Raw genomic sequence first — 57,671 nt, 5'->3', positions numbered from 1 at the left:
CGAGACGCCCTGGATGGACGATGCGCGGGCGCTGCTCGACTCCGTGGTCGCCGCGGGCATCCCGTGCGCCCTGGTGACGATGTCCTACTCGCGCCTGGCCGATGCCGTGGTGTCGCGGGTGCCCGACGCCTTCGCGGTGGTGGTCACCGGCGACCAGGTGACCCACGGCAAGCCCCATCCGGAGGCGTACCTCACGGCGGCGCAGCGGCTGGGCGTCCCGATCGAGCGCTGCGTCGCGATCGAGGACTCGCCGTCCGGCGTCGGCTCCGCGTACACGGCCGGCGCGACCACCCTCGGCGTGCGCCGGCTCGCCCCCCTCGAGGCGCGCCCGGGCCTGTCGCGGGTGCGGTCGCTCGACGGGATGACGGCCGGGACGCTGGCGCGTCTGCTCGCGGGCGACGTGATCGACGAGCTCGGCGACGAGGTCTGATCCGATGCGAGGTCCCCGCTCGACGCTCGCGCACGTCCGGGACACCGCACGTGACGCCGCCCGGCTCCACGGCGGCCGCGACCCCGATCGCGGCGCCCAGCACGCCCGGCTGCTGATCGGGAGCGGACGCAGCGGCACCACCTGGCTCCTGCAGGAGATGACCCGTCTCACCGCCGCGCGCCCGGTGTTCGAGCCGTTCCACCCGATCGACGTGCCGCGGTCGAGCGAGGTGGTCCCGCGCGGCTACCTCCCACGGGACGCCGAGGCCCCCGCGCTCGAGCGCCACGTCGCGGACGTGCTCGGGGGCGGTTTCCGCGCCCACTGGACCGAGCAGTGCAACCCCGCCCCGTACCTGCACCGCTACCGCGGTCGGGTGGTCAAGGAGGTCCACACCCACCTGTGGGCCGGATGGCTTCAGGCGCGCTTCCCCGAGGTCCCGATCGCGGTGGTGGTCCGTCACCCGTTCGCGCAGGTCGGGAGCCGGTCGGCGCTCGCGTGGAGCGACCGCAAGCTCGACCTGATCGTCGCGGATGCCGACCTCGTCGACGCGCATGCCCCGGAGCTGCCGGCGCTGGTCGCGGACGCGCGCACCCCGCTCGAACGCGGCGTGCTCCTGTGGGCGATCGACAACAGGGTGCTGCTGCGGACGCTCACGCCGGGCTCGCCGTTCCTCTTCGGCTACGAGGACGCGGTCGCCGACCCCGCCGTGGTCGGCGACCTGCTGGAGCACTTCGGCTTCCCCCGGCCCGCCTCGCGCGAGCTCGCCCACGAGGCCCGGGGCGTGGCGTCGCTCATGTCGCAGCCGGGGGCTCCCCGGCGCGCCGCCGCGGACGCGAACGCGAAGTGGCTCGACGGTGCGGATCCCGCCGCGGTCGGACGCGCGCTCGCGTCGCTCGAGGCGCTGGGCTTCGGGGACGTCTTCGACGCGCGCGGCGGCACCGACATCGGACGGCTGCGGGAGCGAGCCGCCGGCGGACTCGCCTGACGGAGCGGCCGGGTCAGGCGCCGGCAGGACGCACGCCGAGCGCGCGTTCGACGGCGTCCGGGTCGAGCGCGGGCTCGACGCCGCCGAACTCGGGACAGCGGTCCTGGAAGCTGCACCATCCGCACAGCGGACCCTTGCGCGTGCGGAAGCGGCCCGCGGCGGCGGCCGCGGTGATCTCCGCCCACACCTCGCGGATCTCGTGCTCCACCTGGGCGATGTCGTCACCGGTGGGCCGGATCTCGAGCCGGCCGCCGTCCTTGAGGAACAGCAGCTGGAGGAGTGCGGGGCGGCGCTGCCGGATCCGCTCGATGACGAGCGCGTAGAAGCGCATCTGGAACCGCTCCTTCTTGGCTCCGTAGCGCGGGTCGGGCGTCTTGCCGGTCTTGTAGTCGACGATCCGGATGGACCCGTCGGGCGCGATGTCGATGCGATCGACGATGCCCCGCAGCAGCGGGCCGTCCTCGAGCTGGACCTCGACGAACTCCTCCCGCCCCGCCGGCTCGAGGCGCTGCGGGTTCTCGAGGTCGAAGTAGGTGGCGAGGCGCTGGCGGCCGTCCGCGAGCCAGGCCGACTCCGCGGCCTCGTCGTCATGGAGCGACGCGAGCTCGGGCCGTTTGTCGCGCATGCGCCGCCACTCGGGCTCCAGCCGCTCCTGCGCCGCCTCGACGGTGCGGTCAGGCGCCGGCAGGTCGTAGAGCCGTTCGAGGACCGCGTGCACCAGCGTGCCGAGCGTCGCGGCTGCGGACGGCGGCTCGGGGAGCCGGTCCACCGTCCGGTACCTGAACAGCAGCGGGCACTGCTGGAAGTCGCCCGCGCGGGACGGGGACAGTGCGGGAGGACGAGGCATGGCACCACCCTAGGCGGGGCCTCCGACACCGGGCCGCCCGTGCGGCGGGCGGCGCGTCGCGACCGTCTACGGTTGAGCCATGGCCTCTCCCCGGACCCGTGGCATCCCTCTCGGCCGCGTGCTGGGCGCGCGCGTCGTGCTCGCGCCGTCGACCCTGATCATGGCGGTGGTGCTCGCGGCCCTCTACGGCACCGCGTACTCGTCAGACGGGTTCAGCAGCGACGGCGCGATCCTCGGGCTCGTGGTCGCCGTCGCGCTGTTCGTCTCGATCTTCCTGCACGAGTTCGCCCACGCGGTGGCCGCTCGCGGCTTCAAGCGCGAGGTGCATGAGATCGTCCTCACCTTCTTCGGCGGCCACACCCAGTTCCGCGCCTCCGACCCGCGCCCGGTGGAGATCGGCGTGATCGCGGCCTCGGGGCCGCTCGCCAACGCCGTGATCGGCGCGGTGGCGATGGCGCTCGCGGGAACGCTCGACGGGCTGCCCGGCGCGGTCACCCGGTACATCGCGCTGCTCAACTTCTTCCTCGCGGGCTTCAACGCGCTGCCGGGCACGCCGCTCGACGGCGGCCGGGTGGTGAACGCCATCGTGTGGGGCGTGTCCGGGGACCGCTGGAAGGGGCACCGATGGGCGGCCCAGGGCGGTCGCATCGTCGCGATCGCGACGGTCCTCGCGGCCCTCGGCATCCCGCTCCTCCTCGGCTCGTCGCCCGACCTGGTCGCCGTCATCTGGGCGGTCTTCCTGTTCTCGGTGATCTGGCCGGCCGCGTCCGCCGAGCTGCGGGCGGCGAGCGTCCTCGCGCGTCGCGAGCGGGTCACCGCCGTCGCGGTGTCGCGCACCGCGGTCGGGGTGCCCTACGACGCCACCGTGGAGGAGGCGCGCGCGTCGGCCCACGCGGCCGGCGCGGCCGAGGTGGTGGTGCTGGCCGCCGACGGCCAGCCCGCGGGCCACTTCCCGGTCGCCCTGACGGACGAGGTGCCGCCGGAGGCCCGGCCCACCACGTCGCTCATGTCCGTGACGATGCCGCTGGTGAGAGGCGCCGTGATCCCCGCCGACGCCGTCGGCGAGGGCCTGGTCGAGGCCGTCGTGCCCTGGGTGGGCAAGACCGACGCGGTGGCCGTCATGGGACCGGACGGGCCGGTCGGCGTGGCGCTGCTCGACGACGTCGTGCGCGCCCTCCAGTAGGGCCGCCCCGGCTCCGGGTGGCCCACGGCGGCGCCCTAGACTTGCGGCATGACCCATCCTTCCGAGCCCGCCGGCGCGTCCGAGCGCAGGGGCCCGCTGCGCGCGGGGGACCGCGTCCAGCTGACCGACGTCAAGGGCCGCCACCACACGATCGTCCTCACGCCGGGCAAGCAGTTCCACACCCACCGCGGGATGTTCCACCACGACGACGTCATCGGTCGCCCCGAGGGCACCGTGGTGACGAACACCGCCGGCTTCGACTACCTGGTCCTGCGTCCGCTGCTCAGCGACTTCGTGCTCTCCATGCCGCGCGGCGCCGCCGTCGTGTACCCGAAGGATGCCGGCCAGATCATCCAGATGGCAGACATCTACCCGGGCGCGCGCGTCGTGGAGGCGGGCGTCGGGTCCGGCGGGCTGACCATGTCGCTGCTGCGCGCGGTGGGCGACGGGGGCCGGCTGGTGTCGATCGAGCGCCGCGAGGACTTCGCGGACATCGCCCGCGCGAACGTCGAGTCGCACTTCGGCGGCCCGCACCCCGCGTGGCGCCTCGAGATCGGCGACTTCGCCGACCGCGTCGGCGACGCCTTCGAGCCCGGCACGGTCGACCGCATCGTCCTCGACATGCTGGCCCCGTGGGAGAACCTCGAGGCGGCGGCGGCGGCGCTGGCCCCGGGCGGCGTCCTGCTCGCGTACGTGGCCACCACCACGCAGCTCTCGCGTCTGGCGGAGGACCTGCGCGAGCACGGCGGCTTCACCGAGCCCCGCGCGTGGGAGACGATGCTGCGGACGTGGCATCTCGAGGGGCTCGCCGTGCGTCCCGACCACCGCATGGTGGGGCACACCGGATTCCTGCTCACCACGCGCCGCATGGCGCCGGGCGTCGACGCGCCTCGGCGCACCCGCCGTCCCGCCAAGGGCGCCTACCCGGTCGACGGCGAATGGGAGCCCGAGGACCTGGGGGAGCGTCCGGTGAGCGACAAGAAGGTGCGCAAGGTCCGTCGCGACGCGGTCGCGACGGTCGAGGCGGCGGCCGCGCTGCACCACGCAGCCGACGGCGCGGCGGACGATGCGGGGGAGGAGTGATGGTGGCTGAGGCACAGGACCTGATCGCGCGGCTCGAGCGCCAGAACGCGGAGCTGCAGCGCCTGCTGACGGTCGCACGGGACCAGCTGGGAGAGATGAGGGAGAAGCTCGCGGAGGCGTCGCAGCCGCCGCAGACCTTCGCGACCTTCGTCGAGCGCGCCGGGCGCAACGCGGATGTGGTCGCCTCCGGCCGGCGCCTCCGCGTCGCGGTGCTGCCGACGCTCGAGGCGGATCTCAAGCCCGGCGACGAGATCCTGCTCAACGCCATGAACGTCGTGGTCGACGTGGCCACGCCCGAGCGCTCGGGCCAGGCCGCGATCGTGCGCGAGGTGCTCGACGACGATCGGATCCTGGTGGTCGCCCGCGGCGAGGACGAGCGCGTCGTGGTGCTGATCGGCGGCGACGCGCACCGCCGCGTCCACGAGGGCGACACCGTCATCATCGATCCCCGCACCGGATTCGCCTCCGAGAAGATCGAGCGCTCCGGCGTCGAGGCCCTGCTGCTCGAGGAGGTGCCGGACATCGACTACGCCTCGATCGGCGGCCTCACGCCGCAGATCGAGCGCATCCGGGACGCGATCGAGCTGCCCCTCACCCACCCGGAGCTGTACCGCGAGCATGCCCTGCGTCCGCCGCGCGGCCTGCTGCTGTACGGCCCGCCCGGCTGCGGAAAGACGCTCATCGCCAAGGCGGTGGCGCACTCGCTCGCCGACGCGGTGGGCGCGGACCGCTCCTACTTCCTGAGCGTCAAGGGCCCCGAGCTGCTCAACAAGTACGTGGGCGAGACGGAGCGGTACATCCGCACCATCTTCGAGCGCGCCCGCGCGAAGGCGCACTCGGGCGCCCCCGTCGTGGTGTTCTTCGACGAGATGGACGCGTTGTTCCGCGCCCGCGGCTCGGGCGTGAGTTCGGACATGGAGACCACGATCGTGCCGCAGCTCCTCACGGAGCTCGACGGCGTGGAGGCGCTGGGCAACGTGATCGTGATCGGTGCCTCGAACCGCGAGGACATGATCGACCCCGCGATCCTGCGCCCCGGCCGCCTCGACGTGAAGATCGAGATCTCGCGACCCTCGCGGGCGGCGACGGCGGACATCTTCGGCAAGTACCTCACGGCCGACCTCCCGCTCGCGCAGGCCGAGCTCGACGCCCACGGCGGGGACGCGGGCGCGACCGCGCAGGCCCTCATCCAGGCGGCGACCGACCGGATCTTCGCCCACGACGATGCGCATCGTCACGTCTCCGGCGCGGTGGTCCGCAACGTGGTCGACCGCGCGAAGACCGCCGCGATCAAGGGCGTGGTCGCGGGCGAGGCCCGCGGCCTCACGCGCACGCACCTGGCGATGGCCGCGGATCAGGAGCTCGCGGAGGCTCGCGCGGTCGAGATGAAGTCGCTGGGCGGTTGACGATGCGGGTGGTCGGGATCGAGACCGAGTACGGCATCGTCGACCCCGACGAGCCGCGCGCCAATCCCATCCTGCTGTCCTCGCGGCTGGTCGCGGCCTGCCGCGAGCGGGCGGGCGAGGCGACCACACGGTGGGACTACGGCGGCGAGGACCCGCTGCAGGACCTCCGCGGCTTCCGTCGGTCGCGCGCCGGCGCGAGCGCGGACCTGCTCACGGATTCGCCCGAGTTCGACCCGGACGCGGGCACGGTGACGCTGAGGCGTCGCCGAGGCTCCTGGGAGGACCCGGCGCACCTCAACGCGGTGCTGAGCAACGGCGCCCGCTTCTACGTCGACCACGCGCATCCCGAGTACTCGGGCCCCGAGGTCACGAACGCGCGCGACGCGGTGATCTGGGACCGGGCGGGCGACGCGATCGCCCTCGCGGCCGCCGCCCGCTACGTCGAGGACAACCGCGAGCGGCTCGAGCTGTACAAGAACAACGTCGACGGCAAGGGCGCGAGCTACGGCACCCACGAGAACTTCCTGGTCGGTCGCGCGACGGACTTCGAGCTGCTCGCGAGGCGCCTGACGCCGCACCTGGTCACGCGCCAGGTGTTCACCGGTGCCGGACGGGTCGGCCTCGGGCAGTTCGGCGAGGACGCGGGATTCCAGATCAGTCAGCGTGCTGACTACATCGAGGCCGAGGTCGGCCTGGAGACCACCCTGCGACGACCGATCGTCAACACCCGCGACGAGCCGCACGCCACCCGGTCCCTGTACCGCCGCCTGCACGTGATCCTGGGCGACGCGAACCTGTTCGACGTCGCCACGTATCTCAAGGTGGGCACCACCGCGCTGGTGCTCGCCGCGATCGAGGCGGAGGACGAGCGCCTGGACGTGCTCGAGCTCGCGACCCCGGTCGAGGCGGTCCAGCAGGTGTCCCGCGACCTCTCGCTGCGCGCGCGGCTCGAACTCGCCGACGGGGACGACGCGTCCGCGCTCGAGATCCAGCGTGCCCTGCTCGAGATCTGCCGCTCCTATGCGACCGACGCCGAGGAGGCGGCCGTGATCGCGCGGTGGGAGCAGGTGCTCGAGAGGCTGGCCACCGACGTCTGGTCGGCCGCGCGCGAGGTCGAATGGGTCGCGAAGCTCCAGCTGCTCGGGCGCATGCGCGCCAAGCACGCGACGCCGGAGGCCCCCGAGGGGCTGCGGTGGGACGACGCGCGGCTCGCGGCGCTCGACCTGCAGTGGAGCCGCCTGGGCGACGGCCTGGCGACGCGGCTCGCGGCCGCCGGCGCGGTCGAGCGGATCGGCACCGAGGCCGAGGTCGCGGCCGCCGTCGCGACGGCCCCGCAGGACACGCGGGCGCGGCTCAGGGGCGGCGTGGTCGCGGGTCGCCCCGACCTGGTGGACGCGGCGGGATGGTCGACCGTGGTGCTCGACCGCGAGACCGACCACGGCCACCTCGAGGTGATCCACCTGGACGAGCCGCTGCGCACCACGCACCCGCTGCTCGAGCCCCTGCTGGCGGGTGAGCCGGGCGCCTGACGGCGCCGCGCATCGTCCCGCCACAAGGGTGCCGGACGCCACCCCGGTGGACGGCGACGCGGTCCGCGCGCGCGGATAGACTCGACGCATGGCCCAGATCAACGCGCAAGGACAGCCCTACGAGGACGACGAGGCGCCGGAGCCCCTGCCCGCGCCCGCGGCGGCCGCCACCACGGACGCCATCGACGACCTGCTCGACGAGATCGACGGCTCGTTGCAGGTGAACGCCGAGCAGTTCGTGCGCTCATTCGTCCAGAAGGGCGGCGAGTAGGCCCGGCGCCTCGCTCATGATCCTCAACGAGATCCCGCCGCCGCTCGACGTCGATCCCGCCCGTCGCATCTTCGGCCTCGAGACCGAGTTCGGCCTGCACCTCGACACGGGCGCGGGCCGTCCCGTCACGCCCGAGGAGGTCGCCGGGCACCTGTTCCACTCGGTGGTGCAGTGGGGGCGCAGCTCGAACGTGTTCCTGCCCAACGCGTCCCGGCTCTACATCGACGTGGGTGCGCATCCCGAGTACGCGACGGCGGAGTGCGACACGCTGACCGACCTGATCGCGCTCGACAAGGCCGGCGAGCGGATCGTCCACGACCTGATCGCGGGCGGCGAGGAGCGGCTGCGAGCCGCGGGGGTCGACGGCACCATCCATCTCTACAAGAACAACACGGACTCGGCCGGCAACAGCTACGGCTGCCACGAGAACTACCTGGTCCGCCGGCGCGCCGACTTCAAGGCGTTCGCGTCCGCGCTGCTGCCGTTCCTGGTCACCCGCCAGATCGTCACCGGCGCCGGCACCATCACCCGCACGCCCTCCGGCGCTCACTACAGCTTCTCGCCGCGCGCCGACCACATGTGGGAGGGCATGAGCTCGGCGACCACGCGGTCGCGACCGATGATCAACACCCGCGACGAGCCGCACGCGAACGCCGAGCTGTACCGGCGCATGCACGTGATCGTCGGCGACTCGACCATGGCGGAGCCGACCGCGCTCCTCAAGGTGGGGTCGACCGACCTGATCCTGCGCCTCATGGAGGCGCGCGTCCCGCTGCCCGAGCTGACCCTCGCCCGAGAGATGCAGGCGATCCGCGACGTGGCGCACGACCTGACGGGCCGCGCGACCGTCGAGCTCGCGGACGGGCGGCGGCTGACGGCGGTCCAGGTGCAGCAGACCTACCTCGACGCGGTGCGCGCGCATGTGGGCGGGCTCATCGAGCGCACGGACGAGGTCGACCAGATCCTCGACCTGTGGCAACGCGGCATCGATGCGGTGCGGACCCAGGACTTCTCGCTGGTGGCCACCGAGCTGGACTGGGCCATCAAGCACCGCCTCGTCATGCGGTACCGGGACCGGCTCGGATGCGCGCTCGACGACGCGCGCCTCGCGCGCCTGGAGCTCGCGTTCCACGACGTCTCTCCCCAGCGCGGCCTCTTCTACCGGCTCCAGGACCAGGGGCTGGTGCGCCGCATCGTCCCCGAGGAGGCGATCGAGGCGGCGAAGACGCGCGCGCCGCAGACCACCAGGGCCCGGCTGCGGGGCGAGTTCGTCGAGAAGGCGCTCGCGTCGGGCCGCGACTTCACCGTCGACTGGGTGCATCTGAAGATCGCCGGGAGCTCCGGCACGACCGTCCTCCTCAAGGACCCGTTCAGGAGCGAGGACGCGCGTGTCGACGCGCTGATCGACCTTCTCGAAACGGTTTGAGGGGCCGTAGACTTCTGCGGTCCCGAAAGGAATCCCACCCATGCCTCGTCTCGCCGCGATCGCGCTCGCGCTCGTGCTGTCGCTCGGCCTCGCCGCCTGCTCGGCAGGGTCGAGCCCCGACGCCTCCGTGACGGCCGCCGGCAGCATCGACGACATCGTGATCGGTGGCTCGGACACGCTCGCGCCCTCGCTCGAGTTCGTCCCGGGGCAGCAGTACTCCAAGGAGCAGGCCAGGGTGGTCTGGAACGGCGACGGCGACTTCCTCGAGGACGGCCAGCCGCTGCTGCTCGACATCTATGGCGCCTCGCTGGACGACGGCACCCCGCTCATCAACACCTACGACGGGCTGCCGCGGTCCTTCCTGCTCGCGCCCGAGGTGGTGGGCGACACCCTCTACGACACGCTGCTCGACGTCCGGGTCGGGGCGCGCGTGCTCGTGGTCGCCCCTCCGAGCTTCGACTCGGACACCGAGCCGCCCATCGCGATGGTGGTCGACGTGCTCCCGGTGCGGGCCACCGGCGTCGACGTCGAACCCGTCGCGGGGCTGCCGGCGGTGACGCTCGACCCCCTGACGGGCGAGCCGTCGATCGACCTCGGCGAGGAGGAGGACCCGCCGACCGACCTGGTGGTGTCCACGCTGATCCTGGGCTCGGGTCCGCAGATCCAGGAGGGCTCGTACGTCACGGTCAACTACACCGGCTGGTACTGGTCGGACGGCTCGGACGACGAGGGCGAGTGGAGCCGCGGCGACGTCCTCGACTCGTCCTGGCCCGTCGAGATGGCGCCCTTCGAGCTCCAGATCGGCAAGGGGCAGGTGATCCGCGGCTGGGACGAGGGCCTGCTCGACCAGACCGCCGGCTCCCAGGTGCTGCTGGTGGTGCCCGCGACCTACGGCTACATCGCCAAGGGCACGCTCGTCTTCGTCGTGGACATCCTCGACGTGTGGAACCCGGAGGTGTGACATGGGTGTCGCTGTCCGTCTGATCCCCTGCCTCGACGTCGACGCCGGCCGCGTCGTCAAGGGCGTGAACTTCGAGAACCTGCGCGACGCGGGCGACCCCGTCGAGCTGGCCGCGGCCTACGGCGCCGCGGGTGCCGACGAGGTCACCTTCCTCGACGTCACCGCATCGTCCGGCAACCGCGAGACCACCTACGACGTCGTGCGCCGGACCGCCGAGCAGGTGTTCGTGCCGCTGACCGTCGGCGGTGGCGTGCGTGCGCCCGAGGACGTCGACCGGCTCCTGCGTGCGGGCGCTGACAAGGTGGGCGTCAACACGGCCGCCATCGCGCGGCCCGAGCTCATCTCGGAGATCGCGGCGCGATTCGGCAACCAGGTGCTCGTGCTGTCCGTGGACGCGCGGCGGGTGCGCGACGGCGTCAGCACGCCGTCCGGATTCGAGGTGACCACGCACGGGGGTCGTCGGGGCACGGGGATCGACGCGGTCGAGTGGGCGCGCCGTGGCGCCGAGCTCGGGGCGGGCGAGATCCTCCTCAACTCGATGGACGCGGACGGCACCACCGACGGCTTCGACCTCGACATGCTCGGCCAGGTGCGCGAGGTGGTGGGCGTGCCGCTCATCGCCTCGGGGGGCGCAGGGACCGTCCAGCACTTCATCGACGCGGCCAAGGCGGGTGCCGACGCCGTGCTCGCAGCCTCCGTGTTCCACTTCCGCACCCTGTCAATCCAGGAGGTCAAGGACGCGATGCGCGCGTCCGGGATCGAGGTCAGATGACGACCCGGGGCGACTCCGGCTACGCACTCAGCGGCCGCTTCACGCGCAAGGCTGGCACGCTGCTCGGCCACGCCATCCGCACCCAGCCCTGGCAGTTCGCGATCGCTGTCGCCGCCGCCGCCGCGTTCGGGCTGCTCACGGTCGCGTTCGGCACCCTGCTCGGAGACATCACCGATCAGGTGGTGATCCCCGCCGTCGCGGGCGAGCCGATCGAGGGCGTGTGGGGGGAGCTCACGCAGGATCCCTCCGACGCCATCTGGATCGCCGGCAGCACCTTCCTGGCGATCGGCATCGTCAACGCGGTCCTGGTCGGTGTGCGCCGGATGGTCCAGGGCTACGGCGTCGCGGGCGTCATGGCGCATCACCGGCGGATCGTCGCCGACGCCATCGCGTCCCTGCCGCTGGGCTGGCACCGCGCCAACCCGTCGGGGCGCATCCTGTCCGCGATGTCCTCGGACGCGGAGACCGCGACCAGGCCGCTCCACCCCTTCGCCTTCACCGTCGGGTCCTTCGTCATGATGGTGGCGGCCGGCGTCACGATGTGGCGCATGGACCCCTGGCTGGCGGTGACCGGCATCGCGGTGGTGCCGCTGATCTTCGCGATCAACCTGGTGTACGAGCGCGTCATCACGCCGCGCTGGGACCTGGGCCAGAGCCTTCGCGCCGAGGTCGCGACCATCGCGCACGAATCCTTCGAGGGCGGCACGGTGGTCAAGGCGCTGGGCGCCGAGGAGCGCGAGACCGCGCGGTTCGCGCGCGAGACCCGCGGGCTGCGCGACGCCGACACCCGCGTGGGTCAGACCTCTGCCTGGTTCGAGCCCATGATGGACGTGGTGGTGCCGCTCGGCTCCGTCGCGCTGATGATCGTCGGCGCGGTGCGGGCCGAGGCGGGCGCGGTCACGGTCGGCAACGTGGTCTCAGCCATCTACCTGGTGACGCTCATGGCGGTCCCGATCCGGGGGCTCGGATGGGTGCTCGGCGCGATGCCGCCCGCACTGGTCGCGTTCCGTCGGGTGGGCGAGATCGCCCAGGCCGCCACGGAGGTCGACGAGCCCGGCCACCTCGACATCCCCCGCGAGGGAGCCGGCGCGCTGCGCTTCGACGGGGCCGACATCGGCGCCGATGACGGCGACGGCAACCTCGCGGTCATCCTGCGGGACGTCTCCCTCGAGCTGTCGCCCGGCTCCGTGACCGCCCTGGTCGGCGCGACGGGCGCGGGGAAGTCGACCGTCGCGCTCGCCGCTGCGCGCCTGGCGCGCCCGCTGACCGGTCAGGTCACGCTCGACGACACCGACCTCGAAGCGATCACCGACGTGGGCGACCATGTCGCGCTGGTGCCGCAGACCGCCTTCGTGTTCGCCGGCACCGTGCGCGACAACGTCACGCTCGGCGACGGCTCCTACGGGGACGATGCGGTGTGGGAGGCCCTGCGCCGCGCCAATGTGGTCGACGTGGTCGAGCGGCTCCGCGCGCCCGACGGGGGCACGAGCCTCGACGCCGAGCTCGCCGAGCGCGGGATGAACCTGTCGGGCGGCCAGCGCCAGCGCCTCGCGCTCGCGCGCGCCCTGGTGCGCGAGCCCCGCGTGCTGGTGCTCGACGACGCGACCAGCGCCGTCGATCCTCGCGTCGAGCGGGAGATCCTCACGGGGCTCGCGGGCGAGGACGGGCCCACCGTGCTCGTGATCGCCTACCGGCTCGCGTCGATCCTGCTGGCCGACCACATCGTCCACGTCGACCGCGGCCGGGTGGTCGACGCGGGCTCCCACGCGGAGCTGCTGGCGCGCGATCCCGGCTATCGCGAGCTCGTGCTCGCGTACGAGGAGGACTCGCGCCGTCAGGCGCAGGAGCAGGCGGGGTACATCGGATGAACGCCGATCAGATGGGCATGCGCCAGATGTTCCGGCGCGGCCTCCAGCTGAGCCCGGAGTTCCGCAAGGGCCTCGGGGTGACGCTCGCGCTGGCCGCGATGGCGGCGATGGGCCGGGCGGCGACGCCCTTCCTGACGCAGCGCGTGACCGACCAGGGCCTGCTGGCCCCCGACGGGGTCGCGGTCGACGTGGTCGTGCGGTACGCGCTGGGCGGCTCGGTGGTGCTGATCGCCTCCGCGATCCTCGCGTGGCAGGTGCGCCGGCGCATGGTCGCCGCGTCCGAGGCCGGCCTCGCGACGCTCAGGATCCGTGCCTTCGGCAAGGTCCACGAGCTCTCGGTGCTCACCCAGAACGAGGAGCAGCGCGGCCGCTACGTGTCGCGCGTCACCGGCGACGTCGAGACCATCCGCGACCTCATGCAGTGGACCGGCGCCGCGATGATCATCGCCGCGCTCGAGTCCTTCACGGTGTTCGTGGTCATGGTCCTGTACTCGTGGCAGCTGTCGCTCCTGGTGCTGCTCGCCTTCATCCCGATGGTGGTGTCGCTGCTGTGGATCCAGCCGCGCGTCCGCCGGGCCTTCCAGGGCGTGCGCTCGCGCGTCGCCGACCTGCTCGGCAAGACGTCCGAACAGCTCGTCGGCGTGTCGACCATCCGCGCCTACGGCGTCCAGCAGCGCATGCGCGACCAGCTGAACGAGGAGGTCGACGCGATCCTCGTGGCCGAGAAGCGGGCGTCGCTGCTCGCGTCGCTGAACTTCTCGTCGACCGTGGTGGGGCAGTCCCTCGCGACCGGCCTCGCGCTGATCGGCGGCACCCACCTGGCGCTCCGGGGCGACCTCTCCGTCGGCACGGTGGTCGCGTTCGCCTTCCTCGTCTACATGTTCTCCGGTCCGCTGATGTGGATCATCGAGATGCTCGCGGAGATGCAGCGCGCGATCGTCGGGTGGCGGCGCGTGATCGGGCTGGTCGACCAGGACGTGACGGTCGCGGATCCGGGCGAGGACGGCACGCGCATCCCGCACGGTCGCGGAGATCTCTCGATCGAGGGCGTGCGGCTCACGTACCCCGGCGGGCCGGAGGTGCTCAAGGGCATCGACCTGGACCTGCCGGCGGGGCGCCGGCTGGCGCTGGTGGGGCAGACGGGCTCGGGCAAGACCACGCTCGCGCGGCTGATGTCCCGCTTCTTCGACCCGACCGAGGGCGTGGTCCGCGTGGGCGGCGTCGATCTGCGCGACGTCCCGATGGAGTCGCTGCGACGCTCGGTGGCCGTGGTGCCCCAGGAGGGCTTCCTGTTCGACGGGTCGATCCTGTCGAACCTCGAGTACGCGCTGCCGGGCGTGACCGGCGAGGATCTCGAGCGCCGCGCGCTGGCGGCCTTCGAGTCGCTCGGGCTCGAAGGCTGGCTGAAGACGCTGCCGAACGGCCTGCGCACCCACGTGGGCCCGCGCGGCGAGCTGCTCTCCGCCGGGGAGCGTCAGCTTGTGTCGATCGCTCGCGCCTACCTGCGCGATCCCGACCTGCTGATCCTCGACGAGGCCACCTCGGCGGTCGACCCGGCGACGGAGGTGCGGATCTCGCGTGCTCTCGAGGGGCTGATGCAGGGGCGCACAGCGGTGGTCATCGCGCACCGGCTCTCGACCGCCGAGCGGGCGGACCTGGTCGCCGTGATGGAGCAGGGCGAGCTCGTCGAGGTGGGCCCGCACTCCGAGCTGGTGGGCGCGGGCGGGATCTACTCCCGCCTGCACGAGGCGTGGGTGGCCCAGACGCGCGACTGATCCCGGGCGTCGTCCGCCTGGACCTCGCCCGGTCCCTGGACACTCCGCACGGAACCGGTCCCGGATGGTCGGCGTGTCGGGCCGGATCGCGGCCCCGAACCCGGCGTGTCGCGCCGGGTTCCGTGCGTACCGTCCGGGTGGCGACGTGGAAGGATATGCGGCATGCCTCTCGACCCCTCGATCGCCTCCCGCCTCAAGCGCGACGCCGCCGGACTCGTCTGCGCGGTGGTCCAGCAGCATGACACGCGCGAGGTGCTGATGGTGGCGTGGATGAACGACGAGGCGCTCCACGAGACCCTCACGTCGGGCCGCGCGGTCTACTGGAGCCGCTCCCGTCAGGAGCTGTGGCGCAAGGGCGACACGTCGGGCCACCGCCAGCGGGTGGTGCGGGCGAGCCTCGACTGCGACGGCGACGCGATCCTGCTCGAGGTCGACCAGGTCGGCGCCGCCTGCCACACCGGGACGCGCACGTGCTTCGAGACCGGCGGAGACCTGGGCGCCGTCGTGGTGGACGATGCGGGGGTGGCGCCGTGAGCGCCGTCACCGTCGAGTGGGGTCAGACCTGGCCCGACCTCGAGGGATTCGTCGGCTACGGCGCGACCCACCGGGTGGTGCCGGTGGTGCGGCGCGTCCTCGCCGACTCGCTCACCCCGGTCGCGGTGTACCGCGCGCTGGCCGAGGAGCGCCCCGGCACGTTCATCCTCGAGAGCGCGGAGCCCGACGGCACCCGCGCGCGCTTCTCCTTCGTCGGCGTCCGCTCGCGGGCGATGCTGACGGTCGACGGCGACGATGCGCGGTGGTCGGGCGACGTGCCGGTGGGGCTCGCGGACGGCGCGCCGCTGTCCGTGATCCGCGCGGCGCTCGCCGAGCTCGCGTCCGAGCCGATCGAGGGCCTGCCGCCGCTGACCGGCGGCATGGTCGGCGTGCTCGGCTGGGACATCATCCGCCAGTGGGAGCCGACGCTGCCCATGAAGGCGCCGCGCGAGATCGACGTGCCGGACGTGCTGCTCCTGCTCGCCACCGACATCGCCGCCTTCGACCACCGCGACGGCTCGGTGTGGCTGATCGCCAACGCGGTCAACGCGGACGCGCAGGAGTCCGGCATCGAGCAGGCGTACGCCGACGCGGTCGCGCGGCTCGACCGGATGCAGCACCAGCTCGAGGCCGCGCCGGCCGGTCCGGTCTCCACGCTGTCCGACGCCGCCGAGCCGGAGGTCGCCCAGCGCAGCGCGCCGGGGGAGTACGAGGCGGCCGTGGAGTTCGCGAAGGAGGCGATCCGGGACGGCGAGGTGTTCCAGATGGTGCCCTCCCAGCGATTCGACGTCGCGACCGAGGCGAGCCCGCTCGACATCTACCGGGTGCTGCGCACGCTCAACCCGAGCCCCTACATGTACTACTTCCAGCTGGAGGACGACCAGGGCCGCGAGTTCGCGGTGGTCGGCTCGAGCCCCGAGTCCCTGTGCACGGTCAAGGACGGCCGTGTCTCGACGTTCCCGATCGCCGGATCCCGCCCGCGCGGCACGACGGTCGAGGAGGACCGCCGCCTGCAGGAGGAGCTGCTGGCGGACCCCAAGGAGATCGCCGAGCACGTGATGCTGGTGGACCTCGCGCGCAACGACCTGGTGAAGGTGTGCGAGCCCACCTCGGTCGAGGTCGCGGAGTTCATGGCCGTCAACCGCTACTCGCACGTCATGCACATCTGCTCCACCGTGCTCGGCACGCTCGAGCCGCACCAGGGCGCGGTCGACGCGTTCACCGCCGTCTTCCCGGCGGGGACGCTCTCCGGCGCGCCCAAGCCGCGGGCGATCGCGCTCATCGACGAGATCGAGCCGACCCGGCGCGCCTTCTACGGCGGCGCCGTCGGCTACTTCGACTTCGCCGGCAACATGGACATGGCGATCGCGATCCGCACCGCGCTCGTCGAGGGCGGCGTGGCGCACGTCCAGGCCGGCGCCGGGATCGTGGCGGACTCGGTGCCCGAGACCGAGGCCGCCGAGACCCGGCACAAGGCCGCCGCGATGATCCGCGCGATCGCCACCGCGTCGCGCCTCGCGTCCGCGGGCTGACGCTATGCTGGCGCCATCCGTCGAGTCCCCTAGGAGATGGCCATGTCGAGCGTGCACCTCGAGCCGCAGGACCTTCCCGATGTCGCCCCGCACAACCACGGCCGCACCATGGCCGGCTGGGTCACGAACGTCGGTCTGGTGATCGCGGCGATCGTCGCGTCGATCGGCATCGCGTTCCCGGTGTGGCCCGTCGTGTGGGTCGGCGTCGGCATCGCGGTGGTGTCCGTGGCGGCCGGTGCGGCGCTCCGCGCGCTGGGCCACGGGCAGCCCCTCGCCTGAGCCTTTACGGCACCCGGACGCGTCCGGAAGGTCCGTTCCCCGGCGCTACGATGGGCGCATGGGAGAGGGTGGCATGAGCGTTCTTGACAGCATCGTCGCAGGGGTCCTGGAGGACCTCTCCGTCCGTCAGGAGCTGACGTCCATGGACGCGCTCAAGGAGCGCGCCGCGCGACTGCCCGGCGCGATCGACGCGCGCCAGATCCTGGCGCGCGACGAGGTCGCGATCATCGCCGAGGTCAAGCGCTCCAGCCCGTCGAAGGGCGAGCTCGCAGACATCGCCGACCCGGCGCTGCTCGCGACGGAGTACGAGGCCGGCGGCGCGTCGGTCATCTCGGTGCTGACCGAGCAGCGTCGCTTCGGCGGCTCGCTGTCCGACCTGGACGCGGTGCGCGCGAAGGTCGACATCCCGATCCTGCGCAAGGACTTCATCGTCACGCCCTACCAGGTCTGGGAGGCCCGCGCCCACGGCGCGGACGTGGTGCTGCTGATCGTGGCGGCGCTCGACCAGCTCGCGCTGGAGAGCCTCATCGAGCGCGTGCACTCGCTGGGCATGACCGCCCTGGTCGAGGTGCATGATGTCGAGGAGGTCAAGCGCGCGGCCGACGCCGGCGCGCGCGTGATCGGCGTCAACGCCCGCAACCTGCGCACGCTCGAGGTGGACCGCACCACGTTCGGCCGCGTCGCCCCGCACATCCCCGACGGCGTGCTGCGCGTCGCCGAGTCCGGCATCCGCGACAGCCACGACGTGGTCGAGTACGCCCGCATGGGAGCCGATGCGGTGCTCGTCGGCGAGGCGCTGGTGAAGGACCGCGACCCCCGGACCACCGTGGCGGAGATGGTCGCCGCCGGCGCCCACCCGGCCCTCCGGTCGGTCCGCCCGTGACGGCCTCGCTCCAGGAGGCCCCGGGGCCGTTCTTCGGCGCGTTCGGCGGAAGGTTCGTCCCCGAGGCGCTGATGGCCGCGCTCGACGAGCTCACGGACGCCTACGACAAGGCGCGCATCGACCCCGAGTTCACCGGCGAGCTCGAGCGGCTCGCCCGCGACTACACGGGACGCCCCAGCATCGTCACCGAGGTGCCCCGCTTCGCGGCGCACGCGGGCGGCGCCCGGGTGTTCCTCAAGCGCGAGGACCTCAACCACACCGGCTCGCACAAGATCAACAACGTGCTCGGCCAGGCGCTGCTCACCAAGCGCCTCGGGAAGACCCGCGTGATCGCGGAGACCGGCGCGGGCCAGCACGGCGTCGCGACCGCGACCGCCGCCGCGCTCATGGATCTCGACTGCGTCATCTACATGGGCGAGGAGGACACCGAGCGTCAGGCGCTCAACGTCGCCCGCATGCGGCTGCTCGGAGCCGAGGTGATCCCCGTCGCGACCGGCACCCGCACCCTCCGCGACGCCATCAACGAGGCCTTCCGGGACTGGGTCACCAACGTCGAGACCACCAACTACGTGTTCGGCACCGCGGCCGGTCCCCACCCGTTCCCCGCGATGGTGCGCGACTTCCAGCGTGTGATCTCGGTCGAGGCGCGCGCGCAGATGCTCGAGCTCGGCGGGCTGCCCGACGCGGTCCTCGCCTGCGTCGGTGGCGGCTCGAACGCGATCGGCTCCTTCGACGCCTTCCTCGATGACCGCGACGTGCGGCTCATCGGCTGCGAGGCGGCGGGGGACGGCGTCGAGACCGGCCGTCACGCGGCGACGCTCACCGGAGGTCGGCCCGGGATCCTGCACGGCTCGCGGTCCTTCATCCTGCAGGACGACGACGGCCAGACGCTGCCGTCCCACTCGATCTCTGCGGGCCTCGACTACCCGGGCGTGGGCCCGCAGCACACCTGGCTCGCGGACATCGGCCGCGCCGAGTACTGGCCCGTGACCGATGCCGACGCGATGGAGGCGTTCCGCCTCCTCACCCGCACCGAGGGCATCCTGCCCGCGATCGAGTCCGCCCACGCGCTCGCCGGGGCCATCCGGCTCGGCCGCGAGCTCGGGCCGGACGCCACGCTGCTCGTCACGCTCTCGGGGCGGGGCGACAAGGACGTCGAGCAGGCCGCGCGCTGGTTCGACATGCTTCCGGAGGGGGATGGATGAGCGCGCTCACCGATCGGCTCGACGCATGCCGGGCCGAGGGACGAGCCGCGCTCGTCGGCTACCTCCCCGTGGGCTACCCCGACCTTGAGACGTCGCTCGCGGCGATGCGGGTGCTGGTCGAGGCGGGATGCGACGTGGTCGAGGTCGGCCCGCCCTACTCCGACCCGGTGCTCGACGGTCCGATGATCCAGCACGCCGCGGCCAAGGCGCTCGAGGGCGGCGTGCGCGTCGACGATGCGTTCACCGCGGTGCGCGCGGTCGCCGACGCGGGCGCGGTGCCGGTGGTGATGAGCTACGCGAACCTCATGCTGCAGCGGGGCTGGGAGCGGTTCGCCGCCGACCTGTCGGAGGCCGGGGGAGCAGGCGTCATCACTCCTGACCTGACCCCGGACGCCGCGCCCGAGTGGGTCGACGCGGCCCGCGCGGCGGATGTCGACACCATCTTCCTGGTCGCTCCGTCGACCACCAGGGAGCGCATGCACCTGACCTGCGGAGCGTCGCGAGGCTTCGTGTACGCGACCCCGCTGATGGGCGTCACCGGCGAGCGGGCCTCGGTCGGCGACGCCGCTCCCCGGGTGGTCGCGGAGGCGCGTGCGGCGGGCGCGGAGCGGGTCTGCATCGGCGTCGGCGTGTCGACCGGCGCGCAGGCCGCGGAGGTGGGGCGGTACGCCGACGGGGTGATCGTCGGGACGGCCTTCGTCCGCGCTCTCGGCGACGACGGCGACCTCGAGCGGCTCCGCGCGAAGGTGTCCGAGCTGGCCGACGGCGTGAGGACGGGCCGATGACGACCTCCATCCCGAGCCCCCCGATCGAGTGGAGCTCCTTCTCGATCGGGCCCCTCACCATCCACGCCTACGCGCTGTGGATCCTGCTGGGCATCCTCGTGGCGCTGTGGCTCACCACGCGTCGGTGGGTCGCGCGCGGCGGAGACCCCGAGAAGGTCGGCGACGTCGCGTTCTGGGCGATCCCGTTCGGGATCCTGGGCGGCCGGATCTACCACGTGATCAGCTCGCCGGCGGCCTACTTCGGCGAGGGTGGCAACCCGTGGAACGCCTTCAAGATCTGGGAGGGCGGTCTCGGCATCTGGGGTGCCGTCGCGCTCGGCGCCGTGGGCGCGTGGATCGGCGCACGCCGCGCCCGCGTCAGCTTCGTCACGTTCCTCGACGCCGCCGCGCCGGGCGTGCTGCTCGCCCAGGCGATCGGCCGCATGGGCAACTACTTCAACCAGGAGCTCTTCGGCGGTCCCACGGACCTGCCGTGGGCCCTCGAGATCGACCCCGTGTTCCGGCCCGAGGGCTACGAGCAGTTCGCCACGTTCCATCCGACGTTCCTGTACGAGCTGCTATGGAACGTGGCCGGCGCCCTGCTCATCATCTACCTCGACCGCCGCCTCGACCTCCGTGGCGGACGTGTGTTCTGGCTCTACGTGATCGTGTACGTGTCCGGCAGGCTCTGGATCGAGGGCGTGCGGATCGACGACGCGGTGATGATCGGCGGCCTGCGCATCAACGAGTGGGTGTCGATCGTGGTGCTGTCCGTGGCCGTCGCGATGTTCACTATCCTGGGGGCCAGGCAGCGCAGAGCCACCGTGCGACCCGACCGGTCGCAGCTGGCCGCAGCGTCCCCCACCCCCGGGTCGCAGCCGCCCGGCACCGAGCCGCAGTCCGACGTCGACACCCCCGACGACGGTGTCCCGCGCCCCTGAGCCGGGGATTCCGAGCCGCCGCGCCTTCGCGGTAGGCTGAACATCCGTGTGAATCCCCGGGTCGACGGCGCCCCGAAATCCCAACCATGTCCCCTTCGCAGGGGACGGCTAAGGACGGTGTGATGGTCGCGCATCTTGGCGCTCCCCAGCCCGGCGGCGGGCTCTACAACCCCGCCTACGAGCACGACGCGTGCGGCGTCGCCTTCGTGGCGACCCTGCGTGGCACGGCGGGACGGGACATCGTCGATGCGGGCCTGACCGCCCTGAAGAACCTGGAGCACCGCGGCGCGGTGGGCGCGGAGACGGAGACCGGCGACGGCGCGGGCATCCTCACCCAGGTGCCCGACGCCTTCCTGCGCGAGGTGACGGACGTCGAGCTGCCCGCGGCGGGCGAGTACGCCGTCGGCATCGCGTTCCTCACGCCGGGAGCGGAGGACGCGGAGGTCGCGGCGTTCGAGGACGCCGCGCGCATCGAGGGCGTCACCGTGCTCGGCTGGCGCGACGTGCCCGTCGACCCCGAGCCGCTGGGGCCGTCCGCGCGTGCCGCGATGCCTACCTTCCGGCAGGTGTTCCTGGCCGCCGAGGGCGCGTCCGGCATCGTCCTGGACCGCCGCGCCTACCGCGTCCGCAAGCGCGCCGAGGGCCAGGGCGGACCCTTCTTCGCCTCCCTGTCGTCGCGCACCCTGACGTACAAGGGCATGCTCACGACCTACCAGCTCGAGCAGGTGTTCCCGGACGTGACGCACCCGCTGTTCGAGTCCGAGCTCGCGCTGGTGCACTCCCGCTTCTCCACCAACACGTTCCCGTCGTGGCCGCTCGCGCAGCCGCTGCGCGGCATCGCCCACAACGGTGAGATCAACACCGTCCGGGGCAACCGGAACTGGATGGCGGCCCGTGAGGGCATGCTCCAGTCCGAGCTGCTCGGCGACCTCGCGCCGCTCATGCCCGTGTGCACGCCGTCGGCGTCGGACACCGCGTCCTTCGACGAGGTGCTGGAGCTGCTCCACCTGGGCGGACGCCCGATCCACCACGCGCTGCTGATGATGATCCCGGAGGCGTGGCAGAACAACGCCGAGATGGACCCTGCCCGCCGCGCCTTCTACGAGTACCACTCCGCGCTCATGGAGCCGTGGGACGGCCCCGCCGCGCTCCACTTCACCGACGGCACGGTGATCGGCGCGACGCTCGACCGCAACGGCCTGCGCCCGGGCCGCTTCTGGGTGACGGACGACGGCCTGGTCGTCTGCGGCTCCGAGGCCGGCCTGCTCGACATCGACCCCGCGAAGGTGGTGCGCAAGGGCCGCCTGCAGCCGGGCCGCATGCTGCTGGTGGACACCGGCGCCGGGCGGATCGTCGAGGACGAGGAGATCAAGTCGGCGCTCGCCTCCGAGCACCCGTACGAGCAGTGGGTCTCCGACAACGCGATCCGCCTGTCCGAGGTGCCGGACCGCGAGCACATCGTGCACTCGGCCCGGTCGGTCCAGCGCCGCCAGCGCGCATTCGGCTACACCGAGGAGGAGCTCAAGATCCTGCTCGCGCCCATGGCGCGGGAGGGCCTCGAGCCGATCGGCGCGATGGGCTCCGACACTCCGATCGCCGTCCTGTCGCAGCGCCCGCGCCTGCTGTTCGACTACTTCGTGCAGATGTTCGCGCAGGTGACCAACCCGCCGCTCGACTCGATCCGCGAGGAGGTCGTCACCGCCACCGGCGGCGCGCTCGGCCCCGAGCCGAACCTGCTCGAGGCGACCCCCGAGCACGCGCGGAAGATCATCATCGACTTCCCGGTGATCGACAACGACGAGCTGGCGAAGATCCTCCACATCGATCGCGACCCCAAGCGCCGCGGCGTCTTCTCGTCCCGCAAGGTCCGCGGCCTGTACCGCGTGAACGGCGGTGCAGAGGCGCTCGAGGCCCGCCTGCAGGAGATCTTCCGCGAGGTGGACGAGGCGATCGAGGACGGCGTGTCCTTCCTGGTCCTGTCCGACCGCGACGGCAACCCCGACCTGGCTCCCATCCCGTCGCTGCTGCTCACGTCGGCCGTGCACCACTACCTGGTGCGCACCCACCGCCGCACGCAGCTGTCGATGGTCATCGAGGCCGGCGACGTGCGCGAGGTGCACCACGTCGCGCTCCTGATCGGCTACGGCGCGGGATGCGTGAACCCCTACCTCGCGATGGAGACGGTCGAGGACCTCGCCAAGCGCGGGTACCTCGGCGAGGTCACGGCTCAGAAGGCGACCGCGAACCTCATCAAGGCGCTCGGCAAGGGCGTGCTCAAGATCATGTCCAAGATGGGCATCTCCACGATGGCGTCCTACCGCGGCGCGCAGGTCTTCGAGGCGATGGGCCTGTCGAAGGAGCTCGTCGACCTGCACTTCGCGGGCACGCCGAGCCAGATCGACGGCGTCGGCCTCGACGTGATCGCGGCCGAGGTCGAGGCGCGTCACGCCGACGCCTACCCGGCGTCCGGCGAGCTGCCGCCCCACAGCCGGCTCCGTACCGGCGGCGAGTACCAGTGGCGCCGCGACGGGGAGGAGCACCTCTTCGACCCTGAGACGGTCTTCAAGCTCCAGCACTCCACGCGCACCCGCCGCTACGACCTGTTCCGGGAGTACACGGATCGCGTGGACGGCCAGGCCGAGCGGCTGATGACCCTGCGGGGGCTGCTCGAGTTCTCCTCCGACCGTCCGAGCGTGCCGCTCGAGGAGGTCGAGCCGGTCAGCGAGATCGTCAAGCGGTTCAACACGGGCGCGATGTCCTACGGCTCCATCTCGCAGGAGGCGCACGAGACGCTCGCGGTGGCGATGAACCGCATCGGCGGCAAGTCGAACACCGGCGAGGGCGGCGAGTCCGTCGACCGTCTCTACGACCCTGAGCGCCGCAGCGCGATCAAGCAGATCGCCTCGGGCCGCTTCGGCGTGACCAGCGAGTACCTGGTGAACGCCGACGACATCCAGATCAAGCTCGCCCAGGGCGCGAAGCCGGGCGAGGGCGGCCAGCTGCCGGGGAACAAGGTGTACCCCTGGGTCGCCGAGACCCGGCACTCGACCCCGGGCGTCGGCCTCATCTCGCCGCCCCCGCACCACGACATCTACTCCATCGAGGACCTCAAGCAGCTGATCCACGACGCGAAGAACGCCAACCCGCGGGCGCGCATCCACACCAAGCTGGTGTCGGAGGTCGGCGTCGGCACCATCGCCGCGGGCGTGGCGAAGTGCAAGTCGGACGTGGTGCTCATCTCGGGCCACGACGGCGGCACCGGCGCGAGCCCGCTGAACTCGCTCAAGCACGCGGGCACCTCGTGGGAGATCGGCCTGGCCGAGACCCAGCAGACCCTGGTGCTCAACGACCTGCGCGACCGGATCGTCGTGCAGGTCGACGGCCAGCTCAAGACGGGACGCGACGTGGTCGTGGCCGCGCTGCTGGGTGCGGAGGAGTTCGGCTTCGCTACCGCGCCGCTGGTGGTGTCGGGCTGCATCATGATGCGGGTCTGTCACCTCGACACCTGCCCGGTGGGCGTCGCGACCCAGAACCCCGAGCTGCGGTCGCGCTTCTCCGGCAGGCCCGAGTTCGTCGAGACGTTCTTCGAGTTCATCGCCGAGCAGGTGCGGGAGCACCTCGCCGCGCTGGGCTTCCGCTCGATCGCCGAGGCGGTCGGCCACGTGGAGGCCTTGGAGACCCGTCGGGCGATCGACCACTGGAAGGCCGCCGGTCTCGACCTGGCGCCGGTGCTCGCGCGCCCCGCGGCGGGGGCCGCCCTGATCAACTCGACCCACCAGGAGCACGGCCTCGAGAACGCGCTCGACAACGAGCTGATCGCAGCGGCCGAGCCTGCGCTCGAGCGAGGCGAGCCCGTGCGCATCGTCCGCGACGTCCAGAACATCAACCGCACGGTCGGCACCATGCTCGGCTTCGAGGTGACCCGCCGCTACCGGGGAGCGGGGCTTCCTGACGGCACCATCGACGTCACCCTCACCGGGAGCGCCGGCCAGTCCTTCGGCGCCTTCGTGCCGCGCGGCATCACGCTGCGCCTCGAGGGCGACGCGAACGACTACGTCGGCAAGGGGCTCTCGGGCGGTCGTGTGATCGTGCGCCCCGCGCGCGAGTCCATGCTCGACGAGTCGCGCGACGTGATCGGCGGCAACGTGGTCGGCTACGGCGCCACGGGCGGCGAGATCATGCTGCGCGGCCAGGTCGGCGAGCGGTTCCTGGTCCGCAACTCCGGCGCCACCGCGGTGGTGTGCGGGGTGGGCGACCACGCCCTCGAGTACATGACCGGCGGCACCGCCGTGATCCTCGGCCGCACCGGCCGCAACCTCGGCGCCGGCATGTCGGGCGGCACGGCCTACGTCCTCGACCTGCGGCCGGGCCGGGTCAACGCCCAGGCGCTGTCCGCGGGCGAGCTCACGCTGAGCCCGCTGGATCCCGAGGACGATGTGATCGTCCGCACGCTCGTCGAGCGTTTCGGCGAGGAGACCCAGTCGCAGCTCGCGCGCGAGCTGCTGGCGGACTGGGAGGCGGCGAGCGCCCGGTTCACCCGGGTGCTGCCCGCACAGTACGCGCGCGTCCGTGACGCGCTGGCCGAGCTCGAGGCGAAGGGCGGGGACCTCCGCGCCCCCGGCGCCTGGGCCGAGTTCCTGGAGGTGACCGGTGGCTGACCCCCGTGGATTCCTGAAGGTTCGTGAGCGGGAGACCCCGCCGTACCGCCCCGTGGCGGTCCGCCTGCGCGACTGGAACGAGGTGAAGGACGAGCTCGGTCGCGATCAGGTGGTGCTGCAGCGCCAGGCCGGTCGTTGCATGGACTGCGGCATCCCGTTCTGCCATCAGGGCTGCCCGCTGGGCAACCTGATCCCCGAGTGGAACGACCTGGTGTGGCGCGGCCAGTACGCCGACGCGATCGAACGCCTCCACGCCACCAACAACTTCCCGGAGTTCACCGGGCGCATCTGCCCGGCCCCGTGCGAGACGTCCTGCGTGCTCGGGATCAACCAGCCGGCAGTGACCATCAAGAACGTCGAGGTCGAGATCATCGACCGCGCGTTCGAGGACGGCAACGTCACGCCGCACATCGCCCAGCGCCACACGGGCAAGACCGTCGCGGTGGTCGGATCGGGACCCGCGGGTCTCGCCGCCGCCCAGCAGCTGACCCGCGCCGGTCACACGGTGGCCGTCTACGAGAAGGACGACGTCCCCGGCGGCCTGCTCCGCTACGGCGTGCCGGACTTCAAGATGGAGAAGCACATCATCGACCGCCGCATCGCTCAGATGGAGCGCGAGGGCACGCGCTTCCGCAGCGGCATCGAGATCGGCAAGGACATCACGTGGGACGACCTGCGCGCGCGCTACGACGCCGTGCTGATCGCCACGGGCGCCCCGGTCCCGCGGGAGCTGCCGCTGCCCGGTCGCGACCTGGACGGCATCCACGTCGCGATGCCGTACCTCCACCAGGGCAACCTGGCAGCGGCGGGCGTCGAGGTCGAGGACCAGATCCACGCCGAAGGCAAGCACGTGATCGTGATCGGCGGAGGCGACACCGGCTCCGACTGCATCGGCACGGCGCTCCGTCAGGGCGCGGCGACGGTCACCACGCTCGCGATCGGCAAGAAGCCGCCGACGGAGCGCACCGACTCGATGCCCTGGCCCACCGACCCGCGCCTGTTCGAGGTCTCGTCGAGCCACGAGGAGGGCGGCGAGCGTGACTACCTCGCCTCGACCGTCGAGTTCGTCGGCGACGAGCACGGTCACGTCCGCGCGCTCAAGGTCGCCGTCACCCAGTACAACCCCGACGGCTCGCGCACGCCCACCCCGGGCACCGAGCGCGAGATCCCCGCGGACCTGGTGCTCATCGCGATGGGCTTCACTGGGCCGGAGGTCACGACCCTCCAGGAGCAGTCCCAGGTAGCGTTGACGTCGCGCGCTCAGATCGAGCGTGCTGAGAACTTTGCGACCACCCAGGAGGGCGTGTTCGTGGCCGGCGATGCCGGGCGCGGGGCGTCGCTCGTGGTCTGGGCGATCGCCGAAGGTCGTGCGGCTGCCGCCGCGATCGACCAGTACCTGTCAGGGAGCACCGAGCTCCCGGCGCCGGTCACGGCGCACACCATGGCGCTGCGCGCCTGAACCGAGGTTGGAGAACATGCGAAACGCGAAGATTGTCTGCACGATCGGCCCGGCCACCGCGCCGATCGACCAGATGCGCAAGCTCGTCGGTGCGGGGATGGACGTCGCCCGCATCAACCGCAGCCACGGCAGCGCCGAGGAGCACGAGCAGGTCTACCGCAACATCCGCCAGGCCGCCGAGGAGCTCGGCCGCAACGTCGCCGTGCTGGTCGACCTGCAGGGCCCCAAGATCCGCCTCGAGAAGTTCGCCGACGGCCCCCACGAGCTCGCCGTCGACGACGTCTTCACCATCACGACGCGCGACGTCGCGGGCACCAAGGACCTCTGCGGCACCACGTTCAAGGGCCTGCCGGGCGACTGCAAGGTCGGCGACACGCTGCTGATCGACGACGGCAAGGTCCGCCTCGTCGTGACCGAGGTCACCGACACCGACGTGGTCACCAAGGTGGTCGTCCCGGGCCCCGTGTCCAACAACAAGGGCATCAACCTGCCCGGCGTCGCCGTCTCGGTCCCCGCGCTGTCGGAGAAGGACCAGGACGACCTGCGCTGGGGTCTCAAGCTCGGCGCCGACTTCATCGCCCTCTCGTTCGTGCGCTCCGCGAAGGACTACGAGGACGTCGCGCGCATCATGGCGGAGGAGGGTCGCACCATCCCCGTCATCGCCAAGGTCGAGAAGCCCCAGGCGGTCGAGAACCTCGCCGAGATCGTCGATGCCTTCGACGGCGTGATGGTCGCCCGCGGCGACCTGGGCGTCGAGCTCCCGCTCGAGGAGGTGCCGCTCGTCCAGAAGCGCGCGATCGAGCTGTGCCGCTCGCAGGCGAAGCCCGTGATCGTCGCCACGCAGGTGCTCGAGTCGATGACGCACTCGCCGGTGCCGACCCGTGCGGAGACCTCGGACTGTGCCAACGCGATCCTCGACGGCACCGACGCGGTCATGCTGTCGGGCGAGACCTCGGTGGGCGACTTCCCGATCGTCACGGTCGAGACCATGGCCCGCATCGTCAAGAACACGGAGGAGAAGGGCTACTCGCGCATCGCGCCGTACCTCTCGACCCCGCACACCCGCGGTGGCGCGATCACCCACGCGGCCTCGGAGATCGCCGAGAACCTCGACATCAAGTACATCGTCACGTTCACCCAGTCGGGTGACTCGGCGCAGCGCATGTCGCGCCTGCGTCCGAACACCCCGATGCTCGCGTTCACCCCGAACGCGGACACCCAGAAGCGCCTCGCGCTGTCCTGGGGCGTCCACGCCGAGCTGGTGGACCCGGTGTACAACACCGACGACATGGTCTCGCTGGTCGACTCGTACCTCAAGGACAGCGGTCGTGCGGTCGACGGCGACTACGTGATCGTGGTCTCCGGCACCCCGGTGGGCGTGCCCGGCACGACCAACTCGATCTTCGTCCACAAGGTGGGTCAGGTCCGCCACTAGGACACGCATCGTCCCGCAGGGGCCCGTCGGCGCGTGCCGACGGGCCCCTCGCCGTCTCCCCGCCCTAGAGTGGAAGGGGAGCGGCGCGACGGGGCGCGGCGACCCGAGGAGGCGATCGTGGTCCGCAACGGGGTGCAGCTCATCACCTACGCCGACCGGCTCGCCGGGGACCTGCCCGGCCTGGCGCGCCTGCTCACGTCCGAGCCGTGGGCGCGCGCCTTCTCGGGCGTGCACATCCTGCCGTTCTTCACGCCGTTCGACGGCGCCGACGCCGGATTCGACCCGGTCGACCACACGGCCGTGGACCCGCGGCTCGGCGTCTGGGAGGACGTCGCAGGGATCGGTGCGGACGGGGACCTGATCGTCGACATCATCGTCAACCACGTCTCCGCCGACTCCGCGGCCTTCCGCGACTGGCGCGCGCGGGGCCGCGACTCGGACGCGAACGGGATGTTCCTCACGCTGTCGTCGGTGTTCCCGGAGGGCGCGAGCGAGTCGCAGCTCGCCCGCATCTACCGGCCGCGCCCGGGGCTGCCCTTCACCCCGATCACGGTGGCGGGGGAGCGGCGGCTCGTGTGGACCACCTTCACGCCGCAACAGATCGACATCGACGTCGCCCATCCGCGCTCCCGCGCCTACCTCGACAGCATCCTCGACGCGGTCGCGCGGGCCGGGGTGGCGATGGTGCGGCTCGACGCGGTCGGCTATGCGATCAAGACCCCGGGCACCACGTGCTTCATGACGGACGCGACCTTCGAGTTCATCGCGGACTTCACGGAGCGCGCCCGCGCGCGCGGCGTCGAGGTGCTGGTCGAGGTCCACTCGTACTTCCGGCGGCAGATCGAGATCGGTCGCTCCGTGGATCGCGTGTACGACTTCGGGCTGCCGCCGCTGGTGCTGCACGCGCTCCACACGGGTGACGGCGGTCCCCTCGTCGAGTGGTTCCGCGTGCGCCCCGCCAACGCCGTCACGGTGCTCGACACCCACGACGGCATCGGCGTGATCGACGTCGGCGCCGACGAGTCCGCCGAGGGTTCGCCCGGCCTGCTCCCGCCCGCGGCGCTCGACGCGCTGGTCGAGACCATCCACGAGGCCTCGGGCGGGAGCTCGCGCCTCGCGACGGGTGCCGCCGCCTCGAACCTCGACCTGTACCAGGTGAACTGCACGTACTACGACGCGCTCGGCGCCGACGATCGGGCCTACCTGGCGGCCCGCGCGATCCAGTTCTTCACCCCCGGGATCCCGCAGGTCTACTACGTCGGCGCGCTCGCCGGCCGCAACGACGTCGAGCTCCTCGGCGCGACCGGCGTCGGTCGCGACATCAACCGCGCGTACTACGGCGCCCACGACGTCGAGCGCGAGCTCGCGCGCCCGGTGGTGCGTGCGCTGATGGCGCTGTGCGCCTGGCGGACGGCCATGCCGGTGTTCGACGGCGCCTTCCGCTTCTCGCTCGACGATGCGGTGCTCACCATGGCGTGGCAGGCGGGGTCGGACTCGGCGACGCTGGCGGTGGATCTCCGGTCGCGCGCGGTGCGCCTCGGCTGGGAGGTCGACGGCGTCGCGGGGGAGACCACCGACCTGCTGGCGGATCCGCCCCGGCTCAGTCCTGCTGGCCCTTGAAGTCCTCCCAGTCGCGCGGACCGATCACCGGCCGTACCGGCTGGTAGCCGTCGGAGAAGAGCGGCGACGAGATGATGAAGTCGGCGGTCGCGACGTTGGATGCCATCGGGATGTTCCACAGCGCGCCCAGGCGCAGCAGCGCCTTGACGTCCGGGTCGTGGGGCTGTGCCTCGAGCGGATCCCAGAAGAAGATGAGCATGTCGATGCGGCCCTCGGCGATGCGGCCGCCGATCTGCTGGTCGCCGCCCACCGGACCCGAGAGGAAGCGGTGCACCTTGAGCCCGGTCTCGAACTCCAGCATCGTCCCGGTGGTGCCCGTGGCGTACAGGGTGTGAGGTGCGAGGGAGCCCTTGTTGTACGAGGCCCACTCGACCAGCTCGGCCTTCTTGTTGTCGTGCGCGACCAGCGCGATGTGACGCGGTGCGGGGGCCATGGCTGTCCTCTCGACGGGGGATGCGAGTGCCCCGGGTGGGATTCGAACCCACAACACCGCGGGTTTGAGCCGCGTGCCTCTGCCAGTTGGGCTACCGGGGCGGGGGCACTAGGCTATCGCCTGTGACTGACGAGAATGTCGCTCCCGAGGAGCAGAAGGCCAAGCCCGCCACCCGGACCCGCCGCGCCGTCGTCGCCGAGGACGAGGCGCTCATCCGCATGGACATCGTCGAGACCCTCCGCGAGGGCGGGTACGACGTCGTCGGCGAGGGCGCGAACGGCGAGGAGGGCGTGGAGCTCGCGCGCGAGCACAAGCCCGACGTGGTGGTGATGGACGTGAAGATGCCCGTGATGGACGGCATCTCCGCGGCCGAGATCATCGCGAAGGAGCGCATCGCGCCCGTGGTGCTGCTGACCGCGTTCTCGCAGACCGAGCTGGTGGAGCGCGCCCGTGACGCGGGCGCCATGGCGTACGTGGTGAAGCCCTTCACCCCGGGCGACCTGCTGCCTGCCGTCGAGATCGCGGCGTCGCGCTACGTCGAGATCCGGGCCCTCGAGTCGGAGATCGCGGACATCAACGAGCGCATGGAGACCCGCAAGAAGGTCGAGCGCGCCAAGGGCCTCCTGATGGAGAAGATGAAGCTCAACGAGCCGGAGTCCTTCCGCTGGATCCAGAAGACCTCGATGGACCGTCGTCTCACCATGCGAGAGGTCGCGGAGGCCGTCATCGACCAGATGGGCGGAAAGTAGCGCCTTCTGTCGCTTTTGCACGAAGTTCGGTCACAGAATCGTGATGGACACGACGCAATCGCGTAACTTTCTGCCGCTACCGTGACGGTTACCGCGCTGGGGATCCTCCTCAGTGCGTCGTGACCAATGGCGAGAACACCTCGCCTCACGGGAGGAAACAACATGGCACGATGGAACTCCATCGCCCGCGGCGCCGCAGTCATCGGCGTGGCGGCACTGTCGCTGGCGGCCTGCTCCACCTCGGAGAGCGAGGGCGGCTCGAGCTCGGACTCCACCTCGGGCGGCAGCGCCTCGGGTGAGGGTCTGAAGATCGGCTCGCTGCTGCCGATCACGGGCTCGCTCGCCTTCCTGGGCCCGCCGGAGATCGCGGGTGTGGACCTCGCCATCCAGGAGATCAACGAGGCCGGCGGCGTGCTCGGTGCGGACGTCACCGTCCAGCACGAGGACTCCTCGGACACCGCGAACCCGAACATCACGGCCGACTCGGTCAGCGCCCTGCTCTCGGGCGGCGTCTCGGTGGTCATCGGTGCGGCGTCCTCCTCGGTCACGCTGAACGCGATCGACGACATCACCAACGCCGGCGTGGTCCAGGTCTCGCCCGCGAACACCGCGACCTCGCTGACCGGCTACTCGCCGTTCTACTTCCGCACCGCTCCGCCGGACACCGTCCAGGGCAACGCGCTCGGCAACCTGATCGTCGCCGACGGCGTGACCAACCTGGGCATCCTGGTCTTCAACGACGACTACGGCACCTCGCTGCGCGACGTCGTCAAGGAGACCGTCGAGGCCGAGGGCGTCACGGTGACCTACGGCGAGGAGGGCCAGGAGTTCGACCCGAACGCCTCGTCGTTCGCGTCGGACGTCCAGGCGATCCTGGCGACCAACCCCGAGGCCATCGCGCTCATCGCGTTCGACCAGACCGCGCTGATCGTGCCCGAGCTCGCCGCGGCGGGCTTCGACACCTCCAAGCTCTACTTCGTGGACGGCAACCTGGCCGACTACTCGGCTGAGCTCGAGGCCGGTCTGCTCACCGGCGCGAAGGGCACCCTGCCCGGCGCGTCCCCGGCGGACGACTTCCGTGCGCTCCTCGACTCGGTCGCCGACGGCGGCTCGCTCGACGAGTACGCGTACGGCGCCGAGTCCTACGACGCCGTCATGCTCACCGCGCTCGCCGCGGTGAAGGGTGGCGCGACCGACGGCCAGACCATCGCCGACAACATGGCGGCCGTGTCGGGTGCGACCGGCGGTGCCGAGTGCACCGGCTTCGCGGAGTGCGTCGAGATGATCGAGGCCGGCGAGGAGATCAGCTACGTGGCGGTCTCCGGTGTGGGCCCGTTCAACGCCGCCAACGACCCGTCCAGCGCCTACATCGGCGTCTACGAGTACGGCGACGACAACACCTACTCGCTGCTCGACACCGTCTTCGGTGAGGTCCCGGAGGCCTGAACCTGACAGGCACCCGACGATCTGAGCATCACGCACGAGGCCCCCGGCTTTCGCCGGGGGCCTCGTCGTGTGTGCGGGCCGGGGCGGGCCGACCCGTCCTCGTCCGGACCCGGCCACCCCGCATCGTCCGGACCCGGCCTCCCCGCATCGTCCGGACCCGGCCTCCCCGCATCGTCGCGACCCTCCCCGCCGCGGCCCCATCTCGACCCTTCCCGCCGCGAAATGGACGCTGGCTGCCCGAAAGCGGCGCGTTTCGTGCACAGGACGTCCATCCCGCGGGGATGTGCGCGCCGCGGGTGACCGCAGCGCGTCTGCGGGCGCCCGCGCATCGTCGGAGCCGGCCGCCCCTCGCCCCACCCCATCCCCTCCCGCCCCCTCCGCGAAATGGACGCTGGCTGCCCGAAAGCGGCCCGTCTCGTGCACCGGACGTCCATTCCGCGGGGGATGTGGGCAGCACGGACGATGCGCGGGCACAGCGAAGGGCCCCGACCCGCCGTCGCGGATCGGGGCCCTGAGGCGTCGAGGACGCCCGGTTACGCGCCGAGCGTGCCCAGATACAGCTCGATGACCTTGGGGTCCTTGAGCAGCTCCTGGCCGGTCGCGGTGTACGCGGACGTGCCCTGGTCGAGGACGTAGCCGCGGTCGCAGATCTGCAGGCAACGACGCGCGTTCTGCTCGACCATGATCACCGTGACGCCCGTGCGGTTGATGTCGCGGGTCCGCACGAAGGTCTCGTCCTGACGTGCAGGGGAGAGGCCGGCGCTGGGCTCGTCGAGGAGCAGCACCTGCGGGTCCATCATGAGCGCGCGGGCCATGGCGACCATCTGGCGCTCACCGCCGGAGAGCGAGCCGGCGCGCTGGCTCTTGCGGTCGATGAGGACCGGGAAGAGCTCGCCGATCTTCTTCAGCTGCTTCTTGAAGTTCTTGTGCGCCTGGTACGCGCCCATCTCGAGGTTCTCCTCGATGGTGAGCGTGGGGAACACGTTGTTGGTCTGCGGGACGAAGCCGACGCCGCGCTTGACCAGCTGGTCGGCACGCAGGTTCGTGATGTCCTCGCCCGCCAGCGTGACGGAGCCCTCGCGCACCGGCACCAGGCCGAAGAGGGACTTGAGGAACGTCGACTTGCCGGCGCCGTTGGGGCCGATGATGCCGATGAGCTCGCCCTGCTTCACCTCCATGGTGCAGCCGTTGAGGATGTTGATCCCCGGCAGGTAGCCGGCGATCAGGTTGTCCGCGTGAAGGATCACGTTGTCGCTCATGCGTCACGCTCCTCGGAGAGGTCGGTGTCGTGGTGGGCGCCCAGGTACGCGTCCTGCACCGCCTGGTTGGACATGACGGTGCCGGCCGGGCCCTCGGCGATGATCTGGCCCTCGGCCATCACCACCACCCAGTCGGAGATCCGTCGGACCATGTGCATGTCGTGCTCGACGAAGAGGACGGTCATGCCCTCCTCCTTGAGCTCGACGATGTGGTCGAGGAGCGACTCCGTCAGCGCCGGGTTCACGCCCGCCATCGGCTCGTCGAGCATCACCATGGTCGGCTTCGACATGAGCGCGCGTGCCATCTCGAGGAGCTTGCGCTGTCCGCCCGAGAGCGAGCCCGCGTAGTCGTCCTTCTTCTCGTAGAGCTTGAAGCGGTGCAGGAGCTCGTGCGCCTGCTCCGTGATCTGACGCTCACGCGCGCTCCACAGCGGCGGGACGAAGGCCGTGAGGATGTTCTCACCCGGCTGCTCCTGAGCGCCGAGCCGCATGTTCTCGATGACCGTCATGCGGCTGAGCGCCTTGGTCAGCTGGAACGTGCGGACCATGCCGGCGCGCGCCACCTTGGCGGACGGCATGCCCTTGAGGGGCTTGCCGTTGAACACGCCCTCGCCCTCCTGGGCCATGTCGAAGCCCGTGAGGAGGTTGAAGAACGTGGACTTGCCCGCGCCGTTCGGGCCGATCAGCGCGGTGATCGAGTTGCGCTGCACCTCGAAGTGGTTCACGTTGACGGCGGTGAGGCCGCCGAAGCGGCGCACCACGCCGTCGGCCACCAGGATCGCGTCGGGCTTGGCGGCTCCGGGCTCGTGGGCCACGGAGGCGAATGCGGTCGTCTCAGCCATTGAACGCCAGCTCCTTCTTGTTGCCGAGCACGCCCTGGGGGCGGAAGATCACGAGCAGCATCAGCGTCACGCCGACGAGCACGAGCGAGAACGGCTCGAGCTCGGTCGGGGAGAGCACCGTGTCGGGGATGACGGCTCCCGCGACGCCCTTGACCAGCGTGAGCGCCGACCAGAAGAGCACCGAGCCGAGCATCGGACCGAACACCGTCGCGGCACCGCCGAGCAGCAGCAGCGTCCACAGCCAGAACGTCGTGGGACGTCCCATCGAGTCCGGCTGCACCGAGTTGCCCAGCGCCCACATGATGCCGCCGAAGGCTCCGATGACACCACCGATGACGAGCGCCTGCATCTTGTACGAGTAGACGTTCTTGCCGAGCGAGCGGACGGCGTCCTCGTCCTCGCGGACACCCTTGAGCACGCGACCCCACGGCGACTTCGAGAGCCGCCAGTAGATCAGCGAGAAGAGGATCACGAGGCCCCAGGTGACGGTCGTCAGCCACCACGACGACGAGCGCGACCCGTGCATCGAGATGGGGCCGATGGTGACGATGCTGTCGGGGAACGGCGACAGGGTCTCGAACGGCTCCTTGTAGTCGATGCCGCGGATGCCGGACGAGGCGCCGGTCAGGTCCTTGAGGCTCTGGGAGCGGCCGAGGAAGCGCACCATCTCGGCGGCGGCGATGGTGACGATCGCCAGATAGTCGCCGCGCAGCTTCAGCGTCGGCCACCCGAGCAGCAGCGCGAAGACCGCGGCCGCGGCGAGCCCGATGATGAGCGCCAGCCAGATCGGCAGGCCGTTCGACAGCGAGATCGCGAAGCCGTACATGCCGAGCAGCATGAAGCCGGCCTGGCCCATGTTGAGCAGGCCCGTGAGGCCGAAGTGGAAGTTGAGGCCGATCGCGGCGAGCGCGAAGGCGGCCGTGGACGGCGCGATCGCCGTCGTGAGCACGTTGGTGAGGATGTCCATCAGCCGACCCTCTCTGCCTTGCCCAGGATGCCCTGGGGACGAACGAGCAGGACCAGGATCAGGATGCCCAGCGCCGTCGCGAACTTGAGGTCCGGCGGCAGCCAGACCGTGGACATCTCGGCGACCACTCCGATCACGAGCGAGCCGACGAGCGCGCCGTACGGGTGGCCGAGGCCGCCCAGCGTCACCGCGGCGAACATCATCATCAGCAGCTGCGTGCCGTCATCGAAGCTCATGCCCTGCTGGTACAGGGCGAGCAGGATGCCGCCGAGCGCGGCGAGACCGGCCGCCATGATCCAGACGATGCGGATGATCGAGTCGACCTTGATGCCGGACGCCGACGCGAGGGCCGGGTTGTCGGACACGGCGCGCGTCGCGCGGCCGAGGCGGGTGCGCTGCAGGAAGAACGCGACGCCGACGAGCGCGGCGACGGCGATGCCGACCGAGATCAGCGTCTGGTTGCCGATCTGGATGGGGCCGTACTGGTGGCGGGGGTCGACCGCCTGGATGAGGCGCACCGGGCGTCCGCCCATCCACCACTGGATCAGGTTGACCAGGGCGAGCGAGAGGCCGATCGACACGATCATCTGCTGCACCATGCCCACGCGACGCTTGCGCAGCTGGCTCCACAGCACCTTGTCCTGCACCCAGCCGAGTCCGGAGGCGATGGCCACGGCGATGAGCGCCGCCGGGATGAACGGCAGCCCGATGGTGAACTCCACCGGGATCAGCGGCAGGCTCACCGGCTGCTGCGTGGCGAGGAAGTAGGTGAGCATCGCTCCGAAGGTCACCATCTCGCCGTGCGCGAAGTTGCTCAGGCCCGTGGTGCCGTAGATGAGCGACAGGCCCACCGAGGCGAGCGCCAGCAGCAGGCCGAAGACGATGCCGTTGAGGAAGTTCTGGGCGATGATGTTGGTCCCGCCCGTGGTCGCGGCGGTCGTCGTGGCCGCGGCGGACGGGTCGGTGGAGGCGGCCTCGGCCGCTCCGCCCATGGTCAGGACCGCGGTGACCCCCACCGCCGCGATCACGAAGACGAGCACTGCTCTGAGCAGCACCCGTCGGTCAAGAGTTGCCAGCACGTGTCATACCTCCGTGGTCAAGGTTGCCGCCGAAACTACCCCAGGCGTGTTACCGGCGTGTGGCAGACGTGCTTCTTATTGCACAACTGAGACGTGCCGCGGCGATCATTGCTCCGCTTTCGTCCGAAATCTCCACCTGGTACACCGCCATCGTGCGTCCGCGGCGGAGCGCGGTCGCGGTCGCGGTCACCGTCCCCGTCCGCGCCGAGGCCAGGTGGGAGATGCTGAGGTCGACGCCGACGGCGATGCCGTCCGGATCGCTCTCGAGCGCGTGCGCCATCGCGGCGAGGGACCCGAGGGTCTCCGCGAGCACCGCCGAGGCGCCCCCGTGCAGGAGGCCGTAGGGCTGCGTGTTGCCCTTCACGGGCATGGTGCCGACGGCACGGTCGGCGCTCACCTCGATCACCTCGATTCCCATCTTCTGGATGAGCCCGTCGGGAAGGTCGGCGAGGGATGCGGGGACCGCGTCGTTGTCGGACATAGGGCCTAGATTGGCAGTCGTGAGCGATTCCACCAAGGGCACCCTCCTGCTGGTCGACGGACTCTCGATGGCCTTCCGCGCGTTCTTCGGCCTCCCGGTCGAGAACTTCGCGACCTCGACGGGCGTGCCGACCAACGCCGTCTACGGCTTCACCACCATGCTGGCGACGCTCCTCAAGGACAACGCGCCGACGCATGTCGCCGTGGCGTTCGATCTGCCGGGCGGCACCTTCCGCACCGAGCGGCTGCCGTCCTACAAGGGCACGCGCGATGCGACACCGCCCGAGTTCGAGCCGCAGGTGCCGCTGATCCGGGAGATGCTCGACGCGCTGGGCGTGGTCGCCGTGGACCGGGCGGGCTACGAGGCGGACGACCTGCTCGCGACGTACGCGCGTCGGGGCCGCGAGGCCGGCATGGAGGTCCTGGTGGTGTCGGGCGACCGCGACACCATCCAGCTGGTGACCGAGACCGTCACCCTGCTCTACCCGCGCAAGGGGGTGTCGGACCTGGTGCGCTTCACTCCCGACGCCGTGGAGGAGAAGTACGGGGTGCGACCCCAGCAGTACCCGGATCTCGCGGCCCTGGTGGGCGAGACGAGCGACAACCTTCCGGGCGTGCCGAAGGTGGGACCCAAGACGGCCGCGAAGTGGATCGCCGCCTACGGGGGGCTGGAGGGCATCCTCGAGTCGGCCGACGACGTGCCCGGGGTCGCCGGCGCGAACCTGCGCGAGCACGTCGACCAGGTCCGCCTCAACCGCGAGCTCAACCATCTGCTCGACGACATGGACGTCGAGGTGCCGCTGGAGGCGCTCGAGTATCGCGGCGCCGACGCCGCGGCGATCCATCAGATGTGCGACAGCCTGCAGTTCCGCACGCTCAGGGACCGGCTGCTGCCGTTCGTCGCGGGAGGTGCGGAGGCGGCGCCGGCCCCCACGACCGAGGAGGTCGTGGTCACGACAGACGGCGCGGTCGCCGCGATCGCCGCCCTGCCCGGGCCGGTGGCCGTGCACGTCGACGGACGTGCGGGCGCGGACGCCGACGCGTGGGCGATCGGGGTGGCGGCCTCGTCGGCGTCGGCGTGGGGGGTCGACCTGTCTGCGCTCGACCCCGCCGAGGAGAGGGACCTCGGGGCATGGCTCGCGGACGCGTCCGTCCCGAAGGTGCTGCACGCGTCGAAGGACGCCTGGCATGCGCTGCAGGCGCGAGGATGGGACCTGGAGGGGGTCGTCGGCGACACGCAGATCGCGGCGTTCCTGGTCAACCCCGATCAGCGTGGCTTCGAGCTCGAGCAGATCGTGCAGCGACACCTCGGCGTCACCGTCGATGCGGGTGCGGCGGGGGACGAGCTCGACCTGGGGCTCGGCGGCGGAGTCGGCCGGACGGCAGGCGAACGTGCCGCGCTCGTGCGGGCGCTGGCCGACGTGCTCGACCCGATGGTCGAGGAGCGCGGCATGGGCGACCTGTACCGCGACCTCGAGGTCCCGCTGGTGGCGGTGCTGGCGCGGATGGAGCACGCGGGCATGGCGGTCGACGCCGCGACGCTCGCCGGGCTCCAGGACGAGGCGCGCGGCCGTCAGGACCGTGCCGCCGAGGAGGCGTACGCGGCTCTGGACGGCGACCGGGTGAACCTGGCGTCGCCCAAGCAGCTGCAGGAGGTGCTGTTCGATCGCCTCGGCATGCCCAAGACCAAGAAGATCAAGACGGGCTACTCGACCGACGCATCGTCGCTCGCCGAGCTCAACGAGAAGGCGCCGCATCCCTTCCTCAGCGCGCTGCTGGCGCATCGTGACGCCGCGAAGCTGGCGCAGATCATCGAGACGCTCGCGCAGGCCGTGCGCGCGGACGGCCGCATCCACACGACCTTCTCGCAGACGGTCGCCGCGACCGGCCGGCTGAGCTCGAAGGACCCGAACCTTCAGAACATCCCCATCCGCACGCCGGAGGGTCACCGCATCCGGGAGGCGTTCGTCGTCGGCGCGGGCTTCGAGACCCTGGTGACGGCGGACTACTCGCAGATCGAGATGCGGATCATGGCCCACCTGTCTGGCGACCAGGGGCTGATCGAGGCCTTCGCGGCGGGGGAGGACCTGCACCGCTTCGTCGGGTCCCGCGTGTTCCACGTCGCGCCCGAGGACGTGAGCCCGGAGATGCGGGCGCAGGTCAAGGCGATGTCGTACGGCCTGGCGTACGGACTCTCGTCCTTCGGGCTCGCGCGGCAGCTGTCGCTGCCCGTGGGCGCGGCGCAGGCGCTCATGGACGACTACTTCGCGCGCTTCGGCGCGGTGCGTGACTACCTGCGCGGCGTCGTCGAGCGCGCGCGCGACGACGGCTACACCGAGACGATCTTCGGACGTCGGCGCTACATCCCGGACCTCACCTCCACCAACCGCCAGCGCCGGGAGATCGCGGAGCGCATGGCGCTCAACGCGCCGATCCAGGGGTCCGCCGCGGACCTGATCAAGCGTGCCATGCTGGGCGTCGAGCGCAGACTGCGGGACGAACGTCTGGCATCACGCCAGGTACTTCAGGTGCATGATGAGCTCGTGGTCGAGACTGCACCGGGAGAGCGGGACGCGGTCGAGGCCATTCTCAGGGACGAGATGCACGCCGCAGGCGATCTCAGCGTCCCCCTCGAGGTCAACGTCGGAGTGGGCGGTGACTGGCGCACCGCAGGACATTAGGGTGGTTTCATGCGAATCGGACTTCTCACGGGCGGCGGCGACTGCCCCGGCCTGAACGCCGCGATCCGTGCGGTGGTCAAGCGCGGCACGTCGGAGCTCGGATGCTCCATCGTCGGCTTCAACAACGGCTGGCAGGGAGTGATCGACGGGGACGCGAAGCCCCTGACCCGTGACGACGTGTCCGGCATCCTCATCCACGGCGGGACCATGCTCGGCACCGCCCGATGCCACCCGCACAAGGTCGAGGGCGGCATGGAGGCGGTCAAGGACACGTTCGAGCACGAGAAGCTCGACGGGTTCATCTGCATCGGCGGCGACGGGACCCTCAAGGCGGCCGGCAAGGTCTCGAAGGCGCTCGGCGTGCCCGTGATCGGCATCCCGAAGACCATCGACAACGACGTGGTCGGCACCGACAACGCGATCGGCTTCGACACCGCCGTGACGGTCGCGACCGAGGCGGTCGACCGGCTGCACTCCACCGCCGAGTCGCACAACCGCGTGATGGTCGTCGAGCTGATGGGTCGCCACAGCGGCTGGATCGCGGTCACGGCGGGCATCGCCGGAGGCGCCGACATCATCCTCGCGCCCGAGGAGCCGTTCGACATCGACCAGATCGCGAAGCGCATCAAGCACCGCCACCGCTACAAGAACTTCTCGATCGTCGCGGTCGCCGAGGGTGCGATCCCCGCCGAGGGCACCACCTGGGAGGGCAACCCCACCATCGACGCCAAGGGCAACCCGATCGCCGGCTCGATCGGCCACGAGGTCACCAAGGCCATCGAGGCCCGCACCGGCTTCCCGACCCGCCTCACGGTGCTCGGCTACGTCCAGCGCGGCGGCGTGCCGACCGCGGCGGACCGGCTGCTGGGCACCCGCATGGGGATCGCCGCGATCGACGGGATCGTCGCCGGCGAGTCGCACAAGTTCACGGCCCAGCAGGGCGACCACATCGTCCTCGAGCCCTTCGAGACGATGATGGGCAAGACCAAGTGGGTGCCGGCGGATCTCCTCAAGGCGGCCAACGGCCTCTGAGGCCGGGCGCCGCGCCGCGGCGCGCGTTGTGCGTGACCCCTGTTCGAGGTATGATTTTCGTTGGCCTATCACGCCTGCGTGTCCGGCCTGTCCATATTCATACGATTCCCTGTCCACATCGGAGCTTCTCCTTCATGCCCGTTTCCACCCCCGAGTCCACCCCTATCGCCGTCAACGACATCGGCACCGCTGAGGACTTCCTCGCTGCCGTCGACGCGACCATCAAGAACTTCGACGACGGCGACCTCGTCGAGGGCACCATCGTCAAGGTCGACCGTGACGAGGTCCTCCTCGACATCGGCTACAAGACCGAGGGCGTCATCCCCGCTCGCGAGCTCTCCATCCGTCACGACGCCGACCCGGACGAGGTCGTCAACGTCGGCGACACCGTCGAGGCGCTCGTCCTCACCAAGGAGGACAAGGAGGGTCGCCTGATCCTCTCGAAGAAGCGCGCGCAGTACGAGCGCGCCTGGGGCTCGATCGAGAAGATCAAGGAGGAGGACGGCGTCGTCTCCGGCACCGTCATCGAGGTGGTCAAGGGCGGCCTGATCGTCGACATCGGCCTCCGCGGCTTCCTCCCGGCCTCGCTCGTGGAGATGCGTCGCGTGCGCGACCTCGCGCCCTACATCGGCCAGGCCATCGAGGCCAAGATCATCGAGCTCGACAAGAACCGCAACAACGTGGTCCTGTCGCGCCGTGCGTTCCTCGAGCAGACGCAGTCGGAGGTCCGCTCGTCGTTCCTCACCGCGCTCGCGCCGGGCCAGGTCCGCAAGGGTGTCGTCTCGTCGATCGTCAACTTCGGCGCGTTCGTCGACCTGGGCGGCGTGGACGGCCTCGTGCACGTCTCCGAGCTCTCGTGGAAGCACATCGACCACCCGTCCGAGGTCGTCTCGGTCGGCCAGGAGGTCGAGGTCGAGGTCCTCACCGTCGAGATGGACCGCGAGCGCGTCTCGCTGTCGCTCAAGGCGACCCAGGAGGACCCGTGGGCGGTCTACGCCCGCACCCACGCGATCGGTCAGATCGTCCCGGGCAAGGTCACCAAGCTCGTCCCGTTCGGCGCGTTCGTGCGCGTGTTCGAGGGCATCGAGGGCCTGGTGCACATCTCCGAGCTGGCGACCCGCCACGTGGAGCTGCCGGAGCAGGTCGTCTCGGCCGACGAGGACGTCTTCGTCAAGATCATCGACATCGACCTCGAGCGTCGCCGCATCTCGCTGTCCATCAAGCAGGCCAACGAGGGTGTCGACCCCCAGGGCGAGGACTTCGACCCCGCGCTGTACGGCATGACCGCCGAGTACGACGCCGCCGGCAACTACATCTACCCCGAGGGCTTCGACGCCGACACCCAGGAGTGGCGCGAGGGCTTCGACGAGGCCCGCGAGGCCTGGGAGGCCGAGTACGCGAAGGCGCACGAGCGCTGGGAGGCTCACAAGTCCTTCGTGGCCAAGCAGGACGCCGCGGCCGCCGAGGCCGAGGCCACCGCTCCGGCCGCCGCCCCCCGCAAGGGTGGCCGCAAGGGCGACGCCCCCGCGTCGTACTCGTCGCACGACGAGTCGACCAACGACCAGGGCACCCTGGCCTCGGACGAGCGTCTCGCCGCGCTGCGCGAGAAGCTCACCGGCAACTGATCCTCACCGATCTCACGGAGGCCGCCATCCCCTCGGGGGTGGCGGCCTCCGTCGTATCCGGCCTGCTTGGCGCCGGTGGGTGCCACGTGTGACACTTCATCCGTGCTGCGCATCGGTCTCACCGGAGGAATCGCCTCGGGCAAGTCGACGGCCCTGGCGCGCTTCGCGGAGCTGGGAGCGCGCGTGGTCGATCACGACCAGCTGTCGAGGCGCGCCGTCGCACCCGGATCGGCGGCGCTCGCCGACATCGCCCGCGAGTTCGGCCCCCGGCTGATCGTGAAGGACGAGCTGGACCGCGGCGCCCTCGCGCAGATCGTCTTCGCCGACGACCACGCGCTCGCGCGTCTCAACAGCATCGTCCATCCGTACGTCATGGCGATGGGCCAGGCGGCGGACCGTCAGGCGCGTGCCGAGGGCGTGCGCGTGATCGTCCATGACATCCCCTTGCTGGTCGAGACGGGGCAGGACGGGGAGTTCGACCTGGTGGTCACGGTGGCGGCGGACCTCGACACGCGGGTGCGCCGCATGATCGAGTCCCGCGGCATGACGGAGGACGATGCGCGGGCCCGGATCCGCGCCCAGGCGACCGACGAGCAGCGGGCCGCGGCGGCGGACGTGGTGCTGGACGGCAACGCGACGCCCGAGCACCTCGCGCGTCAGGTCGACGACTTCTGGCACGTGCACGTCCCGTCGTGAGCGCGACGGCGGTGTCGGACCCCCGGCGTACCGTAGTCGCATGACGCGACCCGATCTCCGCCGCAGCGAGGCCCCGTTCCAGGTGGTCTCGGAGTACCGGCCCAGCGGCGACCAGCCCAAGGCGATCGACCAGCTCGCCGCCCGCCTGCAGGCGGGGGAGCAGGACGTGGTGCTGCTCGGCGCCACGGGCACCGGCAAGTCGGCGACCACCGCGTGGCTCGTGGAGCGGCTGCAACGCCCCACCCTCGTCATGGCGCACAACAAGACGCTCGCGGCCCAGCTGGCGAACGAGTTCCGCGACCTGCTGCCGAACAACGCCGTCGAGTACTTCGTCTCGTACTACGACTACTACCAGCCCGAGGCGTACGTGCCGCAGACGGACACGTTCATCGAGAAGGACTCGTCGATCAACGAGGAGGTCGAGCGCCTGCGCTACTCGGCGACCAACTCGCTGCTGACGCGACGCGACGTCGTGGTGGTCTCCTCCGTGTCCTGCATCTACGGCCTGGGCACGCCGGAGGAGTACATCGAGGGCATGGTCACGCTCGCCGTCGGCGACGTGGTCGACCGTGACGCGCTGCTGCGCGAGTTCGTGCAGATGCAGTACTCGAGGAACGACCTCGCGTTCACGCGCGGCACGTTCCGTGTGCGCGGCGACACCGTCGAGATCATCCCCGTGTACGAGGAGCTCGCGATCAGGATCGAGATGTTCGGCGACGAGGTCGAGGCGCTGTACACGCTCCATCCCCTCACCGGCGACATCGTCGAGCGGCGTCAGCAGGTGCACATCTTCCCGGCGTCCCACTACGTCGCCAGCGAGCAGCGCATGAACCGCGCGATCAGCACGATCGAGATCGAGCTGGGGGAGCGGCTGCAGGAGCTGGAGCGGCAGAACAAGCTGCTCGAGGCCCAGCGGCTCAAGATGCGCACCACCTTCGACCTCGAGATGATGCGCTCCGTCGGCACGTGCTCCGGCATCGAGAACTACTCGCGCCACATCGAGCAGCGCGAGGCAGGCACGCCCCCGCACACGCTGCTCGACTACTTCCCGGACGACTTCCTCCTGGTGATCGACGAGTCTCACGTGACGGTGCCCCAGATCGGCGCGATGTTCGAGGGCGACACCTCCCGTAAGCGCACGCTCGTCGAGCACGGCTTCCGGCTCCCGTCGGCGATGGACAACCGGCCGCTCAAGTGGGACGAGTTCAAGGAGCGGATCGGTCAGACGGTGTACCTCTCCGCGACCCCCGGGCGGTACGAGCTGGAGCGCGCGGACGGCGTGGTCGAGCAGATCATCCGCCCCACCGGGCTGGTGGATCCCCGGATCGTGGTGAAGCCCACCGAGGGCCAGATCGACGACCTGCTCGAGGAGATCCGCACCCGTGTCGAGCGGGACGAGCGCGTGCTCGTCACCACGCTCACCAAGAAGATGGCCGAGGACCTCACCGAGTATCTGGGGGACCGGGGCGTCCGCGTCGAGTACCTGCACTCCGACGTCGACACCCTGCGGCGCGTGGAGCTGCTCCGCGAGCTGCGGATGGGACGCTTCGACGTGCTCGTCGGCATCAACCTCCTGCGCGAGGGTCTCGACCTGCCGGAGGTGTCGCTCGTCTCGATCCTCGACGCCGACAAGGAGGGGTTCCTGCGGTCCGGCACCTCGCTCATCCAGACCATCGGACGCGCGGCCCGCAACGTCTCGGGCGAGGTCCACATGTATGCGGACACCATCACGGACTCGATGGCCTCGGCGATCGACGAGACCAACAGGCGCCGCGACATGCAGATCGCGTTCAACGAGGCGAACGGCATCGACCCGACGCCGCTGCGGAAGCGGATCGGCGACATCACGGAGATGCTCGCGCGCGAGGAGGCCGACACGGCGCAGACCCTCGCCGACGCCAGGACGGCGCCGACCCCGGGCTCCGACGGCAAGCGGTCCCTCCTCGCGCAGCGGCCGGCGGAGGAGCTGTCGCAGCTCATCGAGGACCTCTCCGCCCAGATGAGAGGCGCGGCCGCGGACCTGCAGTTCGAGATCGCCGCGCGCCTGAGGGACGAGATCGGCGAGCTGAAGAAGGAGCTGCGTCAGATGATCGACGCGGGCTGAACGCCTCCGGACCGGGGACGCCGCGGCTCGAGGTCGCGCGCGCCTAGGATGGTCCGGTGGAATCCGGACTCGTGTGGGCGATCACCATCGCGGGCATCGTGGGGCTGTTCGTCTTCGACTTCGTCGTCGTGGTCGCGAAGCCGCACGTCCCCAGCTTCCGCGAGTCAGCGCTGTGGTCCGTCTTCTACATCGTCCTCGCGCTCGCCTTCGGCGCCTCGATGTGGCTGTGGAACCTGCCGCACAAGGGCACGGAGTTCCTCGCCGGCTTCATCACGGAGAAGTCGCTCTCGGTCGACAACCTCTTCGTCTTCATGGTGATCCTGTCGCGCTTCGCGGTACCGGCGAAGCAGCGCCAGCGCGTGCTGCTGATCGGGATCGCCATCGCGCTGGTCCTGCGCGGCGTCTTCATCGCCGCCGGGGCGGCCGCGCTCCACACGTTCAGCTGGAGCTTCTACCTGTTCGGCGCGTTCCTGCTCTACACGGCCGTGGTCATCGCTCGGGAGGGCGGCGCCGAGGAGGGTGAGGTCGAGTACAAGGAGAACGCGATGGTGCGGTGGGCGCGTCGTCACCTGCCGGTGACCGACGGCTACCGCGACGGGCGCTTCGTCATCCGTGAGGCGGGACGGCGCATGGTGACCCCCATGGTGCTCGTGATCCTCGCGATCGGCGGCACCGACGTCCTGTTCGCGCTCGACTCCATCCCGGCGATCTTCGGGCTGACCCAGGACCCGTACATCGTCTTCACCGCCAACGCCTTCGCGCTGCTCGGCCTGCGCCAGCTGTTCTTCCTCGTGGACGGCCTGCTCGAGCGGCTGGTCTACCTGTCCTACGGCCTCGCGGTGATCCTCGCGTTCATCGGCGTGAAGCTGGTGCTCGAGGCGCTGCACGCGAACTCGCTGCCGTTCATCAACGGCGGCGAGCCGGTCCACGTGCCGGAGATCTCCTCATGGGTGTCGCTCGGCGTGATCATCGTGGTGATCGCGGTCGCCACCGTCGCGTCGCTGATCGCGTCCACGCGGGGCGCGACGCTGCCGCGGCATCCCGACCACAGCGAGGGACACCCTCAGGACTGACCGCGGAGCGGGGTGCTAGGCGGGGAAGTCACGGGCCGGCCACGCCCCGAAGGCGGGCCACTCGCGGATCGACCTCTCGGGCACCAGCCCGGCCAGCACGTAGGGGTCGTTCGCGACGATCTGCTCGGCCTCGTCGAGCGAGTCGACGTCGAGGACGATCAGTGCGCCGGGCTGCAGCGCGTCGCCGTAGCGTCCGATGGCGGGGCAGCGGCCGGACGCCGCGAGGGCGCGGAAGTGCGCGAGGTGCTCGGGACGGCGGGCGGCGCGGTCGTCGGCGCGCTCGTCGTAGGTGTAGTGGACGGCGTAGAGGCTCATGGGCTCATCCTGCCGCACACGCCGCGCCGCGTCCCGACCCCGGCGTGCCGGCCGGGGCCGGCCGAGGGGGCGCGACACGCGGGATCGAACGTGTGTTCGAAGGCGTTTCCGCGTAGCATGGCCGGGTGAACGACCGTCTCCTCGTCCGCGGTGCTCGCGAGCACAACCTCAAGGGTGTCGACCTCGACCTGCCGCGCGACTCGCTCATCGTCTTCTCCGGCCTCTCCGGCTCCGGCAAGTCCTCGCTGGCCTTCGACACCATCTTCGCCGAGGGCCAGCGTCGCTACGTCGAGTCGCTCAGCGCCTACGCCCGCCAGTTCCTTGGCCAGATGGACAAGCCCGACGTCGACTTCATCGAGGGTCTCAGCCCCGCCGTCAGCATCGACCAGAAGTCGACCAACCGGAACCCTCGGTCGACCGTCGGCACCATCACCGAGGTCTACGACTACCTGCGCCTGCTCTTCGCGCGCGTCGGGACGCCGCACTGCCCGGTGTGCGGCGAGGTGATCCAGGCGCAGACTCCCCAGCAGATCGTGGACTCGGTGCTCGCCCTGCCGGAGGGCACCCGCTACCAGGTGCTCGCGCCGGTGATCCGGGGCCGCAAGGGCGAGTACGCGGAGCTGTTCGCGGATCTCCAGCAGCAGGGGTTCGCCCGTGCCCGGGTCGACGGGGAGACGGTGCAGCTGAGCGAGCCGCCGCAGCTCGAGAAGAAGCTCAAGCACGACATCGAGGTGGTGGTCGACCGCCTGGTCGCGCGCGACGGCGTGCGCCAGCGCCTCACCGACTCGGTGGAGACCGCGCTGCGCATCGCCGACGGCCTGGTCGTGATCGATCCGGTCGACGGCGAGATCGAGCCGCGCCGCTACTCGGAGAAGCGCGCCTGCCCCAACGACCACGTGCTGACGCTGGAGGAGATGGAGCCGCGCACGTTCTCGTTCAACGCGCCCTACGGCGCGTGCCCCGAGTGCACGGGGATCGGCGTCAGGCTCGAGGTCGACCCGGATCTGGTGGTCCCGGACCGGCAGCTCTCGCTGCGCGGCGGGGCCGTGGCGCCGTGGGCCGCCACCAGCTCCGACTACTTCGACCGCACGCTCTCCGCGCTCGCCGCGGACCTGGGCTTCTCGATGGACGATGCGTGGGAGGACCTCCCGGCGGACGTCCAGGCGGCGATCCTCACGGGCAAGGACTACAAGGTCCACGTGAAGTTCCGGAACCGCTACGGCCGCGAGCGGCAGTACACGACCGGCTTCGAGGGCGTCATCACGTGGCTCGAGCGCCTGCACGAGCAGACGGAGTCCGAGTTCGCGCGGGACAAGTACGAGTCGTACATGCGTGAGGTGCCGTGCCCGGTCTGCCGCGGCACTCGCCTCAAGCCCGAGGTGCTCGCCGTGAGCATCGGCGGGCGGTCGATCGCGGAGGTCTGCGAGCTCTCCATCGCCGACGCGCGGGACTTCCTGCTCACGGCCGAGCTCGACGAGCGCGGTCGGCAGATCGCGGTCCAGGTGCTCAAGGAGATCGACGCGCGGCTCGGCTTCCTGCTCGACGTGGGCCTCGACTACCTCACGCTCGCGCGCGCCGCGGGCACGCTGTCGGGCGGCGAGGCGCAGCGGATCCGTCTGGCGACGCAGATCGGCTCGGGGCTGGTGGGCGTGCTCTACGTGCTCGACGAGCCGAGCATCGGCCTCCACCAGCGCGACAACCGGCGACTCATCGACACGCTCACACGCCTGCGGGACCTGGGCAACACGCTGATCGTCGTGGAGCACGACGAGGACACCATCCGCACCGCGGACTGGGTGGTCGACATCGGCCCGGGCGCGGGGGAGCACGGCGGAGAGGTGGTCCACTCGGGCACCTACGAGGAGCTGCTCGTCAACGAGCGCTCGGTGACGGGCGCCTACGTCGCCGGCCGCCGGACCATCGAGCTGCCGGCGGAGCGCCGCCCGGTGGACCCGAACCGCCGGCTCACCGTCGTCGGCGCCCGCGAGCACAACCTGCAGGACATCGACGTCGACTTCCCGCTCGGCGTCCTCACCTCCGTCACGGGTGTGTCCGGCTCGGGCAAGTCGACGCTGGTCAACAGCATCCTGTACACGAGCCTCGCGAACACGCTCAACGGGGCCCGCCAGGTGCCGGGCCGTCACACGCGGATCACCGGCGTCGACCAGCTCGACAAGATCGTCCACGTCGACCAGGGGCCGATCGGCCGCACGCCGCGGTCGAACCCCGCGACGTACACGGGGGTCTGGGACAAGGTGCGGAAGCTGTTCGCCGACACCCAGGAGGCGAAGGTCCGGGGCTACGGACCGGGCCGCTTCTCCTTCAACGTCAAAGGTGGACGATGCGAGTCGTGCGCCGGCGACGGGACGCTGAAGATCGAGATGAACTTCCTCCCCGACGTGTACGTCCCCTGCGAGGTCTGCAAGGGGGCGCGATACAACCGCGAGACCCTCGAGGTGCACTTCAAGGGCAAGAACGTGGCCGACGTGCTGGACATGCCGATCGAGGAGGCCGCCGACTTCTTCGAGGCGATCCCCGCGATCTCGCGCCACCTGCGCACCCTGGTCGAGGTGGGCCTCGGCTACGTCCGCCTGGGTCAGCCCGCGCCGACCCTGTCCGGAGGCGAGGCGCAGCGCGTCAAGCTCGCATCCGAGCTGCAGCGACGGTCCACCGGCCGCACCGTGTACGTGCTCGACGAGCCCACCACGGGCCTGCACTTCGAGGACGTGCGCAAGCTGCTCGGGGTCCTCCAGGGGCTGGTGGACAAGGGCAACACCGTGATCGTGATCGAGCACAACCTCGACGTGATCAAGTCATCCGACTGGCTGATCGACATGGGTCCGGAGGGCGGCTCCGGCGGCGGCATGGTGGTCGCCGAGGGCACGCCCGAGCAGGTCGCGGGCGCCGACGGCTCCCACACCGGGGTGTTCCTCGCGGAGATCCTGGGCACGGCGCCGGCGGCGCGCACGGCATCCGCGCGGACCTAGGCTGGCGGCGTGACCGATCCCGCCTCCTACCGGCCGGCGCCTGGCTCCATCCCCGCGAAGCCGGGCGTGTACCGCTTCCGGGACCCCCATGGCCGGGTCGTCTACGTCGGGAAGGCGAAGAGCCTGCGCGCCCGGCTCGCGAACTACTTCCAGGACCCCGCCCAGCTGCACCCGCGCACCCGGCAGATGGTCACCACCGCATCGTCCGTCGACTGGACCGTGGTCCGCAGCGAGGTCGAGGCGCTGATCCTCGAGCACACGTGGATCAAGCAGTACGACCCGCGCTTCAACGTGGTCTTCAAGGACGACAAGTCGTATCCGTACCTCGCGGTCACCATGAACGAGCAGTACCCGCGCATGCAGGTGATGCGGGGGGACCGGAGGAAGGGCGTGCGCTACTTCGGCCCCTACGCCAAGGCGTGGGCGATCCGTGAGACCGTCGACACCCTGCTCACCGCGCTGCCGATGCGGACGTGCGCGCCGGGCGTCTTCCGCAAGGCGGAGCGGCAGGGCCGTCCGTGCCTGCTCGGCTACATCGACAAGTGCGCCGCGCCATGCGTGGGGCGCGTCTCCGAGGAGGAGCACCGCGAGCTCGCCGAGCGGGTGTGCCAGGTGCTCGCCGGCGACGCCAAGAGCATCGTGCGCGACCTGACGCGATCCATGCAGGCGGCGGCCGAGCGGGAGGACTTCGAGGCAGCGGCGCGTGCCCGGGACAGGCTCCGCGCGCTCGACAACGTGATGGCGCGCAACGCGATCGTGCTCGCGGCCGGGGTCGACGCCGACGTGTTCTCGCTCGCGGACGACGAGCTCGAGGCCGCGGCCCACGTGTTCCACGTCCGCGACGGCCGCATCGCGGGCGAGCGCGGCTGGGTGGTCGACAAGCCCGAGCCGCTCGACCCGGCGGGGATGGTCGGCCAGCTGGTGCAGGAGGCGTACGGCGCGGCGGAGCGCGAGGAGATCCCGACCGAGGTGCTGGTGCCGTTCCTGCCGGACGACGCGCCGGCCCTCACCGAGTGGCTGAGCGGGGTGCGCGGAGCGAAGGTGTCGATGCGCGTCCCGTCGCGAGGCAAGAAGGCGGAGCTCGCGCAGACGGGCGCGGGGAACGCGACCCAGGTGCTCGAGCAGCACCGCCTCAAGCGCGCCTCCGACCTCACCACCCGGTCGGCGGCGCTCCAGGAGCTTCAGGACGCGCTGGCGCTCGACCAGGCACCGCTGCGGATCGAGTGCTACGACATCTCGCACACGCAGGGCACGAATCAGGTCGGCTCGATGGTGGTCTTCGAGGACGCCATCGCGCGCAAGGCGGAGTACCGCCAGTTCTCCATCGCGGACGCGGTCGACGACACCGCCGCCATGCACGAGGTCCTCTCCCGGCGGTTCCGGCGCTACCTCGAGGAGTCGCAGCTGCCGCCGGAGGAGCGGGAGAGCGCGCGGTTCGCGTACCCCCCGCAGCTGGTGGTGGTCGACGGTGGCCTGCCGCAGGTGAACGCCGCCCGCCGGACGCTCGACGAGGTCGGCGTGCCCGAGATCGCGGTGGTGGGGCTCGCGAAGCGGCTCGAGGAGGTGTGGGTGCCGGGCGACGACTTCCCGGTGATCCTCCCGCGTGGCTCGGAGGCGCTCTACCTGCTCCAGCGCGTGCGGGACGAGGCCCACCGCTTCGCCATCAAGAACCACCGCGCGAAGCGCACGAAGGCGATGAAGGTGTCGCAGCTCGACCAGGTGGCCGGGGTCGGCCCGACCCGAGCGAAGGCCCTGATCACCCACTTCGGGTCCCTCGCGCGCCTCAAGGAGGCGTCGATCGAGCAGATCGCGCTGGTGCCGGGTGTGGGCGAGGGCACCGCGCGGACTGTCTACGCGGCCCTGCACGGGGAGGGTGGCATGCTGGGCGCATGACGGATGAGGTCCCCCCGGTCACCTTCCCCTCCGGCATCCCCCTGCCTGTCCTGGACATGACGGGCGTCTCCGCTCAGGTCATCGTCCTCACGGGCATGTCGGGCGCGGGACGCACCAAGGCCGCCGCCGTCCTCGCGGACCTCGGCTGGTACGTCGTCGACAACCTCCCGCCCCAGCTCCTGGGCGGCCTGGTCGCGATGGTCGGCCGGGGCGGGCGCGACCGGCTCGCCGCTGTGGTCGACGTGCGCGGGGGCGAGTTCTTCCAGGACGTCGAGGCGGCGCTCGACGACCTGGAGGCCCGCGGCGTCCCCGTCCGGCTCATCTTTCTGGACGCCTCCGACCAGGCGCTCGTGCGGCGGTTCGAGGAGGCCCGACGGCCGCACCCGCTGCAGGGCGCGGGCACGCTCCTCGAGGGCATCTCGCGGGAGCGCGTGGCCCTCGCCGCGGTCCGGGAGCGCGCCACCGAGCTGGTCGACACGAGCGACCTCAACGTCCACCAGCTCCGGGACGTGATGACGGACGTGGCGGGGGAGGGCGACCGCCCGCTGCAGGTCAACGTGCAGTCGTTCGGCTTCAAGAACGGCGTGCCTCACGACGCCGACTTCGTGGCCGACGTGAGATTCCTGCACAACCCGCACTGGGTCCCCGAGCTGCGTCCCCTCACCGGTCTCGACCAGCCCGTGCGCGACTACGTGCTCGGCTCCGATGGCGCGGACGAGTTCGTGACGGGATACGCGGACGTCATGGGCACCGTGCTGGACCGCTACCGGGCCCACGACAAGCACTCGGTCACCATCGGCGTGGGCTGCACCGGCGGCAAGCACCGGTCCGTCGCCGTCGCGGAGGAGCTCGGCCGCGTGCTTGCGGAGCGCGGCTACCAGGTCCGCGTGAGCCACCGCGACCGGGGCCGGTCGTGACGCCCGCGCCGCACGTGGTGGCCCTCGGCGGCGGCCACGGCCTGTACGCGAGCCTGACCGCGCTGCGCGGGCGCTGCGAGGTGCTGACGGCGGTGGTGACGGTCGCGGACGACGGGGGCTCGTCCGGCCGCATCCGCGCCGAGATGCCGGTGCCGCCGCCGGGGGACCTGCGCATGGCGCTGTCCGCCCTGTGCGAGGACACCGACTGGGGCCGGACGTGGCGCGACGTGCTGCAGTGGCGGTTCGCCACCACGGGCCCCCTCGACGGCCACGCCGTCGGGAACCTCCTGATCGCCGGACTGTGGGACCGCACGGGCGGGATCGTCGAGGGCCTGGACTGGGTGGCCCGCCTCCTGCGCTGCGAGGGACGGGTCCTTCCCGTGTCGACCGAGCCGATCGTCGTGAGCGCGCACGTCGAGGGCAGGGACGGCGTGCTGCGCCGGGTCGAAGGCCAGGTCGCCGTGGCGACCGCGCAGGGCCGGGTGCGCGACCTGGCCGTCTCGCCCGCCGACCCCGCGGTGCCCGCGGCGACGCTCGAGGCGATCGCGGACGCGGACGCGGTCATCCTCGGACCGGGCAGCTGGTACACCTCGGTGCTCACGCACTTCCTGGTGCCGCGGGTCGCGGAGGCGCTGGTCGCGGCGGGCGGGCGGACCATCCTGACGCTCAACATCGCGCATGAGGACGAGGAGACGGCCGGCACCGACCGGGTCGACGACGTCGCGGTGCTGCGCGCGGCGGCCCCCGGCTTCGTGCCGGCGGCGGTGCTCGCCGACGCGACCCACGACGAGCCGCGGCTGCGCGCCGCGGTCGAGGACTGGGGCGCACGGTTCGTGGTGGCGCCGATGCGGGCGGACGATGCGGTGGACAGGCATGACGTGGTCAGGCTGGGCGAGCAGTACGCGCAGCTGCTCGCCGAGGTGGCCGCGGGCGGCTCCGCGATGCGCCGATGAATGGCAGGATTGCGCCATGGCTTTGACGGCAGAGGTGAAGGACGAGCTTGCCCGCGTGCCCCTCGAGAGGGTGTCCGCGCGCAAGGCCGAGATCGCGGCGACCCTCCGGTTCGCGGGGGGCCTGCACATCGTCTCCGGGCGGATCGTGATCGAGGCCGAGCTCGACACCGCGATCGCCGCGCGGCGCCTGCGCCAGTTCATCGGCGAGACCTACGGCCTGAGCTCCGAGATCATCGTGGTGTCCGGCGGCGCCCTGAAGAAGGGCAACCGCTACGTCGTCCGCGTGGTCAAGGAGGGCGAGGCCCTGGCCCGCCAGACCGGCCTGCTCGACCACCGCGGCCGCCCGGTGCGGGGCCTCCCGCCCCACGTGGTCGGGGGTTCGATCGAGGACACCGTGGCCGCGTGGCGCGGAGCGTTCCTCGCGCACGGCTCGCTCACCGAGCCGGGTCGCTCCTCCGCGCTCGAGGTCACCTCGCCCGGCCCCGAGGCGGCGCTCGCCCTCGTGGGCGCGGCGCGCCGTCTCGGCATCTCCGCGAAGTCGCGCGAGGTCCGCGGGGTCGACCGCGTGGTGATCCGCGACGGCGACGCCATCGCGAGCCTCCTCACGCGCCTGGGAGCCCACGGCTCCGTGCTGGTGTGGGAGGAGAAGCGCACCCGTCGCGAGGTGCGCGGCACCGCCAACCGGCTCGCGAACTTCGACGACGCGAACCTCCGGCGCTCGGCGCGCGCCGCCGTGGCCGCGGGCGCGCGCGTGGACCGAGCGTTCGAGATCCTCGGCGACGAGGTCCCCGATCACCTGCGCGAGGCCGGCGAGCTGCGCCTCGCGAACAAGGAGGCGTCCCTCGAGGAGCTGGGCAAGCTGGCCGACCCGCCGCTCACGAAGGACGCCGTCGCGGGGCGCATCCGGCGCCTGCTGGCGACCGCCGACAAGCGCGCGGAGGAGCTCGGCATCCCGGATACCGAGGCGGGTATCGCACAGGAGCTTCTCGACCTCGACTAGGGGAAATCCCAGGTCCGGTCCGGGACCTCGGTCCGCGTGGCGGGCTTCCGCGTAAGTAGTAGGCTTCAAGGAGTGGCCCGCCACAGGCGGCGTCCGGCGCACGTGGTCGTGCGCAGTCCACATCCACAATCGCGTCGCCCCGGCGACGCACCCGGAGGAGACCAAAAGTGACCATCAAGGTCGGTATCAACGGCTTCGGCCGCATCGGACGTAACTTCTTCCGCGCCGCGCGCGAGCTCGGCTTCGACTTCGAGGTGGTGGGTGTCAACGACCTCACCGACAACGCGACCCTCGCGCACCTCCTCAAGTACGACACCGTCCTGGGCAAGTTCCCGGGCGAGGTGACCTTCGACGACGAGAACCTCTACGTCGACGGCAAGGCGATCAAGGCCCTGGCCGAGCGCGACCCCGCCAACCTCCCCTGGGGCGAGCTGGGCGCCGACATCGTCATCGAGTCGACCGGCTTCTTCACCGACGCCGAGAAGGCCAAGGCCCACATCGCCGCGGGCGCCAAGAAGGTCATCATCTCCGCCCCGGCGAAGAACGAGGACGCCACCTTCGTCGTGGGTGTGAACCACACCGACTACGACCCGGCCGCCCACAACGTGATCTCGAACGCGTCGTGCACCACCAACTGCCTCGCGCCCTTCGCGAAGGCCCTCAACGACGCGATCGGCATCGAGCGTGGCCTCATGACCACGATCCACGCCTACACCGGTGACCAGAACCTGCAGGACGGCCCGCACAAGGACCTCCGTCGTGCCCGCGCCGCCGCGCAGAACATCGTCCCCACCTCGACCGGTGCCGCCAAGGCCGTGGCCCTGGTGCTCCCCGAGCTCAAGGGCAAGCTGGACGGCTTCGCGATGCGCGTGCCGACCATCACCGGCTCCGCCACCGACCTCACCTTCGAGGCGTCGCGTGAGACCTCCATCGAGGAGGTCAACGCCGCGATCAAGGCTGCGGCCGAGGGCGCCATGGCCGGCACGCTGTCCTACGTCGAGGACGACATCGTCTCCTCGGACATCATCGGCGACTCGCACCAGTCGATCTTCGACTCGAAGCTCACCAAGGTGAACGGCTCGACGGTCAAGGTCGTGTCCTGGTACGACAACGAGTGGGGCTACTCCGCCTCGCTCGCGAAGCTCACCAACTACGTGGGCGAGCGCCTCTAAGCGCCTGAGCACGATGTGACTGCAGCGACGGCCGCGCACGCTTGGCGTGTGCGGCCGTCGTCGCGTCAGCACGGTTTCGATCCACCCCTTCCTCTCAGGAGACACCATGAAGACCATCGACTCGCTCGGTGACCTCACCGGCAAGAAGGTGCTGGTCCGCTCGGACCTCAACGTCCCGCTGGACGGCACCACGATCACCGACGACGGCCGCGTCCGCGCCTCGGTGCCCACCATCCAGAAGCTGCTCGGCGCCGGCGCCGCGGTCATCGTCACCGCGCACCTGGGCCGTCCCAAGGGCGCGCCGGAGGACAAGTACTCCCTGGCGCCCGCCGCGGCCCGCCTCGCGGAGCTGCTCGGCCAGCCCGTGACCCTCGCGGAGGACCTCGTCGGCGAGTCGGCGAATGCCGTCACCGCCGCGCTCGAGCCCGGCCAGGTCGCGATGCTCGAGAACGTGCGCTTCGACGCGCGCGAGACCTCCAAGGTCGACGAGGAGCGCCAGGCGCTCGCCGCGGAGCTCGCCGCGTTCGCGGACGTGTTCGTGTCCGACGGCTTCGGCGTCGTCCACCGCAAGCAGGCCTCCGTCTACGACGTCGCGCAGATCCTGCCCGCGGCCGCCGGCACCCTGGTCGAGAAGGAGGTCGTCTCGCTGTCGAAGGCCGTGACCGACCCCGCCCGTCCCTACGCCGTCGTGCTCGGCGGCTCGAAGGTGTCGGACAAGCTCGGCGTCATCGCGAACCTCCTGACCAAGGCCGACCGCCTCCTGATCGGCGGTGGCATGGTCTTCACCTTCCTCGCCGCCAAGGGCTACGAGGTGGGCAGCTCGCTCCTCGAGCAGGACCAGATCGACACCGTCAAGGGCTACCTCGCGACCGCGGAGGCCAACGGCGTCGAGATCGTGCTCCCGACCGACATCGTCGCGGCCGACCGCTTCGCCGCGGACGCCGACGCCGTGGTGGTCGCGGCCGACGCGATCCCCGCGGACCGCATGGGCCTCGACATCGGCCCCGACTCGGCCGCGCTGTTCGCGTCCAAGATCGCGGACGCCAAGACCATCGTCTGGAACGGCCCCATGGGCGTGTTCGAGATGGAGGCCTTCGCGAACGGCACCAAGGCCGTCGCGCAGGCCATGATCGACTCCGAGGGCTTCTCGGTCGTCGGCGGCGGCGACTCCGCCGCGGCCGTGCGCCTGCTCGGCTTCGACGAGGCCGGATTCGGCCACATCTCCACGGGCGGCGGAGCGTCGCTCGAACTTCTCGAGGGCAAGGTCCTGCCGGGCCTCGCCGTGCTGGAGGGCTGAACCATGGCACGTACCCCGCTGATCGCCGGCAACTGGAAGCTCAACCTCGACCACCTCGAGGCGACGCACACCGTGCAGAAGCTCGCGTGGCTCCTGCGCGACGCCAAGCACGACTACTCCGAGGTCGAGGTCGCGGTGCTCGCGTCCTTCACCTCGCTGCGCTCCGTGCAGACGCTCGTCGACGCCGACCAGCTCGAGCTCAAGTACGGCGCCCAGGACATCTCGCAGCACGCGTCCGGCGCGTACACCGGCGAGGTCTCCGGCACCCAGCTGTCGAAGCTCGGCGTGTCCTACGTGGCCGTCGGCCACTCGGAGCGTCGCCAGTACCACGGCGAGACCGACGAGATCGTCGCGGCGAAGACCCAGGCGGCCTTTGCCAACGGCATCGTCCCGATCGTGTGCGTGGGCGAGGGCCTCGACATCCGCAAGGCCGGCGAGCACGTGCCCTACACGCTCGCCCAGGTCGACGGCGCGCTCAAGGACCTGCCGGCCGAGCAGGCCAAGGACGTGGTCATCGCGTACGAGCCCGTGTGGGCCATCGGCACCGGCGAGGTCGCGACCCCGGCGGACGCGCAGGAGGTGTGCGCCGCGATCCGCGTCCGCATCGCCGAGCTCTACGACGCCGAGCTCGCTGACGGCGTCCGCGTCCTGTACGGCGGATCCGTGAAGTCGAGCTCGATCGCCCAGCTCATGGCCGAGGCCGACGTGGACGGCGGCCTGGTCGGCGGCGCGAGCCTCGACCCGGAGGAGTTCTCCAAGATCGCACGCTTCAAGGCGCACCAGGTCGGCCTCTAGCCGACCCGCCGCGGCCCGGGGGGGCCCCCC

General features: G+C 71.2%; 47 protein-coding genes and 1 tRNA gene (1 of these 48 running past the window's edge). 39 read left to right on the top strand and 9 right to left on the bottom strand.

The features are described 5' to 3' along the window. Together QQX13_RS10445 and QQX13_RS10440 are read left to right on the top strand one after the other, a co-directional pair. Positions 1–430: the 3' portion of an HAD family hydrolase gene (locus QQX13_RS10445; RefSeq protein ID WP_301144569.1), read on the top strand. It extends 260 nt beyond the left edge of the window; only the last 430 of its 690 coding nucleotides appear in the window; its start codon lies off the left edge, out of view; its stop codon occupies positions 428–430. Between the two features lie 4 nt (positions 431–434). Continuing rightward, the gene (locus QQX13_RS10440) at positions 435–1,415 is read left to right on the top strand and encodes a hypothetical protein (protein WP_301153361.1); all 981 of its coding nucleotides are present in this window, start codon (positions 435–437) and stop codon (positions 1,413–1,415) included. A 13-nt stretch (positions 1,416–1,428) separates the two neighbouring features. Here the strand turns inward: QQX13_RS10440 and QQX13_RS10435 are convergent, their stop codons facing one another. Next, positions 1,429–2,262, bottom strand: coding sequence for a RecB family exonuclease (locus QQX13_RS10435; RefSeq protein ID WP_301153360.1), 834 nt, complete (start codon positions 2,260–2,262; stop codon positions 1,429–1,431). A 79-nt stretch (positions 2,263–2,341) separates the two neighbouring features. On the opposite strand from QQX13_RS10435, the gene QQX13_RS10430 reads away from it, so the two are divergent. The 21 genes from QQX13_RS10430 (at position 2,342) to gtfA (ending at position 29,846) form a co-directional block, all read left to right on the top strand. Beyond that, positions 2,342–3,445, top strand: coding sequence for a site-2 protease family protein (locus QQX13_RS10430; RefSeq protein WP_301153358.1), 1,104 nt, complete (start codon positions 2,342–2,344; stop codon positions 3,443–3,445). Positions 3,446–3,493: 48 nt separating this feature from the next. Then, the gene (locus tag QQX13_RS10425; RefSeq protein ID WP_301153356.1) at positions 3,494–4,528 is read left to right on the top strand and encodes a tRNA (adenine-N1)-methyltransferase; all 1,035 of its coding nucleotides are present in this window, start codon (positions 3,494–3,496) and stop codon (positions 4,526–4,528) included. Between the two features lie 2 nt (positions 4,529–4,530). Further along, on the top strand, positions 4,531–5,934 hold the full coding sequence (gene arc, locus QQX13_RS10420) for a proteasome ATPase (RefSeq protein ID WP_301153355.1): 1,404 nt from the start codon (positions 4,531–4,533) through the stop codon (positions 5,932–5,934). Between the two features lie 2 nt (positions 5,935–5,936). Continuing rightward, a complete protein-coding gene (gene dop / locus QQX13_RS10415) occupies positions 5,937–7,463 on the top strand; it encodes a depupylase/deamidase Dop (RefSeq protein ID WP_301121547.1) in 1,527 nt (508 codons plus the stop codon). An 88-nt stretch (positions 7,464–7,551) separates the two neighbouring features. Further along, entirely contained in the window at positions 7,552–7,734 is a 183-nt protein-coding gene (locus QQX13_RS10410; RefSeq protein ID WP_301121544.1) for a ubiquitin-like protein Pup, read from the top strand. Between the two features lie 16 nt (positions 7,735–7,750). Beyond that, the gene (pafA, locus tag QQX13_RS10405) at positions 7,751–9,160 is read left to right on the top strand and encodes a Pup--protein ligase (protein ID WP_301153353.1); all 1,410 of its coding nucleotides are present in this window, start codon (positions 7,751–7,753) and stop codon (positions 9,158–9,160) included. A 40-nt stretch (positions 9,161–9,200) separates the two neighbouring features. Then, positions 9,201–10,121, top strand: coding sequence for an FKBP-type peptidyl-prolyl cis-trans isomerase (locus QQX13_RS10400; RefSeq protein ID WP_301153352.1), 921 nt, complete (start codon positions 9,201–9,203; stop codon positions 10,119–10,121). A gap of 1 nt (position 10,122) precedes the next feature. Continuing rightward, positions 10,123–10,893, top strand: a complete 771-nt coding sequence (hisF, locus tag QQX13_RS10395; RefSeq protein ID WP_301121538.1) for an imidazole glycerol phosphate synthase subunit HisF — start codon at positions 10,123–10,125, stop codon at positions 10,891–10,893. Further along, on the top strand, positions 10,890–12,761 hold the full coding sequence (locus tag QQX13_RS10390; RefSeq protein ID WP_301121536.1) for an ABC transporter ATP-binding protein: 1,872 nt from the start codon (positions 10,890–10,892) through the stop codon (positions 12,759–12,761). The genes hisF and QQX13_RS10390 overlap by 4 nt, the downstream gene beginning before the upstream one ends. Next, the gene (locus QQX13_RS10385; RefSeq protein WP_301121534.1) at positions 12,758–14,536 is read left to right on the top strand and encodes an ABC transporter ATP-binding protein; all 1,779 of its coding nucleotides are present in this window, start codon (positions 12,758–12,760) and stop codon (positions 14,534–14,536) included. The genes QQX13_RS10390 and QQX13_RS10385 overlap by 4 nt, the downstream gene beginning before the upstream one ends. Before the next feature lie 162 nt (positions 14,537–14,698). Next, on the top strand, positions 14,699–15,070 hold the full coding sequence (hisI, locus tag QQX13_RS10380; RefSeq protein ID WP_301121532.1) for a phosphoribosyl-AMP cyclohydrolase: 372 nt from the start codon (positions 14,699–14,701) through the stop codon (positions 15,068–15,070). Continuing rightward, the gene (locus tag QQX13_RS10375) at positions 15,067–16,602 is read left to right on the top strand and encodes an anthranilate synthase component I (RefSeq protein ID WP_301121530.1); all 1,536 of its coding nucleotides are present in this window, start codon (positions 15,067–15,069) and stop codon (positions 16,600–16,602) included. Before hisI ends, QQX13_RS10375 begins: the two co-directional genes overlap by 4 nt. Positions 16,603–16,644: 42 nt before the next feature. Further along, positions 16,645–16,881: an HGxxPAAW family protein gene (locus tag QQX13_RS10370; protein ID WP_301121528.1), complete on the top strand. Its 237-nt coding sequence runs from the start codon at positions 16,645–16,647 to the stop codon at positions 16,879–16,881. 73 nt (positions 16,882–16,954) lie between these two features. After that, positions 16,955–17,764, top strand: a complete 810-nt coding sequence (gene trpC, locus QQX13_RS10365; RefSeq protein WP_301121526.1) for an indole-3-glycerol phosphate synthase TrpC — start codon at positions 16,955–16,957, stop codon at positions 17,762–17,764. Then, the gene (trpB, locus tag QQX13_RS10360) at positions 17,761–18,969 is read left to right on the top strand and encodes a tryptophan synthase subunit beta (protein ID WP_301153351.1); all 1,209 of its coding nucleotides are present in this window, start codon (positions 17,761–17,763) and stop codon (positions 18,967–18,969) included. Before trpC ends, trpB begins: the two co-directional genes overlap by 4 nt. After that, positions 18,966–19,754 (top strand): tryptophan synthase subunit alpha, encoded by a 789-nt coding sequence (gene trpA / locus QQX13_RS10355; protein ID WP_301121522.1) that lies wholly within the window; start codon positions 18,966–18,968, stop codon positions 19,752–19,754. Before trpB ends, trpA begins: the two co-directional genes overlap by 4 nt. Beyond that, on the top strand, positions 19,751–20,674 hold the full coding sequence (lgt, locus tag QQX13_RS10350; protein ID WP_301121520.1) for a prolipoprotein diacylglyceryl transferase: 924 nt from the start codon (positions 19,751–19,753) through the stop codon (positions 20,672–20,674). The genes trpA and lgt overlap by 4 nt, the downstream gene beginning before the upstream one ends. A 122-nt stretch (positions 20,675–20,796) precedes the next feature. Beyond that, entirely contained in the window at positions 20,797–25,332 is a 4,536-nt protein-coding gene (gltB, locus tag QQX13_RS10345; RefSeq protein ID WP_301121518.1) for a glutamate synthase large subunit, read from the top strand. After that, positions 25,325–26,791, top strand: a complete 1,467-nt coding sequence (locus QQX13_RS10340; RefSeq protein ID WP_301153350.1) for a glutamate synthase subunit beta — start codon at positions 25,325–25,327, stop codon at positions 26,789–26,791. Before gltB ends, QQX13_RS10340 begins: the two co-directional genes overlap by 8 nt. Before the next feature lie 16 nt (positions 26,792–26,807). Further along, complete coding sequence (pyk, locus tag QQX13_RS10335) at positions 26,808–28,226, top strand: pyruvate kinase (protein WP_301121514.1); 1,419 nt, start codon at positions 26,808–26,810, stop codon at positions 28,224–28,226. 117 nt (positions 28,227–28,343) lie between these two features. Next, a complete protein-coding gene (gtfA, locus tag QQX13_RS10330) occupies positions 28,344–29,846 on the top strand; it encodes a sucrose phosphorylase (RefSeq protein ID WP_301153349.1) in 1,503 nt (500 codons plus the stop codon). Here gtfA and QQX13_RS10325 read toward each other — a convergent pair. Both QQX13_RS10325 and QQX13_RS10320 read right to left on the bottom strand, forming a co-directional pair. Beyond that, entirely contained in the window at positions 29,827–30,279 is a 453-nt protein-coding gene (locus QQX13_RS10325) for a methylglyoxal synthase (RefSeq protein ID WP_301121508.1), read from the bottom strand. The two genes, gtfA and QQX13_RS10325, sit on opposite strands and share 20 nt — an antisense overlap. A gap of 27 nt (positions 30,280–30,306) precedes the next feature. Next, positions 30,307–30,380 (bottom strand) — tRNA-Leu (locus QQX13_RS10320). Positions 30,381–30,401: 21 nt separating this feature from the next. On the opposite strand from QQX13_RS10320, the gene QQX13_RS10315 reads away from it, so the two are divergent. Together QQX13_RS10315 and QQX13_RS10310 are read left to right on the top strand one after the other, a co-directional pair. Further along, positions 30,402–31,028 carry an ANTAR domain-containing response regulator gene (locus QQX13_RS10315; RefSeq protein WP_301121506.1) on the top strand — a complete coding sequence of 209 codons (627 nt, stop codon included), beginning with the start codon at positions 30,402–30,404 and terminating at the stop codon, positions 31,026–31,028. Between the two features lie 162 nt (positions 31,029–31,190). Then, on the top strand, positions 31,191–32,474 hold the full coding sequence (locus QQX13_RS10310; RefSeq protein ID WP_301121504.1) for an ABC transporter substrate-binding protein: 1,284 nt from the start codon (positions 31,191–31,193) through the stop codon (positions 32,472–32,474). A gap of 533 nt (positions 32,475–33,007) precedes the next feature. Here the strand turns inward: QQX13_RS10310 and QQX13_RS10305 are convergent. From QQX13_RS10305 to QQX13_RS10285, 5 genes are read right to left on the bottom strand one after another with little or no spacing between them, the layout of a single operon-like run. Then, a complete protein-coding gene (locus QQX13_RS10305; RefSeq protein WP_301121497.1) occupies positions 33,008–33,733 on the bottom strand; it encodes an ABC transporter ATP-binding protein in 726 nt (241 codons plus the stop codon). Then, positions 33,730–34,575 (bottom strand): ABC transporter ATP-binding protein, encoded by an 846-nt coding sequence (locus QQX13_RS10300; RefSeq protein WP_301121495.1) that lies wholly within the window; start codon positions 34,573–34,575, stop codon positions 33,730–33,732. The genes QQX13_RS10305 and QQX13_RS10300 overlap by 4 nt, the downstream gene beginning before the upstream one ends. Beyond that, the gene (locus QQX13_RS10295) at positions 34,568–35,542 is read right to left on the bottom strand and encodes a branched-chain amino acid ABC transporter permease (RefSeq protein WP_301121493.1); all 975 of its coding nucleotides are present in this window, start codon (positions 35,540–35,542) and stop codon (positions 34,568–34,570) included. Before QQX13_RS10295 ends, QQX13_RS10300 begins: the two co-directional genes overlap by 8 nt. Beyond that, positions 35,542–36,621, bottom strand: a complete 1,080-nt coding sequence (locus tag QQX13_RS10290; RefSeq protein WP_301121491.1) for a branched-chain amino acid ABC transporter permease — start codon at positions 36,619–36,621, stop codon at positions 35,542–35,544. Before QQX13_RS10290 ends, QQX13_RS10295 begins: the two co-directional genes overlap by 1 nt. A 49-nt stretch (positions 36,622–36,670) precedes the next feature. After that, positions 36,671–37,102: a PaaI family thioesterase gene (locus QQX13_RS10285; RefSeq protein ID WP_301121489.1), complete on the bottom strand. Its 432-nt coding sequence runs from the start codon at positions 37,100–37,102 to the stop codon at positions 36,671–36,673. 19 nt (positions 37,103–37,121) lie between these two features. On the opposite strand from QQX13_RS10285, the gene polA reads away from it, so the two are divergent. From polA to QQX13_RS10255, 6 genes are all read left to right on the top strand, one after another. Next, the gene (gene polA / locus QQX13_RS10280) at positions 37,122–39,782 is read left to right on the top strand and encodes a DNA polymerase I (RefSeq protein WP_367305457.1); all 2,661 of its coding nucleotides are present in this window, start codon (positions 37,122–37,124) and stop codon (positions 39,780–39,782) included. 9 nt (positions 39,783–39,791) lie between these two features. Continuing rightward, a complete protein-coding gene (locus tag QQX13_RS10275; RefSeq protein WP_301121485.1) occupies positions 39,792–40,814 on the top strand; it encodes a 6-phosphofructokinase in 1,023 nt (340 codons plus the stop codon). A gap of 134 nt (positions 40,815–40,948) precedes the next feature. Then, positions 40,949–42,439, top strand: a complete 1,491-nt coding sequence (gene rpsA, locus QQX13_RS10270) for a 30S ribosomal protein S1 (protein WP_301121483.1) — start codon at positions 40,949–40,951, stop codon at positions 42,437–42,439. 102 nt (positions 42,440–42,541) lie between these two features. Next, a complete protein-coding gene (gene coaE, locus QQX13_RS10265; protein WP_301153347.1) occupies positions 42,542–43,135 on the top strand; it encodes a dephospho-CoA kinase in 594 nt (197 codons plus the stop codon). A 40-nt stretch (positions 43,136–43,175) separates the two neighbouring features. Next, the gene (gene uvrB / locus QQX13_RS10260; protein WP_301153345.1) at positions 43,176–45,239 is read left to right on the top strand and encodes an excinuclease ABC subunit UvrB; all 2,064 of its coding nucleotides are present in this window, start codon (positions 43,176–43,178) and stop codon (positions 45,237–45,239) included. A 56-nt stretch (positions 45,240–45,295) separates the two neighbouring features. Then, positions 45,296–46,312 carry a TerC family protein gene (locus QQX13_RS10255; RefSeq protein WP_301121477.1) on the top strand — a complete coding sequence of 339 codons (1,017 nt, stop codon included), beginning with the start codon at positions 45,296–45,298 and terminating at the stop codon, positions 46,310–46,312. Between the two features lie 15 nt (positions 46,313–46,327). On the opposite strand, the gene QQX13_RS10250 is transcribed toward QQX13_RS10255, so the two are convergent. Beyond that, positions 46,328–46,627, bottom strand: coding sequence for a YciI family protein (locus tag QQX13_RS10250; protein ID WP_301121475.1), 300 nt, complete (start codon positions 46,625–46,627; stop codon positions 46,328–46,330). 125 nt (positions 46,628–46,752) lie between these two features. Between QQX13_RS10250 and uvrA the strand changes: the two genes are divergently transcribed. The 8 genes from uvrA (at position 46,753) to tpiA (ending at position 57,641) form a co-directional block, all read left to right on the top strand. Then, the gene (gene uvrA, locus QQX13_RS10245; protein ID WP_301121473.1) at positions 46,753–49,614 is read left to right on the top strand and encodes an excinuclease ABC subunit UvrA; all 2,862 of its coding nucleotides are present in this window, start codon (positions 46,753–46,755) and stop codon (positions 49,612–49,614) included. Between the two features lie 9 nt (positions 49,615–49,623). Continuing rightward, positions 49,624–51,507 carry an excinuclease ABC subunit UvrC gene (uvrC, locus tag QQX13_RS10240; protein ID WP_301121471.1) on the top strand — a complete coding sequence of 628 codons (1,884 nt, stop codon included), beginning with the start codon at positions 49,624–49,626 and terminating at the stop codon, positions 51,505–51,507. Then, a complete protein-coding gene (rapZ, locus tag QQX13_RS10235; protein ID WP_301121469.1) occupies positions 51,504–52,424 on the top strand; it encodes an RNase adapter RapZ in 921 nt (306 codons plus the stop codon). Before uvrC ends, rapZ begins: the two co-directional genes overlap by 4 nt. Then, entirely contained in the window at positions 52,421–53,377 is a 957-nt protein-coding gene (locus tag QQX13_RS10230; protein ID WP_301153343.1) for a gluconeogenesis factor YvcK family protein, read from the top strand. The genes rapZ and QQX13_RS10230 overlap by 4 nt, the downstream gene beginning before the upstream one ends. Before the next feature lie 16 nt (positions 53,378–53,393). Continuing rightward, positions 53,394–54,377, top strand: coding sequence for a DNA-binding protein WhiA (whiA, locus tag QQX13_RS10225; RefSeq protein WP_301121465.1), 984 nt, complete (start codon positions 53,394–53,396; stop codon positions 54,375–54,377). Between the two features lie 167 nt (positions 54,378–54,544). Beyond that, entirely contained in the window at positions 54,545–55,549 is a 1,005-nt protein-coding gene (gene gap / locus QQX13_RS10220) for a type I glyceraldehyde-3-phosphate dehydrogenase (RefSeq protein WP_301121463.1), read from the top strand. Positions 55,550–55,655: 106 nt separating this feature from the next. Then, on the top strand, positions 55,656–56,846 hold the full coding sequence (locus tag QQX13_RS10215) for a phosphoglycerate kinase (protein ID WP_301153341.1): 1,191 nt from the start codon (positions 55,656–55,658) through the stop codon (positions 56,844–56,846). A gap of 3 nt (positions 56,847–56,849) precedes the next feature. Next, positions 56,850–57,641 carry a triose-phosphate isomerase gene (gene tpiA / locus QQX13_RS10210; protein ID WP_301121459.1) on the top strand — a complete coding sequence of 264 codons (792 nt, stop codon included), beginning with the start codon at positions 56,850–56,852 and terminating at the stop codon, positions 57,639–57,641. The last annotated feature ends 30 nt before the right edge of the window (positions 57,642–57,671 follow it).

The organism is Demequina lignilytica, assembly GCF_030418375.1.
In the GTDB taxonomy this organism is placed as follows: domain Bacteria; phylum Actinomycetota; class Actinomycetes; order Actinomycetales; family Demequinaceae; genus Demequina; species Demequina lignilytica.
This window is presented reverse-complemented; position numbering and strand designations above follow the sequence as displayed.

Excerpts from the sequence above, each read along its gene's own strand:
- QQX13_RS10440 (WP_301153361.1), top strand. The coding sequence starts at position 435 with ATGCGAGGTCCCCGCTCGACGCTCGCGCACGTCCGGGACACCGCACGT.
- QQX13_RS10435 (WP_301153360.1), bottom strand. The coding sequence starts at position 2,262 with ATGCCTCGTCCTCCCGCACTGTCCCCGTCCCGCGCGGGCGACTTCCAG.
- QQX13_RS10430 (WP_301153358.1), top strand. The coding sequence starts at position 2,342 with ATGGCCTCTCCCCGGACCCGTGGCATCCCTCTCGGCCGCGTGCTGGGC.
- QQX13_RS10425 (WP_301153356.1), top strand. The coding sequence starts at position 3,494 with ATGACCCATCCTTCCGAGCCCGCCGGCGCGTCCGAGCGCAGGGGCCCG.
- dop (WP_301121547.1), top strand. The coding sequence starts at position 5,937 with ATGCGGGTGGTCGGGATCGAGACCGAGTACGGCATCGTCGACCCCGAC.
- QQX13_RS10410 (WP_301121544.1), top strand. The coding sequence starts at position 7,552 with ATGGCCCAGATCAACGCGCAAGGACAGCCCTACGAGGACGACGAGGCG.
- pafA (WP_301153353.1), top strand. The coding sequence starts at position 7,751 with ATGATCCTCAACGAGATCCCGCCGCCGCTCGACGTCGATCCCGCCCGT.
- QQX13_RS10400 (WP_301153352.1), top strand. The coding sequence starts at position 9,201 with ATGCCTCGTCTCGCCGCGATCGCGCTCGCGCTCGTGCTGTCGCTCGGC.
- hisF (WP_301121538.1), top strand. The coding sequence starts at position 10,123 with ATGGGTGTCGCTGTCCGTCTGATCCCCTGCCTCGACGTCGACGCCGGC.
- QQX13_RS10390 (WP_301121536.1), top strand. The coding sequence starts at position 10,890 with ATGACGACCCGGGGCGACTCCGGCTACGCACTCAGCGGCCGCTTCACG.
- QQX13_RS10385 (WP_301121534.1), top strand. The coding sequence starts at position 12,758 with ATGAACGCCGATCAGATGGGCATGCGCCAGATGTTCCGGCGCGGCCTC.
- hisI (WP_301121532.1), top strand. The coding sequence starts at position 14,699 with ATGCCTCTCGACCCCTCGATCGCCTCCCGCCTCAAGCGCGACGCCGCC.
- QQX13_RS10370 (WP_301121528.1), top strand. The coding sequence starts at position 16,645 with ATGTCGAGCGTGCACCTCGAGCCGCAGGACCTTCCCGATGTCGCCCCG.
- trpC (WP_301121526.1), top strand. The coding sequence starts at position 16,955 with ATGAGCGTTCTTGACAGCATCGTCGCAGGGGTCCTGGAGGACCTCTCC.
- trpA (WP_301121522.1), top strand. The coding sequence starts at position 18,966 with ATGAGCGCGCTCACCGATCGGCTCGACGCATGCCGGGCCGAGGGACGA.
- lgt (WP_301121520.1), top strand. The coding sequence starts at position 19,751 with ATGACGACCTCCATCCCGAGCCCCCCGATCGAGTGGAGCTCCTTCTCG.
- gltB (WP_301121518.1), top strand. The coding sequence starts at position 20,797 with ATGGTCGCGCATCTTGGCGCTCCCCAGCCCGGCGGCGGGCTCTACAAC.
- pyk (WP_301121514.1), top strand. The coding sequence starts at position 26,808 with ATGCGAAACGCGAAGATTGTCTGCACGATCGGCCCGGCCACCGCGCCG.
- QQX13_RS10325 (WP_301121508.1), bottom strand. The coding sequence starts at position 30,279 with ATGGCCCCCGCACCGCGTCACATCGCGCTGGTCGCGCACGACAACAAG.
- QQX13_RS10310 (WP_301121504.1), top strand. The coding sequence starts at position 31,191 with ATGGCACGATGGAACTCCATCGCCCGCGGCGCCGCAGTCATCGGCGTG.
- QQX13_RS10305 (WP_301121497.1), bottom strand. The coding sequence starts at position 33,733 with ATGAGCGACAACGTGATCCTTCACGCGGACAACCTGATCGCCGGCTAC.
- QQX13_RS10300 (WP_301121495.1), bottom strand. The coding sequence starts at position 34,575 with ATGGCTGAGACGACCGCATTCGCCTCCGTGGCCCACGAGCCCGGAGCC.
- QQX13_RS10295 (WP_301121493.1), bottom strand. The coding sequence starts at position 35,542 with ATGGACATCCTCACCAACGTGCTCACGACGGCGATCGCGCCGTCCACG.
- QQX13_RS10285 (WP_301121489.1), bottom strand. The coding sequence starts at position 37,102 with ATGTCCGACAACGACGCGGTCCCCGCATCCCTCGCCGACCTTCCCGAC.
- QQX13_RS10275 (WP_301121485.1), top strand. The coding sequence starts at position 39,792 with ATGCGAATCGGACTTCTCACGGGCGGCGGCGACTGCCCCGGCCTGAAC.
- rpsA (WP_301121483.1), top strand. The coding sequence starts at position 40,949 with ATGCCCGTTTCCACCCCCGAGTCCACCCCTATCGCCGTCAACGACATC.
- uvrB (WP_301153345.1), top strand. The coding sequence starts at position 43,176 with ATGACGCGACCCGATCTCCGCCGCAGCGAGGCCCCGTTCCAGGTGGTC.
- QQX13_RS10250 (WP_301121475.1), bottom strand. The coding sequence starts at position 46,627 with ATGAGCCTCTACGCCGTCCACTACACCTACGACGAGCGCGCCGACGAC.
- rapZ (WP_301121469.1), top strand. The coding sequence starts at position 51,504 with ATGACGGATGAGGTCCCCCCGGTCACCTTCCCCTCCGGCATCCCCCTG.
- whiA (WP_301121465.1), top strand. The coding sequence starts at position 53,394 with ATGGCTTTGACGGCAGAGGTGAAGGACGAGCTTGCCCGCGTGCCCCTC.
- QQX13_RS10215 (WP_301153341.1), top strand. The coding sequence starts at position 55,656 with ATGAAGACCATCGACTCGCTCGGTGACCTCACCGGCAAGAAGGTGCTG.
- tpiA (WP_301121459.1), top strand. The coding sequence starts at position 56,850 with ATGGCACGTACCCCGCTGATCGCCGGCAACTGGAAGCTCAACCTCGAC.